This window comes from Microbulbifer donghaiensis, assembly GCF_900129095.1.
Lineage (GTDB): Bacteria > Pseudomonadota > Gammaproteobacteria > Pseudomonadales > Cellvibrionaceae > Microbulbifer > Microbulbifer donghaiensis.
The window spans coordinates 346,030-403,700 of the sequence record NZ_FQVA01000001.1; the positions used below are offsets into that span (position 1 = coordinate 346,030).

At 59.7% G+C, this 57,671-nt stretch carries 45 protein-coding genes (2 of these 45 only partly in view); 21 read left to right on the plus strand and 24 right to left on the minus strand.

Annotation, left to right across the window (positions count from 1 at the left end; genetic code table 11):
* The 3 genes from BUC36_RS01480 to BUC36_RS01490 form a co-directional block, all read right to left on the minus strand.
* On the minus strand, positions 1-86 hold the 5' end (the start) of the coding sequence (locus BUC36_RS01480; protein WP_073270745.1) for a replication-associated recombination protein A. Its footprint begins 1,264 nt before the window's first position; only the first 86 of its 1,350 coding nucleotides appear in the window; it begins with the start codon at positions 84-86; its stop codon lies beyond the left edge, outside the window.
* A gap of 6 nt (positions 87-92) precedes the next feature.
* On the minus strand, positions 93-704 hold the full coding sequence (gene lolA, locus BUC36_RS01485; RefSeq protein WP_073270746.1) for an outer membrane lipoprotein periplasmic chaperone LolA: 612 nt from the start codon (positions 702-704) through the stop codon (positions 93-95).
* Positions 705-800: 96 nt separating this feature from the next.
* Positions 801-3,143 carry a DNA translocase FtsK gene (locus tag BUC36_RS01490; protein WP_073270748.1) on the minus strand — a complete coding sequence of 781 codons (2,343 nt, stop codon included), beginning with the start codon at positions 3,141-3,143 and terminating at the stop codon, positions 801-803.
* 398 nt (positions 3,144-3,541) lie between these two features.
* On the opposite strand from BUC36_RS01490, the gene trxB reads away from it, so the two are divergent.
* The 4 genes from trxB to infA all read left to right on the plus strand — a co-directional run bounded on the left by trxB (position 3,542) and on the right by infA (position 6,436).
* Complete coding sequence (gene trxB, locus BUC36_RS01495; RefSeq protein WP_073270750.1) at positions 3,542-4,486, plus strand: thioredoxin-disulfide reductase; 945 nt, start codon at positions 3,542-3,544, stop codon at positions 4,484-4,486.
* Positions 4,487-4,597: 111 nt separating this feature from the next.
* Positions 4,598-5,317, plus strand: coding sequence for a leucyl/phenylalanyl-tRNA--protein transferase (gene aat, locus BUC36_RS01500; RefSeq protein ID WP_234994859.1), 720 nt, complete (start codon positions 4,598-4,600; stop codon positions 5,315-5,317).
* Positions 5,310-6,029, plus strand: a complete 720-nt coding sequence (locus tag BUC36_RS01505) for an arginyltransferase (RefSeq protein ID WP_073270752.1) — start codon at positions 5,310-5,312, stop codon at positions 6,027-6,029. The genes aat and BUC36_RS01505 overlap by 8 nt, the downstream gene beginning before the upstream one ends.
* 188 nt (positions 6,030-6,217) lie before the next feature.
* On the plus strand, positions 6,218-6,436 hold the full coding sequence (infA, locus tag BUC36_RS01510) for a translation initiation factor IF-1 (RefSeq protein ID WP_067081888.1): 219 nt from the start codon (positions 6,218-6,220) through the stop codon (positions 6,434-6,436).
* Between the two features lie 110 nt (positions 6,437-6,546).
* Here the strand turns inward: infA and clpA are convergent, their stop codons facing one another.
* Positions 6,547-8,826: an ATP-dependent Clp protease ATP-binding subunit ClpA gene (gene clpA, locus BUC36_RS01515; RefSeq protein WP_073270754.1), complete on the minus strand. Its 2,280-nt coding sequence runs from the start codon at positions 8,824-8,826 to the stop codon at positions 6,547-6,549.
* Between the two features lie 136 nt (positions 8,827-8,962).
* Entirely contained in the window at positions 8,963-9,343 is a 381-nt protein-coding gene (gene clpS / locus BUC36_RS01520; RefSeq protein WP_073270755.1) for an ATP-dependent Clp protease adapter ClpS, read from the minus strand.
* A gap of 278 nt (positions 9,344-9,621) precedes the next feature.
* Between clpS and cspD the strand changes: the two genes are divergently transcribed.
* Positions 9,622-9,927 (plus strand): cold shock domain-containing protein CspD, encoded by a 306-nt coding sequence (cspD, locus tag BUC36_RS01525; RefSeq protein WP_073270757.1) that lies wholly within the window; start codon positions 9,622-9,624, stop codon positions 9,925-9,927.
* A 120-nt stretch (positions 9,928-10,047) separates the two neighbouring features.
* Here the strand turns inward: cspD and icd are convergent, their stop codons facing one another.
* On the minus strand, positions 10,048-11,298 hold the full coding sequence (gene icd / locus BUC36_RS01530; RefSeq protein ID WP_073270759.1) for an NADP-dependent isocitrate dehydrogenase: 1,251 nt from the start codon (positions 11,296-11,298) through the stop codon (positions 10,048-10,050).
* 148 nt (positions 11,299-11,446) lie between these two features.
* On the opposite strand from icd, the gene BUC36_RS01535 reads away from it, so the two are divergent.
* From BUC36_RS01535 to BUC36_RS01565, 7 genes are all read left to right on the plus strand, one after another.
* Complete coding sequence (locus BUC36_RS01535) at positions 11,447-12,049, plus strand: pseudouridine synthase (RefSeq protein WP_073270761.1); 603 nt, start codon at positions 11,447-11,449, stop codon at positions 12,047-12,049.
* A 118-nt stretch (positions 12,050-12,167) separates the two neighbouring features.
* The gene (gene mnmA / locus BUC36_RS01540) at positions 12,168-13,325 is read left to right on the plus strand and encodes a tRNA 2-thiouridine(34) synthase MnmA (RefSeq protein WP_143186845.1); all 1,158 of its coding nucleotides are present in this window, start codon (positions 12,168-12,170) and stop codon (positions 13,323-13,325) included.
* Positions 13,326-13,334: 9 nt separating this feature from the next.
* Positions 13,335-13,970, plus strand: coding sequence for a high frequency lysogenization protein HflD (gene hflD, locus BUC36_RS01545; RefSeq protein ID WP_084535457.1), 636 nt, complete (start codon positions 13,335-13,337; stop codon positions 13,968-13,970).
* Between the two features lie 15 nt (positions 13,971-13,985).
* Positions 13,986-15,359, plus strand: a complete 1,374-nt coding sequence (purB, locus tag BUC36_RS01550) for an adenylosuccinate lyase (protein WP_073270766.1) — start codon at positions 13,986-13,988, stop codon at positions 15,357-15,359.
* A 91-nt stretch (positions 15,360-15,450) separates the two neighbouring features.
* Positions 15,451-16,605: a cupin domain-containing protein gene (locus BUC36_RS01555; RefSeq protein WP_143186846.1), complete on the plus strand. Its 1,155-nt coding sequence runs from the start codon at positions 15,451-15,453 to the stop codon at positions 16,603-16,605.
* A 2-nt stretch (positions 16,606-16,607) separates the two neighbouring features.
* Complete coding sequence (locus tag BUC36_RS01560; protein WP_073270768.1) at positions 16,608-17,030, plus strand: GNAT family N-acetyltransferase; 423 nt, start codon at positions 16,608-16,610, stop codon at positions 17,028-17,030.
* Positions 17,023-17,517, plus strand: coding sequence for a DUF7931 domain-containing protein (locus BUC36_RS01565; protein WP_143186847.1), 495 nt, complete (start codon positions 17,023-17,025; stop codon positions 17,515-17,517). Before BUC36_RS01560 ends, BUC36_RS01565 begins: the two co-directional genes overlap by 8 nt.
* A gap of 62 nt (positions 17,518-17,579) precedes the next feature.
* Here the strand turns inward: BUC36_RS01565 and BUC36_RS01570 are convergent, their stop codons facing one another.
* From BUC36_RS01570 to BUC36_RS01595, 6 genes are all read right to left on the minus strand, one after another.
* On the minus strand, positions 17,580-18,179 hold the full coding sequence (locus BUC36_RS01570; protein WP_234994860.1) for a flavodoxin family protein: 600 nt from the start codon (positions 18,177-18,179) through the stop codon (positions 17,580-17,582).
* Positions 18,179-19,015, minus strand: a complete 837-nt coding sequence (locus tag BUC36_RS01575; RefSeq protein WP_073270774.1) for an arylamine N-acetyltransferase family protein — start codon at positions 19,013-19,015, stop codon at positions 18,179-18,181. The genes BUC36_RS01570 and BUC36_RS01575 overlap by 1 nt, the downstream gene beginning before the upstream one ends.
* A 108-nt stretch (positions 19,016-19,123) precedes the next feature.
* Positions 19,124-21,445 (minus strand): FdhF/YdeP family oxidoreductase, encoded by a 2,322-nt coding sequence (locus BUC36_RS01580; protein ID WP_073270775.1) that lies wholly within the window; start codon positions 21,443-21,445, stop codon positions 19,124-19,126.
* Positions 21,442-22,329: a formate dehydrogenase accessory sulfurtransferase FdhD gene (gene fdhD, locus BUC36_RS01585; RefSeq protein WP_084535459.1), complete on the minus strand. Its 888-nt coding sequence runs from the start codon at positions 22,327-22,329 to the stop codon at positions 21,442-21,444. The genes BUC36_RS01580 and fdhD overlap by 4 nt, the downstream gene beginning before the upstream one ends.
* Positions 22,330-22,532: 203 nt before the next feature.
* The gene (locus BUC36_RS01590; protein WP_073270776.1) at positions 22,533-24,713 is read right to left on the minus strand and encodes a malate synthase G; all 2,181 of its coding nucleotides are present in this window, start codon (positions 24,711-24,713) and stop codon (positions 22,533-22,535) included.
* Between the two features lie 127 nt (positions 24,714-24,840).
* On the minus strand, positions 24,841-25,776 hold the full coding sequence (locus BUC36_RS01595; RefSeq protein WP_073270777.1) for a LysR family transcriptional regulator: 936 nt from the start codon (positions 25,774-25,776) through the stop codon (positions 24,841-24,843).
* Between the two features lie 114 nt (positions 25,777-25,890).
* Here BUC36_RS01595 and BUC36_RS01600 point away from each other — a divergent pair, with 114 nt between their 5' ends.
* The 4 genes from BUC36_RS01600 (at position 25,891) to pta (ending at position 33,748) form a co-directional block, all read left to right on the plus strand.
* On the plus strand, positions 25,891-27,489 hold the full coding sequence (locus BUC36_RS01600; protein WP_073270779.1) for an isocitrate lyase: 1,599 nt from the start codon (positions 25,891-25,893) through the stop codon (positions 27,487-27,489).
* 476 nt (positions 27,490-27,965) lie between these two features.
* Positions 27,966-30,224, plus strand: a complete 2,259-nt coding sequence (locus BUC36_RS01605; protein ID WP_084535461.1) for a cbb3-type cytochrome c oxidase subunit I — start codon at positions 27,966-27,968, stop codon at positions 30,222-30,224.
* 183 nt (positions 30,225-30,407) lie between these two features.
* On the plus strand, positions 30,408-31,616 hold the full coding sequence (locus BUC36_RS01610; RefSeq protein WP_073270782.1) for an acetate kinase: 1,209 nt from the start codon (positions 30,408-30,410) through the stop codon (positions 31,614-31,616).
* Positions 31,617-31,621: 5 nt separating this feature from the next.
* On the plus strand, positions 31,622-33,748 hold the full coding sequence (gene pta, locus BUC36_RS01615) for a phosphate acetyltransferase (RefSeq protein WP_073270784.1): 2,127 nt from the start codon (positions 31,622-31,624) through the stop codon (positions 33,746-33,748).
* Between the two features lie 15 nt (positions 33,749-33,763).
* Here the strand turns inward: pta and BUC36_RS01620 are convergent, their stop codons facing one another.
* The 6 genes from BUC36_RS01620 to ppsA all read right to left on the minus strand — a co-directional run bounded on the left by BUC36_RS01620 (position 33,764) and on the right by ppsA (position 43,214).
* Positions 33,764-35,971: an acetyl-CoA hydrolase/transferase C-terminal domain-containing protein gene (locus BUC36_RS01620; RefSeq protein ID WP_073270786.1), complete on the minus strand. Its 2,208-nt coding sequence runs from the start codon at positions 35,969-35,971 to the stop codon at positions 33,764-33,766.
* 23 nt (positions 35,972-35,994) lie between these two features.
* The gene (locus BUC36_RS01625; protein WP_073270788.1) at positions 35,995-38,229 is read right to left on the minus strand and encodes an acyl-CoA dehydrogenase; all 2,235 of its coding nucleotides are present in this window, start codon (positions 38,227-38,229) and stop codon (positions 35,995-35,997) included.
* A gap of 92 nt (positions 38,230-38,321) precedes the next feature.
* Positions 38,322-39,164 carry a DMT family transporter gene (locus tag BUC36_RS01630; protein ID WP_073270790.1) on the minus strand — a complete coding sequence of 281 codons (843 nt, stop codon included), beginning with the start codon at positions 39,162-39,164 and terminating at the stop codon, positions 38,322-38,324.
* Positions 39,165-39,222: 58 nt separating this feature from the next.
* The gene (rraA, locus tag BUC36_RS01635; RefSeq protein ID WP_073270792.1) at positions 39,223-39,702 is read right to left on the minus strand and encodes a ribonuclease E activity regulator RraA; all 480 of its coding nucleotides are present in this window, start codon (positions 39,700-39,702) and stop codon (positions 39,223-39,225) included.
* A gap of 136 nt (positions 39,703-39,838) precedes the next feature.
* Complete coding sequence (locus BUC36_RS01640; RefSeq protein ID WP_327049684.1) at positions 39,839-40,306, minus strand: L,D-transpeptidase family protein; 468 nt, start codon at positions 40,304-40,306, stop codon at positions 39,839-39,841.
* A 544-nt stretch (positions 40,307-40,850) separates the two neighbouring features.
* The gene (gene ppsA, locus BUC36_RS01645) at positions 40,851-43,214 is read right to left on the minus strand and encodes a phosphoenolpyruvate synthase (protein WP_073270796.1); all 2,364 of its coding nucleotides are present in this window, start codon (positions 43,212-43,214) and stop codon (positions 40,851-40,853) included.
* A 172-nt stretch (positions 43,215-43,386) separates the two neighbouring features.
* Here ppsA and ppsR point away from each other — a divergent pair, with 172 nt between their 5' ends.
* The 3 genes from ppsR (at position 43,387) to BUC36_RS01660 (ending at position 46,062) form a co-directional block, all read left to right on the plus strand.
* Positions 43,387-44,214: a posphoenolpyruvate synthetase regulatory kinase/phosphorylase PpsR gene (gene ppsR / locus BUC36_RS01650; RefSeq protein WP_073270798.1), complete on the plus strand. Its 828-nt coding sequence runs from the start codon at positions 43,387-43,389 to the stop codon at positions 44,212-44,214.
* A gap of 77 nt (positions 44,215-44,291) precedes the next feature.
* Positions 44,292-45,623, plus strand: coding sequence for an aminodeoxychorismate synthase component I (pabB, locus tag BUC36_RS01655; protein ID WP_073270800.1), 1,332 nt, complete (start codon positions 44,292-44,294; stop codon positions 45,621-45,623).
* Positions 45,624-45,777: 154 nt separating this feature from the next.
* Positions 45,778-46,062, plus strand: a complete 285-nt coding sequence (locus BUC36_RS01660; protein ID WP_073270803.1) for a hypothetical protein — start codon at positions 45,778-45,780, stop codon at positions 46,060-46,062.
* An 82-nt stretch (positions 46,063-46,144) separates the two neighbouring features.
* Here BUC36_RS01660 and cysB read toward each other — a convergent pair whose 3' ends face one another.
* The 5 genes from cysB to BUC36_RS01685 all read right to left on the minus strand — a co-directional run bounded on the left by cysB (position 46,145) and on the right by BUC36_RS01685 (position 52,869).
* Positions 46,145-47,116, minus strand: a complete 972-nt coding sequence (gene cysB, locus BUC36_RS01665) for an HTH-type transcriptional regulator CysB (protein ID WP_073270805.1) — start codon at positions 47,114-47,116, stop codon at positions 46,145-46,147.
* Positions 47,117-47,327: 211 nt separating this feature from the next.
* Positions 47,328-48,230: a 5'-nucleotidase gene (locus tag BUC36_RS01670; protein WP_073270807.1), complete on the minus strand. Its 903-nt coding sequence runs from the start codon at positions 48,228-48,230 to the stop codon at positions 47,328-47,330.
* Positions 48,230-48,916 (minus strand): TetR/AcrR family transcriptional regulator, encoded by a 687-nt coding sequence (locus BUC36_RS01675; protein ID WP_073270808.1) that lies wholly within the window; start codon positions 48,914-48,916, stop codon positions 48,230-48,232. The genes BUC36_RS01670 and BUC36_RS01675 overlap by 1 nt, the downstream gene beginning before the upstream one ends.
* A gap of 139 nt (positions 48,917-49,055) precedes the next feature.
* Positions 49,056-51,371 carry a TonB-dependent receptor gene (locus BUC36_RS01680; protein ID WP_073270810.1) on the minus strand — a complete coding sequence of 772 codons (2,316 nt, stop codon included), beginning with the start codon at positions 51,369-51,371 and terminating at the stop codon, positions 49,056-49,058.
* A 190-nt stretch (positions 51,372-51,561) separates the two neighbouring features.
* On the minus strand, positions 51,562-52,869 hold the full coding sequence (locus BUC36_RS01685) for an NAD(P)/FAD-dependent oxidoreductase (protein WP_073270812.1): 1,308 nt from the start codon (positions 52,867-52,869) through the stop codon (positions 51,562-51,564).
* A 269-nt stretch (positions 52,870-53,138) separates the two neighbouring features.
* Between BUC36_RS01685 and BUC36_RS01690 the strand changes: the two genes are divergently transcribed.
* The gene (locus BUC36_RS01690; RefSeq protein WP_073270815.1) at positions 53,139-54,473 is read left to right on the plus strand and encodes a glutamine synthetase family protein; all 1,335 of its coding nucleotides are present in this window, start codon (positions 53,139-53,141) and stop codon (positions 54,471-54,473) included.
* A 445-nt stretch (positions 54,474-54,918) separates the two neighbouring features.
* Positions 54,919-57,054 (plus strand): M4 family metallopeptidase, encoded by a 2,136-nt coding sequence (locus BUC36_RS19145; protein ID WP_073270817.1) that lies wholly within the window; start codon positions 54,919-54,921, stop codon positions 57,052-57,054.
* Between the two features lie 81 nt (positions 57,055-57,135).
* Here BUC36_RS19145 and BUC36_RS01700 read toward each other — a convergent pair whose 3' ends face one another.
* Positions 57,136-57,671: the 3' portion of an alanine/glycine:cation symporter family protein gene (locus BUC36_RS01700; protein WP_073270820.1), read on the minus strand. 1,123 nt of this gene lie beyond the right edge of the window; 536 of the gene's 1,659 nt are visible here — the last part of the coding sequence; its start codon lies beyond the right edge, outside the window; the stop codon is at positions 57,136-57,138.

Sequence of the window (57,671 nt, forward strand, 5' to 3'; positions counted from 1 at the left end):
TGGCCCACATACTGGGCCAGGGAGTCGGGCCGCATGCGCGCGGCCAATGGCTGGTGTTTCCGCGCGGACTGAAACAGGTCACTCATCGCGTTTTATTCATCACGAATGACGTCGGTACCGGCCGGTGGCTTGAAATTAAAGATGGAGTCAGCCAGCTTCGGATTGGCGGTCATGCCACTGAATTTGATTTTGGTGGTCTGCCCCATGCTGTCACGCACGGTCATCGCGGAGGGCAAACCGCTCTTGGAAAAGCGGATTTCCATGGTCTTGAAGGGGGCCTGGGCATTTTTCGGGGTCAGGTGGTAGGCGCCCTTCTTGCTGCTGACGTTAAATGATCCGCGAATCTCCTCCACCTTGCCGCCGAGTAGCAGTGCCGGGGTGTCCTTCATGCGCTTATCCACCGGGCGCACAGTGACCTGCTCCAGATCGGGGTCGTAGAGCCACAGCTTCTTGTTGTTGGTGACCAGCAATTGCGGATAGGGAGCGCCGGTTTCCCAGCGCAATTTGCCGGGACGCTGTACCGAGAATTTGCCGCGACTGTCCTGCAGTACTTCGCCGCGCTCATCGATCAGCGTCTGCTGGAACTTGCCGGAAATCGCCCCCAGTGGCTGCAGTAATCGGCTCAGTTCGTCGGTGGCGTCGGCCCAGGCCGCGCTGGCGATCATGCCAAGGGCCAGCAGGGAGTTGCGCAGTAGACTTTTCATATCAGGATTCCAGTCGTGGGATTTCCCTAAAGATTAGTTGCAGGCAGGTGAATGCTGCCTGAACCTCCCGCCATAGCGCCATTTGCAAGCGGCCAATCAGGCCGGCGGCGGCGCCAGCACGGTGCGGTTGCCATTGTGTTCCGCCGGGGAGACAACGCCGGCGGACTCCATGGCATCGATGATGCGCGCGGCGCGATTGTAGCCGATGCGCAACTGGCGCTGCACCGAGGAGATCGAAGCCTTACGCGACTTGGTAACGAAGGCAACCGCTTCGTCGTAGAGGGCATCTGCCTCCGGGTCGTCCTCTTCTCCGCCCTCGGTTTGCAAGCCGGGTACCGGGATGTTGTTGTTGCTGTCGTCGACGATACCGTCGATGTAGTCCGGCTCGCCGCGGCGACTCCAGTCCGCCACCACCTGGTGTACCTCGTGGTCGTCGACGAAGGCACCGTGAACGCGCACCGGCACACCGCTGCCCGGCGGCAGGTACAGCATGTCACCGTGGCCGAGCAGCTGTTCGGCGCCGCCCTGGTCGAGGATGGTGCGGGAGTCGATCTTCGACGACACCTGGAAGGCGATGCGCGTCGGCACGTTGGCCTTGATCAGGCCGGTGATTACATCCACCGACGGGCGCTGAGTGGCCAGCAGCAGGTGAATGCCCGCGGCGCGGGCCTTCTGTGCGATTCGTGCGATCAGCTGCTCCACCTTCTTGCCGACGATCATCATCATGTCGGCAAATTCGTCGATCACGACGACGATGGCCGGCAGCGGCTTCAGGTGCGGGCGTGTCTGTTCCGCTTCTGGCACGCTGGACATGGGATCCGGCTGCCAGATGGGGTCTTCCAGCGGCTCACCGGCCGCGATGGCATCCTTCACTTTGCGGTTGAAACCGGCCAGGTTGCGCACGCCCATCGCCGCCATCAATTTGTAGCGCCGCTCCATCTCCCCGACGCACCAGCGCAGGCCGTTGGCGGCATCGTTCATGTCGGTGATCACCGGGGTCAGCAGGTGCGGAATCCCCTCATACACCGACAATTCCAACATTTTCGGATCCACGAGAATGAGGCGCACTTCGTCCGGCGTGGACTTGTACAGCAGGCTCAGCAGCATCACATTGATGCCGACCGACTTACCGGAACCGGTGGTACCAGCGACCAGCAGGTGCGGCATCTTGGCCAGGTCCGCGACCATCGGCTGTCCCGAGATATCGTGGCCCAATGCCAGGGTCAGCGCGGATTTGGCATTGTCGAAGACGTCCGCCGACAGCACTTCGCTGAGGCGCACCATCTGCCGGTTCTCATTCGGTATTTCGATGCCGACGACGGATTTACCCGGGATCACCTCCACTACCCGCACGCTGATTACCGCCAGCGAGCGCGCCAGGTCTTTGGCCAGGTTGGAGATCTTGCTCACCTTTACGCCGGGTGCCGGTTGGATCTCGAAGCGGGTCACCACCGGACCCGGCAGCACCGAGACCACCTCGGCCACTACGCCAAAGTCCTTGAGTTTCAACTCCAGCAGGCGGGACAGGGCCTCGAGGGACTCACGGGAGAAGCCGGCCTTCTTGTTCTGATCCGGTGGATCCAGCAGGGACAATGGCGGCAAGGTGCCGGTGACCGGGCCACCCTTGAAGAGTTCGCCCTGCTTTTCCTTGGCTGCGCGCGGGCTCTGTTTCGGCTTGGGGGCCGCGGGTTCGATCTTGGGTGGCAGCCGCTTGGCGGTGCGCTGTTTTTCCTCTTCCACCGCGGCCTTGCGCACCACGATCGCCTCGCGGGCGGCCCGCTCCTCCGCGCGCTGCTGGCGCGCGCGCTGGAGGCGGTTGCCCAGCCAGCCGACAAACCCGAGGATGTTGCGACCGATGGCATCGGCCAGCTTCAACCAGGAGAGCCCGGTAAATACAGTGATTCCAATCGCAAACAGGGCCAGCAGCAGGATGGTCGCGCCCACATAGCCGAGGCTCATTTCTGCGGACTCGGCAACGGCGGCGCCGATAATCCCACCATTGGAGAATGGCAGCGGCTCGTCCGCCTGGGCAAAACACAGCGTGGCGATACCGGCGCCGGTGATCAGCAGCAAAGCGAGGCCGGAGACCCGCAATGTAAATAGCGGCCCGTGGAAGCGCGCGTTGCGATCGCGCAATATGCGGAAAGCGCGCCAGCCAATCATCAGCGGGAACAGGTAGGCCATCCAGCCAAGCAGGGAAAGGCAGATATCGGCCAGCCAGGCGCCGGTCGGCCCGATTGCATTCTGAATTTGGCCGCCGTGGCCGGTATGGGACCAGCCTGGATCCTGCGGGCTATAGCTCATCAGGCTGATCGCGAGCAGCAGCGCGCCTGCCAGCAGCCCGATCAGCGCCCCTTCACGTAGCAGGCGGGCGATCAGGGAGTCCGGCAGGGCTCCATGTTCTTCGTTGGGCTGTTCGGTCGCGCTATCGGCCTTCAATGGCTTACCTCGGCTGTTCTTACTACTTATTAGATCTGGCTCGGCGGTATCTATTGGCGGACTGTGTACTACAGACGCCGCGGAAATGCTACCGGCAGCCTTGTTAAGGTAATACGTTAACTGTCTTTTTATCCAACAAAATCATAAAGATAGCTCACTTTCCTGAGGTAAACCGTGAACAAGCTCGAGTTTCGCCTGACAGTTGTCGGTGTGAGGATTTCAGTGAAAGAATAGTGCCCTGCAATGGGTCAAATTAAGCGAAACTATTTCGCCGACCTGTGTCTATCGCCTATCATGGCGACCAATTTAATAGCCTCGACTGATCAAAATATGGTCGAGCGGGTTGATACCCGAATCACTGAGTACACTGTGTTCAATCGACTTTTCAAGAGCGTTCCATGAGTAATAACCACCATCGACTGATTATCCTCGGCTCAGGTCCTGCCGGCTACACCGCGGCCATCTATGCGGCGCGTGCAAACCTAAACCCGGTAGTGATCACCGGTATGCAGCAAGGCGGACAGCTGACCACCACTACCGAAGTGGAGAACTGGCCGGGCGGCGTTGCGGATCTGCAGGGCCCGGATCTGATGGTGCAGATGCAGCAGCACGCTGAGCGCTTCGAGACTCAGATCATTTTCGATCACATTGATTCCGTTGACCTCAAACAGCGCCCCTTTACGCTGAAAGGTAACGACACTTACACCTGCGACGCGCTGATTATCGCCACCGGCGCTTCAGCCCAGTATCTCGGCTTGCCGTCCGAGGAGGCGTTCCAGGGTCGCGGCGTCAGCGCCTGTGCAACTTGCGACGGTTTCTTCTACCGCGACCAGAAAGTGGCTGTCGTCGGTGGTGGCAACACAGCCGTCGAGGAAGCCCTGTACCTGTCCAACATCGCCAGTGAAGTGACCCTGATCCACCGTCGCGATGAGCTGCGCGCGGAGAAGATCCTCCAGGACCGCCTGATGGACAAGGTCGAGAATGGCAATATCAATGTATGCTGGCACCAGAGCCTGGACGAAGTACTGGGTGACGACAACGGTGTGACCGGCGTGCGCCTGCGCAGTACGCAGGACGGCGCCACCAAAGAGCTGGATGTATCCGGGGTGTTTATTGCCATTGGCCACAAACCGAACACCGATATCTTTGCCGAGCAGCTGGAAATGAACGGCGGCTACATCGTGGTGCAGAGCGGTCTCGACGGCAACGCCACGCAGACTTCCATCCCCGGCGTGTTTGCCGCGGGAGACGTGTCTGACCATATCTACCGCCAGGCGGTGACTTCCGCGGGCACCGGTTGTATGGCGGCACTGGACGCCGAGCGCTTCCTGGACGCCCAGTGACACCTGTGCCGGTCGTTATCTGATAGATTGGGGCGATCCACTGGATCGCCCTTTTCGCATCTGGACGGAGATCTGCCCTGCGAGGTGCGCGGCAAGCATGAGGACTGAACCATGATGGGTCCCAATGACGGCTACCTGACCCTGCTGGATGAGAGGCACATAGAGTTCCCGCCCACCAATTGCGCACTGCGGGACCCCAATGGCCTGCTGGCGATCGGCGGCAAGCTCTCACCGCCGTGGCTGCTGACCGCCTACCGACGCGGCATCTTTCCCTGGTTTTCCGACGATCAGCCGATTCTCTGGTGGAGTCCCTCGCCCCGCTGCGTGGTCTTCCCCGAGCGCTGCCGCATCGGCCGCAGCCTGCGCAAGGTACTGCGCCGCGGCACCTTTCAGGTGACCTTTGACCGGGCGTTTGAGCAAGTCGTCGAAGCCTGCCGCGCGCCGCGGCCCGATGCTGAGGGCACCTGGATCACGGATGAAATGCGCGACGCCTACGTCGAAATGCACCGCCTCGGCCATGCCCATTCCGTGGAGGTGTGGCGGGAGAATCGGCTGGCTGGCGGACTCTACGGTATCGCACTGGGGCGGGTGTTCTTTGGCGAATCAATGTTCCACCGTGAGACCGATGCCTCAAAAGTCGCTTTTGTCCACCTGGTGCGGCAATTAGAATTGTGGGGCTGCCCGCTGATCGACTGCCAGGTTAGCAATCCTCACCTGACCAGTCTGGGGGCGGTAGAGGTGCCTCGTGAGGATTTCGAGCGTCTGCTGGAGGCCGCTGTGCGTCAGCCGCCGTTCCCGCAGCCCTGGAAGTTGTCGTGGAGCTATGAGTAAGTATTCCCAACTGGATTCGGTGCGCCTGCTGGCCACTCTCCCCCACCCTTGCGGCTATCTGCCCGACGAGGATGCCACGACCGTGTTCGTGGACCCGCAGACACCAGTCGACCAGCGACTCTACAGCCGCCTGTCGGAGCTGGGTTTCCGCCGCAGCGGTGGCTATCTCTATCGGCCGCAGTGTGCATCCTGCCAGGCCTGTGTTCCGGCGCGGGTGCCAGTCGGGCTGTTTGTACCGAGTCGGCAACAGCGGCGCTGCTGGCGGCGCAATCGGGACCTGGACATCTTTCATGTCGAAACCATCGATACCGATGAGCACTATGAGCTCTACGCCCGCTACATCGAACGGCGCCATGTGGACGGCGAGATGTACCCGCCCAGCCGCGAACAGTTTCGCAGTTTCCTGACACAGGCCTGGGGCGCCACCCGCTATATCGAGTTCCGCGCCCGCGGCAGGCTGGTGGCAGTGGCCGTGACCGACCTGCTGACCGCCGGGTTGTCGGCAATCTATACTTTCTTCGATCCCGAAGAGGACAAACGGAGCCTGGGCAGCTACTGCATTCTCTACCAGATAGAGTGGGCTCGCCGCCTGGGGCTTCCCAGTCTCTACCTGGGGTACTGGATCGAGCAGTGCCAGAAGATGGCCTACAAAAGCCAGTTTCAGCCCATCGAGCTGCTGCGGGAGAACCGCTGGGCACTGAAGGCTCGCTAGCTCCCGACATTCTGCCTTTGCTCTATTCTGCCTTTTCGTGCAAAATGCTCGCCCGTCGCGCCGCGGCTAGGCTTAGTGCCCTGCCTCATACTAAATGCGGCCCGCTGATACCCGCATTTAGTATGAGGCAGAGCACCGGTGCCACCGGGGTAAAGGTCAGATAAAGTTATTTTGAAGGTTACTGCCGCATGGCAAAAGACGATTACATTGAGATGGAAGGCGAGGTGATCGACACCCTGCCCAATACCACTTTCCGCGTAAAGCTGGAGAACGGACACGTGGTGATCGCGCATATTTCTGGGAAAATGCGCAAGAACTATATTCGCATCCTCACTGGTGACAAGGTCAAGGTAGAGTTGACTCCCTACGACCTGACCAAGGGCCGTATCACCTACCGCGCCCGCTAGTCACGAGGCAGGCAGTCCGGCGATCACGAATACGCCGGCTGCAGCAAAGAAAAAGCCACCCTGCGGTGGCTTTTTTTGTTGACTGCAAAAAGAGCTTCGCTTGCGGCGGATCAGGCAGGTACCGCCGTCTTGATGGCCAGCTCGTCGTTCTCGATCGTGACCTCTACGCGGCCGCCCTCCTCCGCCAGCTCGCCAAACAGCACTGCCTCCGCCAGCGGCTTGCGCAGCTTGTCGCGGATCAGGCGCGACATCGGACGGGCCCCCATTTTCTCATCGTAACCGTGAACGGCGAGCCATTCGCGCGCCTCGCTGTCGACCGCGAGCGTCACATGGGACTCGTCCAGCTGTGCCTGGAGTTCGACAATAAATTTGTCGACCACAGTCTTGACGACATCCAGATTCAGCGCGCCGAACTGGATAATGCTGTCCAGGCGGTTGCGGAACTCCGGAGTGAACATCTTCTTGATTTCCTCCATGCCGTCGCTGGAATGGTCTTGGCTGGAAAAACCAATCGAGCGGCGGCTCATCAGCTCTGCGCCCGCATTGGTGGTCATGATCAGGATGACGTTGCGGAAGTCCGCCTTGCGGCCGTTGTTGTCGGTCAGGGTGCCGTGATCCATCACCTGTAGCAGCAGGTTGAACACCTCGGGGTGCGCCTTCTCGATCTCGTCCAGCAGGACAACACTGTGCGGGTGCTTGGTGACTGAATCGGTCAACAGGCCGCCCTGATCGAAACCGACGTAACCGGGTGGCGCCCCGATCAGGCGGGAAACGGTGTGGCGCTCCATATACTCGGACATATCGAAGCGGATCAATTCGATCCCCATCACCTTCGCCAGCTGGCGGCACAGCTCGGTTTTACCGACGCCCGTGGGGCCGGCGAACAGGAAGGAGCCTATCGGCTTCTCCTCTGCGCCCAGCCCTGCGCGGCTCAGTTTGATCGCGGTACTGAGCGCCTCGATGGCGTTATCCTGGCCAAACACCACCATTTTCAGGTTGTCATCCAGTTTGGCGAGCTGCTCCTTGTCGGAAGCGCTGACGCTTTTGGCCGGGATGCGGGCCATTTTGGCGATGACGGTCTCTATCTCGCCGATACCGATAACATCCTTGCGCTGCTCCAGGGGAAGCAGCGACTGATAAGCGCCGGCCTCGTCGATCACATCGATGGCCTTGTCGGGCAGGAAGCGCTCGGTAATGTGGCGGCTGGACAGCTGCGCAGCGGCCTCGAGTGCCTGGTCGGTGAATCGCACCTTGTGGTGGTCTTCGAAGCAACTTTTCAGCCCCTGCAGAATCTGCACGGTTTCTTCGACAGTGGGCTCATTGACGTCAATTTTCTGGAAACGACGCGACAGGGCGCGGTCTTTCTCAAAGATGCCGCGGTATTCGGTAAAGGTGGTAGAGCCGATACAGCGCAACTGGCCACTGGACAGCAGCGGCTTCAGCAGGTTTGAGGCATCCATGACACCACCGGAAGCCGCGCCGGCACCGATAATCGTGTGGATTTCATCGATGAACAGCACCGCGTGCTCGCGTTTCTTCAGCTCGGCCAACAGGGCCTTGAAGCGCTTCTCGAAGTCGCCGCGATACTTGGTGCCCGCCAGCAGCGAGCCCAGGTCGAGCGAGTAAATAGTGCTGTTCAGCAGTGGCTCCGGCACTTCTTCATCGACAATGCGTCGCGCCAGGCCCTCGGCGATAGCCGTCTTGCCCACGCCGGACTCGCCCACCAATAGCGGGTTGTTCTTGCGGCGGCGCGCGAGTACCTGGGTGACCCGCTCCACTTCCGGCCCCCGGCCCACCAGCGGGTCGATGCGTCCGAGTATGGCTTCCTGGTTCAGGTTGGTGGCGTAGCTTTCCAGCGGATCCGAGCCGCCGGGTTCTGCACCGGTACCGATTTCCTCGTCGACCTGCTCCGGCGCAGGGTCGGGATTGTGGTGGTGGTTGTTGCCGCTGGAGCCGACGCGGGAAATGCCGTGTGTGATGTAGTTGACGACGTCGATGCGCGCGACGCTCTGTTGCTTGAGGTAATAGACTGCCTGGCTCTCCTGCTCGCAGAAGATTGCGACCAGCACGTTCGCCCCGGTCACCTCCTTCTTGCCGGAGGACTGCACGTGGAATACTGCCCGCTGCAGTACGCGTTGAAAGCCGAGGGTCGGCTGGGTCTCCCGGTCCGTATCGGCCTCCGGGATCAGGGGTGTGGTGGAATCAACGAACTCGAGCAGCTCGCGTCGCAGAGCGCTGAGATCAGCCCCGCAGGCGTGCAGCACATCCGCAGCGGACTCATTGTCCAGAAGTGCCAGCAACAGGTGCTCCACGGTCATAAACTCGTGCCGTTTCGCGCGCGCACCCTTAAACGCCAGATTGAGCGTTACCTCTAAATCCTTGCTGAGCATCTAAACCTCAAACCCTAAACGCCAATGTCACCCGCCGATTCCACCGGTAAGCGCGCGCCGGAAGCCGGCGACTTGAGTGTGCCTGATTCCTTTCAGGCGACGGGACCCTTGTATCAAAAGCAGCTTCACTACAGCGTCAATCTTCTTCGCTTTCGTCCGCTTCGATCTCACACAGCAGGGGGTGCTGGTGGTCCCTGGCGAATTGATTAACCTGCGCGGCCTTTGTCTCCGCTATATCACGAGTATAGACACCACAGATCGCTTTTCCCTGCGTATGAACCTGCAGCATCAGTTGGGTGGCGCGCTCCCGATTGGCGCCAAAAAACAGCTCCAGAGCCTCGACGACAAAGTCCATTGGCGTGTAATCATCATTCAGCATGACCACCTTGTACATTGGCGGCCTTTTCAGCCGCGGTGGCGCTTCTTCCAGCGCCAGATCGCCTTCCAAGTCCCCCGGATAGTGGAAGTCGTCTTCGGCGTCGTTCGAGTGTAGTTTAATGGCCAGTGAAATACCCATAGCGCTAATCAATGAGATCCTGCAGTGATTTGATGTTGTTACCGGCGTACATGTTAGGCAGGGTGCCATTGTAACCTTATTTGTCCGGGGGCACAGCGGACGGCAGTGGTTCTTGACATTCGCAAATCAGTTAGCTACAAGAGGTATTGCCTGCCCTATCCAAGGGCACCATCGCGACAAGGAATTGGAATCGCGAGCCATGTGCAAGCAAGCGCAGATAAATATAAAGACTCTGTAAGGCGGCCAGCAGTCGCCGAGGCAATTAGAGGGAATTCGCTATGCCTACCGGTACCGTCAAGTGGTTCAATAACGCCAAGGGATATGGGTTTATTCTTGCGGACGAAGGGGGAGAAGATCTGTTCGCGCACTATTCCGCGATCCAGATGGAAGGTTACCGAACACTGAAAGCGGGGCAGCAGGTCACTTTTGACATTATCAAGGGTGATAAAGGCTTCCACGCGGCAAACATCTCGACCGTGTCGGGCGCAGACGCCCCGCACGGAGATCGCGACGCCAGCGAGACTGACTCCGGACAGGAAAAGAGTCAGGCTCAGCGGGAGAAAGAGGCGGAACTCCTCGATTAAAGTTCGCCAGTCAGCCGTCAGCTGGACTTATCGACCGGGCAATAAAAAAGCCCCGCACCTCTCGCTGCGGGGCTTTTTGTTGTGGAAGAGCGGCGGCGCGCCGCCCTTCCCCATGCCATCTTAGGCCATGTGCTTGATGACTTCGTCGCCGAACTCGGAGCAGGACTTCAGTTCCGCACCATCCATCAGGCGCTCGAAATCGTAGGTCACGGTCTTGGCTTCGATCGCACCTTCCATACCCTTGACGATCAGGTCTGCAGCTTCGTTCCAGCCCAGGTGGCGGAGCATCATTTCTGCGGACAGGATCAGGGAGCCCGGGTTTACCTTGTCCTGACCGGCGTACTTCGGTGCAGTACCGTGAGTTGCTTCGAACAGGGCAACCTCGTCGGACAGGTTGGCACCCGGGGCGATACCGATACCGCCAACCTGGGCAGCCAGGGCGTCGGACAGGTAGTCACCGTTCAGGTTCAGGGTGGCAATCACGTCGTACTCGGCCGGACGCAGCAGGATCTGCTGCAGCATGGCGTCGGCAATCACGTCTTTTACAACGATCTCTTTGCCGGTTTTCGGGTTCTTGAAGCTGCACCAGGGGCCGCCATCGATCGGCTGGGCACCGAACTCTTCGCGAGCCAGCTCGTAGCCCCAGTCGGCGAATGCGCCTTCGGTGAACTTCATGATGTTGCCCTTGTGCACCAGGGTCAGGGAGTCGCGATCCTGATCAATGGTGTACTGCAGGGCTTTGCGCACCAGGCGCTTGGTACCCTCTTCGGAAACCGGCTTCACGCCGATACCGCAGTTCTCCGGGAAGCGGATCTTCTTAACACCCATCTCTTCCTGCAGGAACTTGATGACTTTCTTCGCTTCGTCGGTATTGGCTTTCCACTCGATACCGGCGTAGATGTCTTCGGAGTTCTCGCGGAAGATCACCATGTCGACCTTGTTCGGCTCTTTTACCGGGGAAGGTACACCGGAGAACCAGCGCACCGGACGCTGGCACACGTACAGGTCCAGCTCCTGGCGCAGAGCGACGTTCAGGGAGCGGAAACCGCCACCCACCGGGGTAGTCAGCGGACCCTTGATGCTGACCACGTAATCTTTGATCGCCTCGAGGGTTTCAGCTGGGAACCAGTCGCCAGCATAGGTTTCTGCCGCTTTCTCGCCGCAGTAAATCTCCATCCAGGCAATGCCCTTGTCGCCGCCGTAGGCTTTCTCAATAGCGGCATCGATCACCTTGCGCATTACCGGGGTGATATCCACACCGATGCCGTCACCCTCGATGAACGGAATAATCGGGCGATTCGGAACATTCAGCGAACCGTCGGAATTGACTTTAACTTTTTCGCCGTCTGCCGGCACTTGGATATGACCCATATTGCTTAAACTCCCAAAACTCTGTGACTATTTAGGTCGGGTGTTGCTTGCCCTGCCCTTTTGAACCGCGGCGCGGGATTAAAAAACGGCGGGATTATATCAGCATCCGCCCATTTTTGTAGCTGGATTACAATAGTCCGTTTTTCCCATGGCAAAGATCATCCTTTTTAACAAGCCGTACGGCGTGCTCAGCCAGTTCACCGATGACCGCGGTCGCCCCACTCTAGCCGACCACATCAAACGTAAGGGCTTTTACGCAGCTGGCAGGCTCGATTTTGACTCCGAGGGCCTGTTGCTGCTTACGGATGACGGTGCCCTGCAGCACCAGATCAGCCATCCGCGGCAGAAGTTGCCGAAGACCTATTGGGTGCAGGTTGAGGGGAGCGTCGACGACGAGGCACTGAATGCGTTGCGCCGGGGCGTTTCACTCAAGGATGGCCTGACGGCGCCCGCCAAGGCGCGGCGACTGGCCGAGCCCCGTGTCTGGCCGCGGGTGCCGCCCGTTCGGGCGCGCAAATCGGTGCCCACCAGCTGGCTGGAACTGACCATCCGCGAGGGGCGCAACCGCCAGGTGCGCCGCATGACTGCGGCCGTCGGCTTCCCTACCCTGCGCCTGATTCGCATGGCCATCGGCAACTGGCAGCTGGGAGCCCTGGCGCCCGGCGAGCAGCGGCTGGAAGAGGTGTTTGTCGCACCGGGCGTGACTTCGGCCCCCGCCCGCAGGCCGCAGCGGCCGCGCCACCGCCGCTAAGCCCCCTTATCACCACTAATCTATAGGGGAAGATCAAAGTGGTCTTGGTCACAAGGCCCTTTCGCAGGTAAAATTCGCCCCCTTTTTATAGCCCTGATGTAGCTGATTGCCCCTGTCTATGCCCGAACCTACCTCCAAACAGCCCCTGCGCGTCATCGTCGGCATGTCCGGCGGTGTGGATTCTTCCGTCGCCGCCCTGCTCCTGATGCAGCAGGGTTACCAGGTGGAAGGCCTGTTCATGAAGAACTGGGATGAAGACGACGGCACCGAGTACTGCACCGCCAAGGCCGATCTCGCGGATGCCGAGGCGGTGTGCGAAAGGCTGGGTATCAAGCTGCACACCGCAAATTTCGCCGCCGAATACTGGGACCACGTGTTCGAGTACTTCCTGGCCGAATACAAGGCCGGACGTACTCCGAACCCGGATATCCTCTGTAACCGGGAGATCAAGTTCAAGGTATTCCTGGAGTATGCCGAGGTGCTCGGCGCCGACGCCATCGCCACCGGTCACTATGCGCGGCGCAAGGATATCGATGGGCGCACCTATCTGCTGAAGGGCCTGGATGTCAATAAGGACCAGAGCTACTTTCTGCACGCAGTCGGTGAGGCCGAGTTTGCGAGATCACTGTTTCCGCTGGGTGAACTGGAAAAGCCCGAAGTGCGTCGCATCGCCGAGGAAAACGGCTTTATTACCCACGACAAGAAGGACAGTACCGGCATCTGCTTTATCGGTGAGCGCCGCTTCAAGGACTTCCTCGAACAGTATCTGCCCGCCCAGCCGGGCAACATGGAAACGCCCGAGGGCGAAGTCATGGGCGATCATGCAGGCCTGATGTACCACACCATTGGTCAGCGCCAGGGGTTGGGGATCGGTGGCGTCAAAGGTGCCGGTGAAGAGCCCTGGTACGTCGTGGGCAAGGATCTGAACCGCAACGTGCTGATCGTGGCACAGGGCGCCCACCACCCGTTGCTCTATGCCACCGGCCTCGAGGCCGCACAGACGCACTGGATCAACGGCGACGCACCGGCGGCGGCCCGTTCGGCTGAGGGACTGCGCTGCAAGGCCAAGACCCGCTATCGCCAGCCGGATCAGGACTGCGTCGTACATATGCGGGAAAATGGCGATCTCACCGTCAAGTTTGACGAGCCGCAGCGCGCGATCACTCCCGGGCAGTCACTGGTGCTCTACGATGGCGAAATCTGTCTGGGCGGCGCGGTGATTGAAAGGGCCACCGGTATCGGTGCTGCCCTGCCGGAAAAATACCAGAAGAATTAAGGAGCGATTTTGAAGAACTGGCGGGATCAGGCACTGGCACTCGCGGCGATTTTCCAGTCCGCGACACTGGTGGAACGCCTGGCGAAAACCGGCACCGCGCCCCAATCTCAACTGGAGACAGGTGTCTACAGCCTGTTTCAGCTCAATGCCGATTGCACCGACGACATTTTCGCCGGCGCAGCCAATCTGCTTCCGGGCCTGAAGGTGTCGCGGCAGTTATTGCAGTCCCGGCAGCACCCGGAATACACCGACTGCCTGCGCTATGCGCTGTCGATCCTGTACCTGCAGCGCCAGCTGAGCAAGAAGAACGACCTGCTGGCGATCATCGGCAGCAGGCTCGATAAGGCCAAGACACAGGCGGACCACTTTACGCTGACACATGAAAATGTGTTTTCCAACCTGGCCAGCATTTACAGCGACACCCTGAGTACTTTCCGCTTCCGCATCCAGGTGCTCGGGGACTTCAACTACCTGCAGCAGCAGCGCATCGCCAATCAGATACGCGCGATGCTGTTTGCCGGCGTGCGCGCCGCCACCCTGTGGCGCCAACTGGGAGGCCGGCGACTGCACCTGCTGTTCCAGCGCAAAAAACTTTTGGCCGCGACGGATGAACTGATCGCGCAAATTGAATCTACAAGTCACTAAACCCGGAGATTTACCATGACAGTCGAGCTATCCGCCCTTACCGCGGTCTCCCCCATCGATGGACGCTACGAAAGCAAAACCGCCTCGCTGCGCGACATTTTCAGCGAGTACGGCCTGATCCGCGCCCGGGTGGAAGTGGAAGTACGCTGGCTGCAGAAGCTCTCCCGTCACCCGCAGATCGAAGAAGTACAACTGTTCGACGACTCCGCCAACCAGCTGCTCGACGCCATTGTCGCGGAGTTTTCCCTGCAGGACGCGGAGCGCATCAAGGAAATCGAGCGCACCACCAACCACGATGTGAAGGCGGTTGAGTACTTCCTGAAGGAAAAGATCAGCGGCAACGAAGCCCTGGCCAAGGTCAGTGAGTTTGTCCACTTTGCCTGCACCTCCGAAGACATCAACAATCTTTCTCATGCACTGATGCTGCGCGCCGGGCGCGATCAGGTAATGCTGCCGGCGATGAACCAGATCATCAGCGAAATCGCCGACCTGGCAACCAATTTTGCCGATGTGCCGATGCTGTCTCGCACACACGGGCAGACGGCGAGCCCGACCACAGTGGGCAAGGAACTGGCCAACGTTGTCGCGCGCCTGCGCCGCCAGGTACAGCAAATCCGCGCTGTGGAACTGCTCGGCAAGATCAACGGTGCAGTGGGCAACTACAATGCACACCTGTCCGCCTACCCGGATATCGACTGGGAGAAGAACGCCGAAGAGTTCGTGACCTCCCTGGGTCTCAGCTGGAACCCCTACACGACCCAGATCGAACCCCACGACTATATCGCCGAGCTGTTCGACGCGATCGCGCGCTTCAATACCATCCTGATTGATTTTGATCGCGACATCTGGGGATACATCTCTCTCGGCTATTTCAAGCAGAAGGTCGTGGCCGGCGAAGTCGGCTCATCCACCATGCCGCACAAGGTCAACCCGATTGACTTCGAAAACTCCGAGGGGAACCTGGGGCTGGCGAATGCCGTATTCCAGCACCTGGCGGCCAAGCTGCCGGTTTCCCGCTGGCAGCGCGACCTGACCGACTCCACTGTATTGCGCAATATGGGTGTCGGCGCCGGCTACTCCGCAATCGCCTATGCCGCCACCCTCAAGGGACTGAGCAAGCTGGAAATCAACCGTGAGCGCCTGGCAGAGGATCTCGATAACGCGTGGGAAGTACTGGCGGAACCGATTCAGACTGTCATGCGCCGTTACAATATCGAGGAGCCCTACGAGAAACTGAAGGCATTGACTCGCGGCCAGGGTATCAACCAGCAGACGCTGAAGACTTTTATCGAAAACCTGGATATCCCCGCTGAGGCCAAGCAGTCCCTGCACGAGCTGACGCCGGCGAGTTACATTGGCAACGCTGTGGATCAGGCGAAAAAGATCTAAAGCGTAGGATGGGCAAAGCGCAGCGTGCCCATCACCCCCGAAGATGGGCATGTCGCTGCGCTCCTTTGCCCATCCTACGAATAGGGATCTCGTGATTAAGCCACTCACTCATCTCGGCGATATGCCGGTAGCGGAATTTCTCCGCGACTACTGGCAACAGAAACCGCTGTTGATTCGCAATGCCTTCTCGGGTTTTCAGTCGCCCATTTCCGGCGAGGAACTGGCCGGTATGGCCCTCGAGGAGGCGGTCGAGTCCCGCCTGGTTCTGGAGCACGGCGACGAAGGCCCCTGGCAGCTGCGCACCGGACCTTTCACCGAAGAGGAGTTCCTGTCTCTGCCACGCTCCCACTGGACGTTGCTGGTACAGGCGGTGGACCAGTGGATTTCCGAGGTTGCCGAGCTGAAAGACTACTTTCGCTTTCTTCCCGACTGGCGGCTGGACGACGTGATGATCAGCTACGCCGCCGACAAGGGCAGCGTCGGGCCACATTTCGACTATTACGACGTCTTTCTGTTGCAGGCCGAGGGTAAGCGCCTGTGGCAGCAGGGACCGAAAGCAGATGATTCGAGTCCCCGGGTTGAAGGTACACCGCTGAACATCCTGCAGGACTTTGAGCCGGACAACAGCTGGGTCCTCGAGCCCGGCGACATGCTGTACCTGCCGCCGCAATACAGCCACTGGGGTATCGCCGAAGGTGCCTGCACCACGATTTCCTTCGGCTTCCGCGCCCCGTCGGCGGCCACTATTCTCGAAGATCTCGCTGCGGAACTGGCGCACGGCCTGCCGCAGCACCTGCGCTACACCGATGCAGGCATTGCGGCCGCCGCCAACCCGGCGGAGATAGATCCCGCGGCGGTAGCGCGACTGCAGCAACAGCTGAGCAGCTGGCTGCAACAGCCACAGAATATCGCCCAGTGGTTCGGTGCAGTAATGACCGAGGCAAAATACCCGGACACGGTCGCGCTGGATGCCGGTGAGGCCGAAGACTGGCGGGATCAACTACTGGAAGGCACGGAACTGGTGCTGAATCCGGCCTCCCGCTGCGCCTTCTGCCGAGATCCTGCGACGCTTTTTGTCGACGGCGAGTCATTTCCGGTGTCCCTGCCGTTCGCCGAGCGGTTCTGTGAGAGCCATCGCCTGGTGCAGGACGACATTGAAGCCTTCCCCGAGCTGGGTCACACTGGGGGTCTGATAGACCAGCTGGTCTCCCAGGGAAGCCTGATTTTCCCGCCGGAGGATTTCTGAAGATGGCGACGATTATTCGCCCCGCTGACTGGGCAACCGAGCGCGCCTCAATTCGCGCGGTCAGAGAGGAAGTCTTCATTCGCGAGCAAAAGGTTGATCCGGATATTGAGTGGGATGACCAGGAGGAAACTGCACAGCACTTCCTCGTGCTGGAGGATGGTGTGGCGGTGGGGACCGGTCGCATTACTGCCGCAGGCAAGATCGGTCGCATGGCGATTTTGAAATCTGTTCGCGGCAGCGGGCTCGGCTTCCGCTTGCTCGAAGCGATTTGCGAGTACGCCCGCGAGGCCGGCGTAAATCGGGTCTACCTGCACGCCCAGCGCCACGCCGAAGGTTTTTACAGCAAGGCGGGATTTGTCGCCGACGGCCCCGAGTTTGTCGAGGCGAATATCCCGCATATCAAGATGGTGCGCCACTTTGGCTGATGAGCAATCTGCAGATCCTCGCCCTCTCGACGATTTGGCCGGCTTTCGCGCGGCGCTGATCGAACTGCTCCAGGGGACGCGCCGGGAGTTGTGTATCTTTTCCGAGCAATTGGCCCGCGCTCTCTACCACGACAGCGAAGTTGCGGAGACTCTGTCGGTCTTCGCACGCAGCAGCGCGCTCGCCCGCGTTCGGGTTCTGGTCCGGGACACGACGCCGATAGTCGGGCGCTTTCACCGGATACAGGGGCTGGCGCAGCGGCTGAGCTCGCGGATCACGATTCGCAAGGTTCAGGCGACGGTGGACACCCCCGATTGGGAATTTGTCGTTGCCGACGGCCAGCAGGTGCTGCAGTGTGAGGATCGCGAGGTGTGGCGCGGTGTCTACTATACGGATAATCCAGTGCGTGCGCGCAGCCTGCTGGATCAGTTCGAGCAGGATTGGCCGCTGGCGGTAACTGATCCCGACCTGCGGCGTCTATCCCTCTAATGCCCCTCTAATGCCCCTCTAATGCCCCTCTAATGCCCCTCTAATGCCCCTCTAATATCCCTCTAAGCCTGGCCGATGCATTGCGGCGAAGAATCCTGCCGAATAGCGCCCACAGCGCCAATTCTCGCCACCCGCTCCCCCAGATACATCGCTGTGAGTCGGTCGAGGTGGTGAACTTTTCCGTCTTCGGTCTGCTGGGCGACTAAACCGGACAGCGCGCCCAGCCGATTGCGTCCGTGGGCATCCCAACCGCCCGGCAGGTCCAACCCTACCCACAGCATACCGTGCTGGCAGGCAAAGACATTTAGGGTCTGCAGGGTGTTCAGTTGATCGCCGCTCGGGCTGCCGCCAATGGTGAAACCGGCGGCAACTTTTCCTGCCCAGGCACGTGTTCCATAGCGCTCACTGGTTGCATCCATAAATGCCTTGAACGGTGCGGCGACGCTGCCCATAAAGGTCGGCGAGCCAAAGACAATTCCGTTGCAGGCATCCAGCTGCTGCAATAGCTGCTCGTTCTTATAGCGCCCCTCCTCAATATCTGTCCCCATTATTTCTAGCGGAACTGCCGCCGCACCTTGGATAGTCCGAACCCCGGCTGCCACAGCCTGCGCCAGTGTCGCGGTGGTGCCGGTCGCAGAGTAATAGACAACGCCAATTTTCATCACGCGCGCCCCCCTTCTGTGGCGAAGAGTTTATTCAACGCACGATCGAGCGCGGGATCGCTCGGCAGCCGTATTTCAAATACTTCGGTGAGTGCTCGCCGCAAGTCCGCGGGCGCCGCCAGCCTGACCACGGTCTTGGGCCCGCTGTGCGGATAATAGGAAAGTTCGCGATTGAGCAGTGTGTGGCGCCCACCGGCAAAGGCCCGCGCGGCGACAAGTTCGGTGACGAAGCGGGACTGCGGATGTGTTGCACAGTACCAGTTAAACACCTTGTAGTCGCCGGCACTCTGCGGTTGCAGATCGAAGCGATACACCGACAACCAGCCTGGATCCATTTTTACTTCCAATAGATAGTCGCGATCGATACGGCGGACGCGGTAAATTCCGTGCGCAGTCTGCTGCTCTCCCTCTTCGTTCAGCCGCAAAGGTGCCGTGGGCGTCTGCCCGCCAAAGCCGACATCCACCAGGTAGGAAGTGCCGTCGACCTCGGCTTTCAGGATCATGTGGGATTGCGCCGGCTCGTGATCCGCAGGCATCCGCCAGAGCACGCGCGCGGCGAGGCCGGTTACCGGAATGCCGATCGTTTGCAGTGCAGCGCGCAGCAACGCGTTCTGTTCAAAGCAATAACCGCCCCGCCCTTCCCGCACCAGTTTGCGCTCTACCGATGGCAGGTCGATATCTACCGGCCAGCCGATAAACGGGTTCAGGCTTTCGAACGGAATAAATTGGGTTTGCAGTTTGACCAGGGCTTTCAGTGTGCGCAAATCTGCGCTCGGCTTGCCGGTATAGCCAATGCGCTGCAGATAGGCGTCCAGATCGATTGTCACCGTTTTCATGGTTGGCTGCTTCCTCTGTGCCAATGAACGAGGCGTGCAGCTTAAAACCTCAAGCAAGGTTAAGGTCAATAGCAGGCAGAGAAAAATCTACCGGTGTGACAAATCCTGTCAGACAATTCGTTCCGGTGCTGTGCTCTGTTCCAGCCGTATGGCGATGAACTTTGACGTGGGCGTGTAACTGCCGATACCGTAACTTTCTAGCGGCACCAGGGGATTCGCCTCCGGGTAATATGTCGCAGCCTGCCCTTCCGGAATGTCAAACGCAATCAGCGTAAATCCCTGCACTCGACGTTCGATGTCATCATTCCACAAGGACACTATGTCGACCTTCTGGCGATCCTCGAAGCCCAGCCGGTGAATATCCTCGAGATTGGCAAACAGCACGTGCCGCTCACCTTTTACACCGCGATAGCGATCGTTAAGGCTGTAGACCGTGGTATTGAACTGATCGTGAGAGCGGAGCGTCTGTAGCACCAGGTCCGGCTTGCGGGCTTTGTGCCTGACACCTTCGTTGAGCAGGGAGTCGGGCAGTGAATGGGTGATAAATTTTGCCTTGCCCAAATCCGTGTTCCAACGGCGCTGGCCGGCCGGATTTTGCAGATAGAAGCCGCCGGGCTGCTCGAGCCGGCGGTTGAAATCGCGAAAACCGGGAATGACATCGGCGATAAGATCGCGAATCCGGCCGTAGTCTTCCACCAGTGCCAGCCAATTGACCATGTCCTTGCCCAACGTGGCATCGGCAATACCGGCGATGATCGCCGGCTCCGAGCGCATCTGCGACGAAAGCGGCTGCAACTGGCCGAAAGATGCATGCACCATGCTAAAGGAATCCTCCACGGTAACCGCCTGCGGCCCGGACAGCTGGCGGTCGATATCAGTCCTGCCGAGACAGGGAAGAATCAGTGCCTCACGGCCAGTTACCAGGTGGCTGCGATTGAGCTTGGTGCTGATCTGTACCGTCAACTGACAACGCTGCAGCGCCCTGTGCGTGCGCGGTGTGTCCGGTGTCGCCTGGGCGAAATTGCCCCCCAGACCGACAAAGACTCTTATCCGGCCTTCTTCCATGGCCTCAATCGTCTTCACAACATTGACACCGTCTTCCCGCGGGCAGCTAAAGCCGAAGCGCTGCTCGAGTGCATCCAGCAACTCGGGCGCAGGTCTGTCGGCTATCCCCATGGTCCGGTCGCCCTGCACGTTGCTGTGTCCGCGCACCGGGCAGAGCCCGGCACCGGGCTTTCCGATCTGGCCACGCAGCAACAGCAGATTGGTGATTTCCTGAATGGTCGGCACCGAGTGCCGATGCTGGGTAATTCCCATCGCCCAGCAGAAGATCAGCCGCTCACTGCGAGCGAAAATGTGCGCGGCCCGTTCCAGCTCCGCGCGCTGCAGGCCGCTCTGCGCCAGAATTTGGCCCCAACTTGTTTGATCTACAACCTGGCGGTACGCCTCGAAGCCGGCACAGTGTGCGGCGACAAACTCGAGATCCAACGGCCCCTGCGCCCCGTCCTGCTCGGCCTCCCGCTGCCACTGGAAGATGAATTTCGCGATACCGCGGACGGCCGCCATGTCGCCGCCGAGGGCCGGGCGAAAATAGGCGGTATTCATCGCCGAATCCCCGTCCGTCAGCATCTGCAGCGCATTCTGCGGAGACTGGAAGCGTTCGAGGCCGCGCTCCCGCAATGGATTGAACACCACCACCTGCGCACCGCGCGCCACCGCCTCCCTTAGGGGTTCCAGCATGCGCGGGTGGTTGGTGCCCGGATTCTGTCCCATCAGGAAGATGGCGTCGGCGCGCGCAAAGTCTTCATAGGTCACCGTGCCCTTGCCGGTACCTATACTCTCCTGCAGTGCGACACCGCTCGCCTCGTGGCACATATTGGAGCAGTCCGGAAGATTGTTGGTGCCGTAGGCTCGTGCGAACAACTGGTACAGGAAGGCGGCCTCATTACTCGCGCGCCCGGACGTGTAGAAAGCGGCTTCGTCGGGTGAGGCCAATCCCTTGAGGTGCCGCGCAATGACGGCAAAGGCCTCATCCCAGCCGATGGGCCGGTAGTGATTCCCGCTGCCATCCAGATACATGGGCTCGGTCAACCGCCCCTGGTACTCGAGCCAGTAGTCATCGTGTTTCAGCAACTGGTCGATGCTGTTTTCGCGAAAAAATGCGGCGTCGACTCCGCGTCCTGTCGCTTCCCAGTTGACCGCCTTGGCGCCGTTTTCACAAAAGCGGATACGGCCCTCTTTGGGTGCCTCGCCCCAGGCACAGCTGGGACAATCAAAGCCGCCGTGCTGGTTAGTCTGCAACATGGCACGGAGATTCTTGAAGGGTTGCTTGCTGTCGCGCCACGCGTGGGCAACGCTACGCAGCGCCCCCCAGCCGGCCGCGGGACGCTGGTAAGGGTGAAAGCGAAATCGATCGGCGGGCGGTCTCATAGCAACTCCTTGACTGGTGCAGCCAGCGGGGAATACAGGCGCGCGGGTGCCTGCGCGGGCTGGTGCAACAAATTGAGGTGATTCGCCCGTGCCCAGCGGACGCACATATCGGTTGGCGCAGAGAGACTGACGAGTGTCCCAACCCCGGCCCGCACGGCCTTCTGCACCAGTTCCAGGCTGCAGCGGCTGGTGACGGCCACGAAGCCGTGCGCGAGCGGGATTTGCTGTCGCAGGCAGGCACCCAACAGCTTGTCCATGGCGTTGTGGCGACCAATATCTTCCCGGCACAACTGCGTGTCGCCACCGGGACCAATGTAGAGCGCGGCATGCATAGCCCCGCTGCGTTGACGGTGCCGCTGCGCCCGATGGATGCGTTCACGCAGCGCCGAAAGGTGTACCGGCGGTGGCAGAGGTGCATGAACATCACCACCGCGCTTCCCGCGCAACGGTGACAGCACCTGGGCGAGAGCCTGGACACCACAGAGACCGCAGCCGCTGTTGCCCGCCAGCGTTCTGCGCAGTTGTTTGAAGCCGTGGTGGGCGCGGTGGTTGAGTCGGATATCCAGGTGCACAGCGTCGCCGTCGCGGTGCACCCGGATATCCAGAATCTGGGTCGCCGATTCCACTATGCCGTTGCCGATGCTGAAACCGACTGCGTAATCTTCCAGGTCTGCCGGTGTCGCCATCATCACCGCGTGGCTCATTCCGTCGTAACTGATGGCCACGGCGGCCTCTGTGGCCAGCGGTTGAAATCCGAGGGGGCCAGGCTCGGCAGTATCCCGCTCAGTCAGAATGGAAAACCCGGCCTCTGCCGCACAGGGCACTCCCGCGGTTTCTGTATCGATGAGTGGCGCCGCGGGTGTTCGCGTAAGCGTAGCGGGCATAATCGCATCCTTGTTGCCGCAGGGTTGTGTAGTGCTATCCGGGCAAGAATATACCCGCCGGCGTACGGGCGGGATCGATTCGGCGCCACTTCACCGGGGTGTCGCGGTATTCGACAAAAGGAGGGAGCTGCGGGCTGGAAGGCCTGCTGAGTGGATAAGAAAAACCCCGCTCATGGCGGGGTTCTTCTTACCAGCTAGTGATTTCAGCGGGCCGGGCGGCTGGCCTTGAACTGGCGGCGGCGGCGGTGCAGAACCGGCTCGGTATAACCGTTTGGCTGAGCGCAACCTTCGAAGACCAGTTCGCACGCTGCCTGAAAGGCAATGCTGTCGCCAAAATTCGGGGCCATATCGCGATAGTCCGGATCGCCGGCGTTCTGGCGGTCAACCACCGCTGCCATGCGCTGCATGGTTTCCTGCACCTGCGGCTTGGTCACCACGCCCTGCTTCAGCCAGTTGGCGATATGCTGCGAGGAGATGCGCAGGGTCGCGCGATCTTCCATTAGGCCGACGTCATTGATGTCGGGCACCTTGGAACAACCGACCCCCTGCTCTACCCAGCGCACCACGTAGCCCAGAATCCCCTGGGCATTGTTGTCGAGTTCCCGCTGGATCTCCTCGGCGCTCCAATTGGGATTTTCGGCAACCGGTACCGTCAGAATGTCGTCCAGACTTGAGTGCGGGCGGTTGGCAATCTCTTCCTGCTGTTTGGCCACATCCACCTTGTGGTAGTGCAGCGCGTGCAGCGTCGCCGCGGTGGGCGAAGGCACCCAGGCGGTGTTGGCGCCGGCCATCGGATGCGCCAGTTTTGCGTGCATCATCGCCGCCATCTCGTCCGGGATCGGCCACATGCCCTTGCCGATTTGCGCCCGGCCCTTGAGGCCGGTGGCCAGACCTACGTCGACGTTCCAGTCCTCATAGGCGGCGATCCACTTCGACTGTTTCATATCGCCCTTGCGGACCATCGGGCCGGCGAGCATGGAAGTGTGGATCTCGTCGCCGGTGCGATCGAGGAAGCCGGTATTGATAAATACCACGCGCTCTTTCGCTGCGGCGATACAGGCCTTCAGGTTGACGGTGGTGCGGCGCTCTTCGTCCATGATTCCCATTTTCACGGTATTGCGAGCGAGGCCGAGTGCGTCTTCGATACGATCGAACAGCGTGTTGGCGAAGGCCACCTCTTCCGGCCCGTGCATTTTCGGCTTCACGATATAGATGCTGCCGGTGCGGGAATTCTTGATCGGTCCCTCGCCGCGAATATCGTGCAGCGCTATCAGGCTGGTGATCATGCCGTCGAGAATGCCTTCGGGAACCTCGTTGCCGTCCTTGTCCAGCACGGCGTCGTTGGTCATCAGGTGACCGACGTTGCGCACGAACATCAGGCTGCGGCCCGGCAGCGTCAGCGCATTGCCATTCGGTGTGGTGTATTGCCGGTCGGCATTCAGCTTGCGCTCGAGTGTCTTGCCGCCTTTTTCAATCGATTCTTTCAGGTCGCCCTTCATCAGCCCGAGCCAATTGCGGTAGACGACCACCTTGTCTTCAGCGTCTACTGCGGCAACGGAATCCTCGCAGTCCATGATGGTTGTCAGCGCGGCTTCCACCAGCACATCCATGATACCGGCGGCATCGGTCTTGCCGATCGCGCTTTCGCGGTCGATCTGTATTTCAAATCGCAGGCCGTGCTGTTTCAGCAGGATAGCGCTGGGGCTTTCGCTGTCGCCGCGGTAACCGGCGAATTGCTTGGATTTCTGCAGTGTGGCGATATCGCCGTTCGCCAGCACCACTTCCAGCAATGAGCCATTAATTCGGTACTCGACCGCATCCTTGTGGCTGCCGCAGGTCAGCGGCGCGGACTGATCGAGAAAATTCCGCGCGTACTGGATGACTTTCGCCCCGCGCACAGGATTGTACTGACCGCCTTTCTCCGCGCCGCCCTCTTCACTGATCACGTCGGTACCGTAAAGGGCGTCGTACAGGCTTCCCCAGCGGGCATTGGCGGCATTGAGTGCGTAGCGGGCATTCATCACCGGCACCACCAGCTGCGGACCGGCCATGGTAGCGACTTCCGCATCGACATTTTCGGTCGTTGCCGCAAAATCCGCCGGCTCATCGACGAGATAGCCGATCTCGCGCAGGAAAGTTTTGTAACGTTCCAGATCGCGGAACGCGCCGGGATTGTCGCTGTACCAGCGGTCGATCTGCGCCTGCATCTGGTCGCGCTTTTCGAGCAGCGCGCGATTCACCGGCGCCAGGTCACGGACGATGCTCTCGAACTCGGCCCAGAACACATCGGCACTGACTCCGGTACCGGGTATTACTTCTTCGGTGACCAGTTTGTACAGCTCGGATGCGATTTGCAGTTCGCCGATTTGGACTCGTTCCGTCATATCCTGGGCCTCTCGCTAAATTGTGGGAATGCTTTTGTCAGAGTTGCGGGCATTCTAAACAGCCGCTCAACCATATCGCTAATTTATAGGCGCAATTCCCACTATTCACAGATTGAATTTACCGAACCTAAAGTGACCTGCCGATATCGAGAATCAATCGCCGTAACCAGCGGTGCGGCGCGCTCTGTTGCAGCAACGGGCTCCAGGCCATCTTCAACTCCAGCGGCGGTATCTCCAGAGGCGGATCGCGGCGCACGACACGGGGGTTATCCTTGGCCAGCTGTGCCATGCGCGTCGGCACAGTGACGATCAGGTCACTCTGCTCGGCCAGCAGCATGGCCACCTGATAGTGACGAGTGAATACGGAGATATCCCGTTTTGCCCCCTGGCGGCCGATCGCCTCATCCACCCAGCCGAGGCGCTGCACGTCTTCCGGATTCACCCCGACACCGACACCCATGCCGGTTTTACTGACCCAGATATGCTGCGCACTCAGGTAGCTCTGCAGATTGTAGTCATCGAGGATAGGGTTATCGGCACGCATCACGCAGGAGAACGAGTCGCGCCACACGGTGGCCTGGTGAAAACTCTGGGGCATGCTGTCGAACCGGTTGATCACCATATCCACCTTGCCCTGCTCCACGTCCACAAAGCTCACGTCGCTGGGTGTCATGATGTCCAGGCTGATGGCCGGCGCCGACTCGCGCAGCTGGATCAACAGCGGCGGAATCAGCGTGGACTCGGCGTAGTCACTGGCCATGATGCGGAAGGTGCGACGGGCTTCGGCCGGCTCGAAGTCCCGGTTGGGCTGGATCACCCGGTCGATCGTGGCCAGCGCTTCGCGCACCATCGGTTGCAGTTCCAGCGCGCGTTCGGTGGGCATCATGCCATCGCGGGTGCGCACCAGCAGCGGATCGTCGAACAGTTCCCGCAGGCGCTTGAGGCCATTGCTCATCGCCGGCTGGGACAGGCCCAGATAGTTCGCGGCACGGGTCACGTTGCGCTCACGCAGCAGTACGTCCAGGTAAACAAGGAGGTTCAGGTCGGCTCTTTCAAGATTCATGCGATATTCGTCAGACTGATAGCGAAAATAAAATCAATAAATTGGGCAAATTATGCCAAGGCCACTAGCATATGCAACAACAAATCGCAGTCATCTTTTCGAGGAAATACCGCCATGCCTACCTATTCTCAAGAAATCGAAGCGGCAGCCAAGCTTTGCGACGCCAGCGGCAGCGCCTGGGACGCCATCAACCCGGAATCCGTGGCCCGTATGCGCCTCCAGAACAAGTTCAAGAACGGCCTGGATATCGCCAAATACACCGCCGATATCATGCGCAAGGATATGGCGGCCTACGACAAGGACTGCACCAAGTACACCCAGTCACTGGGATGCTGGCACGGTTTTATCGGCCAGCAGAAGATGATTTCCATCAAGAAGCACTTTGAAGGCAATACCGACCGCCGCTACCTGTACCTGTCCGGCTGGATGGTCGCCGCCCTGCGCAGCGATTTCGGCCCACTGCCGGACCAGTCCATGCACGAGAAGACGGCGGTTTCCGGCCTGATCGAAGAGCTGTACACCTTCCTGCGCCAGGCGGACGCACGCGAGCTGGGCGGCCTGTTCCGCGAGCTGGACGCGGCCCGCGAAGCCGGCGACAAGGCCGCTGAAAAGGCAATCATCGACAAGATCGACAACCATGTGACCCATGTCGTGCCGATTATTGCCGATATCGACGCCGGTTTCGGTAACGCGGAAGCCACCTACCTGCTGGCCAAGAGAATGATCGAGGCCGGTGCCTGCTGTATCCAGATCGAAAACCAGGTATCTGACGAGAAGCAGTGTGGCCACCAGGACGGTAAAGTGACCGTTCCCCACGAGGACTTCCTGGCCAAGATCCGCGCGGTTCGCTACGCCTTCCTCGAACTGGGCGTCGACAACGGTGTAATCGTTGCCCGTACCGACTCCCTCGGTGCCGGCCTGACCAAGCAGATCGCGGTTACCAATGAGCCGGGCGACCTGGGTGACCAGTACAACGCCTTCCTGGACTGCGAGGAAGTGGCCCCCGGCGATCTGGCCAACGGCGACGTGATCATCAATCGCGAAGGCAAGCTGCTGCGTCCGAAGCGCCTGGCTTCCAACCTGTTCCAGTTCCGCAAGGGTACCGGCGAAGCCCGCTGCATCCTCGACAGCGTGACCTCCCTGCAGAACGGTGCCGACCTGATCTGGATCGAAACCGAGAAGCCCCACGTGCGCCAGATCGGTGCCATGATGGACGAGATCCGCAAGCAGGTCCCGAACGCGAAGCTGGTGTACAACAACAGCCCGTCCTTCAACTGGACCCTGAACTTCCGCCAGCAGGTATTCGATGCCTGGAAGGAAGAAGGCAAAGACGTGTCCGCGTACGACCGCGACAGCCTGATGAGCGCCGAGTACGACGACTCCGAGCTGTCCAAGGCGGCGGACGAGAAGATCCGCACCTTCCAGGCGGATGCGGCTCGCGAAGCGGGTATCTTCCACCACCTGATCACCCTGCCGACCTACCACACTGCGGCCCTGTCCACCGACAATCTGGCCAAAGAGTACTTCGGTGAAAAAGGCATGCTCGGTTACGTGGAAGGCGTACAGCGCAAGGAAATCCGCCAGGGTATCGCCTGCGTGAAGCACCAGAACATGGCCGGTTCCGACATGGGCGACGACCACAAGGAGTACTTCGCCGGCGAAGCGGCGCTGAAGGCTGCCGGTAAAGACAACACCATGAACCAGTTCGGCTAAGCGCCGTCGGCAAACAGGAGTCAAGCAGATCGGATTCTGCCGGCTCCTGAACTTGATTCACTCACGTTTGGGGCCACTTTGTGGCCCTTTTTTTTTGCCGCAAGCCCCTCTGTTACTCCCCCTATTCAATTTGCGCCGCAACCTGGCATCGCCGGAGCTGGCTTCACCGGGCTTAATGCCTTTCGCGGGTGTTTAGGGCACGCTGCCTGATCCCCATCCCGTCATCGGAGCCAGGCCGATGGACAGCCGCCGTATTTACGCCGTTGTCTTCCATGGCAAGATAAATTTTGCGTCGAATTGTGCGCCGCCTTATGCCTCTTTAGGGGTAGTCCCCTGAGCCCCCTTGTGTGGTACGTTCGTTCAACATAAAAATAATAGGGAATAGATTCTTGGAACTCACACCGCAAATCAAAGCTGAGCAAAGCTCACCACAAATCGCGGGCCAGAGAAAAGGTGGCTGGTGGCAGTACTGGGTCATGAAGCCCGCCAACTGGTGGCTGCCGCTACTTATAGTCGTGTTGATCGGATTGGGGAGCCTGTTGTTTGTCGGCAGCCGCACCTACTCCGACGCCCCGCCTATGGTTGATTTCATTAATCGTTCCGGAGAAAAAATATTCTCCCGCGAACAGATAGAACACGGTCAGGTGGCCTTTCTGAAATACGGTCTGATGGATTTCGGCAGTATGTTTGGCGATGGCGCCGGACGGGGACCAGACTTTACCGCCGATGCGCTGCATGAGATGGCGCTGGCCATGCAGGACTTTTATAGCGCGGCGTCCCCACCGCATACGGAATTTACCAGAGATGCCATTGCTGCTCGGGTGCGACGGGAAATCAAAGAAAACGGTTACGACTCGGAACGCGGCCTGGTACGTATCAATGCAGCCCAGGCACACGCCTATTCGCAGCTGCTCGTGCATTACCGCGACTACTTCCGCGGGAAGTTACCATTACTACCGGCCCTGGCGAATGCCGACGGCAATGAGATCGACGATCTGGCCACCTTCTTCTTTTGGGGCGCCTGGGTCAGCGGCACGCAGCGACCGGGCAAGGCGTACAGCTATACCAACAACTGGCCCTATGATCCTGAGGCGGGCAACACGCCGCCGCGGTCAACACTGATATGGAGCCTGGCCGCCATTCTGGGACTATTTCTGGTGCTCGGGGTAGTGCTATTTCTACACGGGCGTTTTTCCCAGTTGGTAGGGTGGCGGGCGCGTAACCGTGAGCAGCCGTCTCTGACACCGCTATGGGTGAACCATTTTGTCCCGACACAGATGCAAAGGGCCACCTACAAGTTCTTCCTGGCTGCTGCATTGCTCTTTGTATTGCAGGTATTTTCCGGTGTGTTGACGGTGCACAATTTCCTCGGTCTGAACCGTGTGCTGGGTATTGACGTGGCGCAGTTTATTTCGCTGGTGAGTGCGCGGGGTTGGCACCTGCAACTGGCTCTGTTGTGGATAACCGCCTGTTGGGTGGGCGCCTCGTTTTTTCTACTGTCTGCATCTTATTCCAATCAACCACCGGGACAGGTAGGTCTGGTCAACCTGCTTTTCTGGATGTTTGTGGCGATGGTGGTGGGCAACCTCGCGGGCGTAATGCTCGGGCCCTTGGGTGTCTTCGGCGAATACTGGAATCTGCTCGGCAACCAGGGCTGGGAATTTGTCGAGATGGGTAAATTGTGGCAGTCGGTCCTGATGGGAATTCTCGTCCTGTGGGCCTTCATTCTGTTCCGCGGAATCCGGGCCAACTGGGGCCGGCAACAGCGATGGCTGCTGCCCAACTGGCTTTTTTACTGTGTGGTGGCCGTCTCGCTGCTGTTTCTGTCGAGTTTTGTCGCCGAGCCCGAAACCAATTTCGTGATCGCAGATTTCTGGCGCTGGGCGGTGGTGCATATGTGGGTGGAGGCATTCTTCGAAGTGTTTGCCACCATTCTGGTGGCCTATGTAATGTATCTGATGGGCTTTGTTAGCCAGCAGGGCGCCTCGCGGGTGGTGTACATTGCAGCCCTGCTGTTTTTGGGCAGCGGTTTGCTGGGGCTGAGCCACAACTTTTACTGGAATGCAAAGCCGGTGGCAACTCTGGCGGTCGGCAGTATTTTTTCCACCCTGCAGGTGGTGCCCCTGATCCTGCTGTCCCTGGAAGCCTGGGAGTTCAGAAAGCTGCCGTCGCAACAGGGTTCGGCGGGCTTTGGGCAGGCTGAGGCCTTCCTGTTTTTGCTCGGTGTGAATTTCTGGAATTTTCTCGGTGCGGGGGTGTTCGGCTTCCTGATCAACCTGCCGATCATCAACTACTACGAGCATGGCACCTATCTCACCGTCAATCACGGCCACGCAGCTTTTATGGGTGTTTACGGCAATCTGTCGCTGGCGGCGCTGGTCTTCTGCAGCCGTTACCTGATCAGCGGCGATGCCTGGCCGGCGGCATTGGTGCGGCGGGCTTTCTGGTCGATCAATATCGGCTTGATGCTGATGGTATTGATGGACCTGTTGCCGGTCGGCTTCGATCAACTGGTGACAGTTATCGATCGCGGCTTCTGGTTTGCGCGCTCCGAGGAGTACATCCAGAGTGACACCTTCCAGTGGCTCACCTGGGCGCGAATAGTGGGCGGAGTGGTCTTTACTTTTGGCGGCGTGCTACCGCTGGCATGGCTGATGCTCAGCCGCTATCGGGCCCGCAAGGCAGTAGAGCCAACGGACGGCGTCGGCCGCGATATCACCCCGGAATTCGGTTAACTCGCGGTGCCGGCAGATCTCGCGCTCTGTCGGCGTCACTCCCGGCGCAACGGCCGTACTTTTTAGCCCTTCACCATTGGTTCGGTCCGCATCACCCGTCATCTTATGTAGCCAGCGGAAACCGGGAAACCGCGCCAAAGTCGTCTAGCCTTATGGGGTGACTTTGTCTACTTGGCGATTCCTATGCCCGATTCGAGTCGCGTTCTGGTGCTGAATTCCGGCAGTTCTTCCCTCAAGTTTGCACTGCTCGATCCCCACAGCGGTGAACAATACCTGAGCGGCATCGGCGAGGCCCTGGGAAGTTCTGAGCCCCTGCTGAGCTGGAGGTCGCCGGGGCAAAAGCACAGCCGGCAGCTCGACGGCGGCGCGGCGCACGCGGTGGTGATCGAATTACTGGTGCGCGAGCTGCTCGAGGAGACCTCGCTTGCGCAGGGAGCATTGATCGCCGTCGGTCACCGGGTTGTGCACGGTGGGGAACGGTTTGCCCGTTCGGCCCTGATCGACCAGCAAGTCATAGACACTATCGCCGAGTGCGCCGACCTGGCACCGCTGCACAACCCACCTGGCCTGCTCGGCATACACGCCGCAATCAATGCCTTCCCGGAGCTGCCGCAGGTGGCGGTGTTCGATACCGCCTTTCACCAAACCTTGCCCCGGCACGCCTACCTCTACGCCCTGCCCTATTCCCTGTACCGGGACCAGCGCATTCGTCGCTACGGCATGCACGGCAGCAGCCACCGTTTTGTCAGCGAGCGCGCCGCCGACCTGCTCGGCAAGCCGCTGCAGGAGACAAACCTCATTTCTGCACACCTGGGCAACGGCGCATCGCTAACGGCGGTGAAGAATGGCGAGAGTGTCGATACCAGTATGGGCCTGACCCCGTTGGAGGGGCTCGTTATGGGCACCCGCTGTGGCGATGTGGACGCCGGCCTGCTCATGCACCTGGGGGATGCGCTCGGTTTTTCCCTGGAGAAAATCGGCTGTCTGCTCAACCGCGAGAGCGGTTTGCTGGGTATTTCGGAACTCAGTAACGACTGCCGCGAGCTGGAGCGCGCGGCTGCGGAGGGACACGACGGGGCAAGGCTGGCGCTGGAGATCTTCTGCTACCGCCTGGCGAAATACATAGCGGCCTACACCGTGCCCCTGCAGCGGATCGACGCGCTGGTATTCACCGGTGGTATCGGTGAAAACTCGGCATTCGTACGGCAAGCCGTGCTCTGTCAGTTGCAGCACCTCGGCTATCAGCTGGACAACCACCGCAATCAAAGCACGCGGTTTGGCGCAGAGGGCCGGATTTCCAAAGACGGCACTGCCGCGGCGCTGGTGATTCCCACCAATGAAGAGTGGATTATCGCCCGCGACGCAGCGTCACTGGTCGAGCGCGGAGATTGAATGCCATGTCACGAACCCTGATGTTGGTCCCTCTCAGCGCCCGCGTCGGCATTACCTCTGTCAGTCTCGGCATCATCCGGGGACTGGAGCGAAATGGCGTCAGCGTCAGCTTCTTTAAACCGGTGGCCGAGGCGAGCGGGAGCGCCAGCGAGCGCTCCACTGAAATCCTGCGCCAGGTTTCCTCGATGGAAATCCCGGAGTCGTTTAGCAACCAGCATACCGAGTCGATGATCTCAAGCGGGCAGATCGCCGAGCTGCTCGAGGAGATTCTCGCCCGCTTTCGCGAGGGCGCGGCCCGTGCGGATGTGGCGATAGTCGAGGGGCTGTTGCCGAGCGCCGAAAACCAATACGCAAACCAGCTCAACTATCAGGTCGCCAAGACACTGGATGCGGAGATAGTGCTGGTGGCCACGCCCTATCGGGACTCGACACAGCAGCTCAAGGAGCGGCTCGAGTATGCCGTCGCCGAATTCGGCGGTAAGGAATCCAAGCGCGTGGTGGGCTGCATCATCAACAAGGTCGGTGCACCCGCCGAGCTACCGGATGCGCCGGGCGCGGATATTACCGGCGTCTTTGAGCATCCGCACCGACGCCGCAGCGAACTGGACATCCTGTCCCTTTACGGCAAGAGCCCGTTGCGCATCGTCGGCTGTATTCCCTGGGATGCGGAACTGCTTGCGCCCCGGGCGCGTGACCTGGCAGATCACTTCAATGCGGAAATCGTTAATTACGGTGAGCTGGAAACCCGTCGGCTGCACAGCATCACCTTCTGCTCGCGTTCCCTCGGCAGCATGATCTACCGGTTTACGCCCGGAGCCATGCTGGTGACGTCCGGCGATAGACCCGACGTCATCGTGGCCGCCTCGCTGGCGGCGATGAACGGCGTGAAGATCGGTTGTCTGCTGTTGACAGGCGGTTACCACCTGGAACCGCAATTGCGCAAACTGTGCGGACCGGCACTGGAAACCGGCTTGCCGGTTATCTTGGTCAACAACAACACCTGGCAGACCGCGATGCTGCTGCAAACCTTCAACAATAAAACCCCCAGTGACGACCCGGAGCGGATCGAGCGCGTACAGGATTTTATCGCGGGCCACCTGGACAACCAGTGGCTGGAATCCCTGAGCGTAGAGTCGGCACGCCCCAAGCGGTTGTCACCACCGGCGTTTCGCTATTACCTGACGGAACTGGCACGCAAGGCGAACAAACGCATCGTTCTTCCGGAGGGCGACGAGCCCCGCACTATCCGCGCCGCGCTGATCTGCGCGGAGCGCGGTATCGCGCGCCCGGTACTACTGGGCAAAATGCGCGATATCCACCGCGTCGTCGAGCAGCAGGGGCTGCACCTGAGTGACAAGGTGGAGATCGTCGAACCGTCCAGTGTGCGCGAGAAGTATGTTGAGCCCATGGTCGCTCTGCGCAAGAGTAAGGGACTGACTGAAGTCGTCGCCCGGGAGCAACTAGAGGACAACGTCGTACTCGGCACCATGATGCTGGCGCAAAATGAAGTCGACGGCCTGGTGTCCGGCGCGGTCCACACCACCGCGAATACCATTCGCCCGGCGTTACAATTGGTCAAGACGGCGCCGGGAGCACAACTGGTATCGTCAATTTTTTTTATGCTGTTGCCCGAACAGGTACTCGTTTACGGCGACTGCGCGATCAATCCCGACCCGAATGCGGAAGAGCTCGCCGCGATAGCGATTCAGTCGGCGGACTCCGCACAGTCATTTGGCATTGAGCCGCGCGTGGCGATGATCAGTTATTCCACCGGCTCTTCCGGCTCCGGCTCCGATGTGGAAAAAGTGCGCGAGGCGACCCGCCTGGCGCGGGAGCAGCGTCCCGACCTGGTCATTGACGGGCCGCTGCAATATGACGCGGCGGTAATGGAAAATGTGGCCAGACAGAAGGCTCCGGACAGCCCGGTGGCGGGCCGAGCGACAGTATTTATTTTTCCGGACCTTAATACCGGCAACACAACCTACAAGGCGGTACAGCGCAGCGCCGATCTGGTCAGCATTGGACCCATGCTACAGGGGCTGCGCAAACCGGTGAATGATCTCTCGCGCGGCGCACTGGTGGACGATATCGTCTACACGATCGCACTGACCGCCATCCAGGCCAACCAATAGCCCATCACGCGAGTCTCAGTCTCCACGCAGCGGGCGGCGCAGATCGATAAATTTGCGCAGCGCGCCCGCGACCGCATAGGCCTCCAATCGGTGCTCAAAGGTATCGGTGCGCTCAAACTCCATACGGGTCAGGCAGCGGTGAATGAATTGCATGGGTTCCGAGTGATCCTTCCACGCCTGACGGCCCCGCAGAACCAGCGGCAACATCTTCCACCATTTTTTACTGCAGACACTCAGTTTCTTCAGGGCCACCGCGAGCTGCGCCTCCTCATCGGTGAAGTCGCTACCGAGCGGAAAATACGGCAACAGTGCCAAGCGCCGCGGGTCGTCGAAGGCGGCGGCGATTCTGTCGGGTGTATTAGCACTGAACTGGAGCGGGATAACGAAGTCCTTTTCGATTTTTTCGGCGCTCTTGGCCTTTGCCAGCAAGTCGCCCTGGAAGCGGGAATCACAGATACATAACAAGGCGACCATAACATCGCGATCCGACTTGCCGCGCAGGTCGGCGACGCCGTACTCGGTAACAACGACATCACGCAGGTGACGGGGAATGGTGGTGTGAGGGTATTCCCACACGATATTGCTCTGCCAGAGGCCACCGCTGATGCGGGTACTGGGCAGCGCGATCACCGATCGCGCCTCTGGCAGTTCCTGGGCCTGGGCGACAAAGTTATATTGCCCCCCCACTCCGCTGACGACCTGGTTGTCCTTCAGTCCGTCAGAGACTACCGCACCACTCAGGGTGACCATCATCGCCGAGTTGATAAACCTCGCGTGCCGTCGTTGTGCGACTTTCAGCGCGCGGTCCTGCTGCAGGTCGTTGATATAATCGATGGCCGTCATATTGATGCCGGCACGCTCTTCTGCTGACAGCTCGCGCAGTTCCCGATACATGGCCGCGGGGCCGAGATAGAAACCGCCGTGCAGCCAGATACCCCCGAGCAGTGTTTTATTCAGGCAGTTGCCCAGCAGGCGACGGCGCCCGTGCTCACTGTGCAGGTCGCACTCCTCCTCCTCACCCTCGGGGTTCAGCAGCTTGTGGCCACGCCAGCTGTAGCTCGCATCGACAATGCCGAGCTTCTGTAACAACGCGGTATCCGCGGGTGTGAGGGGGCAACTGATACGCCCGCAGTCTTTCAGTGCCAGCAGCATCTCCTCGTTGACGGTGGTGGATACCTGATCGCTGTCCAGTAGGGATTGCAGTGTCGCATCCGGATACACTTCGCGGCGGAGTACACCGGCGCGGCGCAATGCCAGAAATCCCGGCGGTACCATTTCACTGGCGCCGTAGAGTCCCTGCCTGAAGACATCCAGTGCTGGCGGCAGCCTTTCACGCAACTGCAAAGAATCATCGGAGCTGAGATCCTGCGCTATCTGGCGAAACGCCGCATTTTCGCTCTGGCGCATACGCAAGACGTGACAGATGGCGTCCCCCAATGCGCCAATTCCCACCTGCAGCGTGCCACCGTCGACGACCAGGGTGGCAATATGGAACGCGAGGCTGTATTCGGTAAATCCGATCGGCAGTGACGGAGCGGCGAACAGCGGCGTATCGAATGTATCGCCTTCCAGCAGGAAATCGAATTCCGTGGCGGCCAGTTCGCAGTCGCCGACCATATACGGCAGTTGCGGGTTGACTTCACCGAGAAGCAGCAGCTGGTAATCTTCCCTTTCCCGCGCCAGCTTCATCACCGGCAGGGTCAGGTCGGGATTACTGCTCAGGCTGAATCGCTCGTGTGTCGGACTCGGCGCGACCATTTGCGCAATGACATTGACGCCCCGATCGAGCAGGTCCCGCGGCACATGGGTGTAGTTGGAACTGACGTAGTCCTGCTGTGCGCTCGCATTGCCCAGAAAGGCGCCGGGCTGCATAAAGAATTCACACACCTCAATATTGTCCGGCAACAGCCCTTTGCGGCGCGCCGGCGTATAGCCGAGGTCCTGATACCGGTTGTAGAAACGATCGAGCAGCGGCTGCACAAAGCGCCTGCCGATCTCCCCTTTACCGATAGGCCGCTCCAGCGTCAGTGCGGTAAAAATTGTCAGTGAAATGGACGGGTCAGCGGCCGCCCGGGCGTACAGCGCATTGGCGAAATGGTTGGCCTTGCCGATTCCCAGGGGCAGGCCGAGGACGATGCGTTTGCCGACCTTCTCCAGCACCGCATCGACGCATTTTTCTGCGCAGTCGAAGCGCTGTGGAGTGTCGGCGCCGGTCTCTTCCATGTGCGTGTTGCTCCGGCTGACTCCTAGCGGGCAGCGGAAGTTTGTTGGCCGAGATGATCGAAATGATCCACCTGAATGGCCATGTCCACGGCGTCCGCTGTATCGCGCAGGCTCTCGGCCTCGCTCTCGCTGATCAAGCCGCGCTCCAGGCCCTCGTCGACCGTCTTGCGGCTCAGGGTGCGTATGCCGCCCTTTTTAAGCTTGTCCCGGGCTTCCTCAGTCGCGCAGACCTTGTTGAACGCCTGCTCAACGAGGTCCACACCATCGCCCGGATTACCGAGGAATACGCCTCTGGTCAGACGGTCGCGGGTTTCTGAAGGTGTCATAAGCAGATCGGCACAGGCCCGCGACTGGCGATCCGACGCCGTGTGGACACTGTGCCCCCAGGGCATCGTGAGGAAGTGCATCAATTGGCCGAGGAAGCGGCGGGGGAAATTCTGGAACACCTCGAGCAGGCTGACCTCGATTTCGTGCAGGCCGGCACGCATCGCAAACTCCAGCAACGGCCGGTCCTCTTTCGGGCTGCCATCATCCTTGAACCGTTTCAGGGCGCAGCTCAACAGGTACAGCTGACTCAGTACGTCGCCGAGACGGGAGGAGATCAGCTCCTTTCGCTTCAGTTCGCCGCCTAGTGACATCAGTGATATTTCAGTCACCAGGGTCAGGATCGCGGAATAGCGGTTCAGCTGCCGATAGTACTTGGCCGCCGCGCCCACCCCGCGGGGGCTGCTGGCAAAGAGTCCACCCGTCCAGCCGTGGAAGATACCGCGCATAAACGTCTTGAACTGGAACCACATATGCTTCGGCAGCAGCTCGTCCAGCGCTTCAATCCCCGCTTCGGTGTCAGGGTTCTCGGCTGCCATCATTTCCTCGAGCAGGTACGGATGGCAGCGGATGGCACCCTGGCCAAAAATCATCAGGCTGCGAGTGAGAATATTGGCGCCTTCCACGGTTATCGCCACCGGCACGGCGCGGTAGACATTGCCGATATAGTTCAGCGGCCCGTCCATGATCGCCTTGCCGGCGTGAATATCCATGGCGTCATTGATGGCCTGACGCAGGCCGGTCGTGGCGTGGGCTTTCATGATCGCCGAAACCACCGCCGGTTTACGCCCCTCGTCGAGCGCGCGGGTCGTGGTCTTGTGGGCACTGTCGAGGACGTAGGCAATCGAGGCGATTTCCGCCAGGCGCCGCTGCACGCCCTCAAACTTGCCGATCGGTATACTGAACTGCTCGCGAATACGCGCGTAGGCGCCGGTGGTGCGGGCCGCCATTTTGGCACCGCCGGTGGAAAGCGACGGCAGTGAAATCCCCCGCCCCGCCGCCAGCGCACTCATCAGCATATGCCAGCCGCGACCGACGTTTTCCTGACCGCCGATGATCCACTCCATCGGCACAAAAACGTCCTTGCCCCAGTTGGGCCCGTTCTGGAAGGCCTGCATGGCCGGCAGGTGACGCTGGCCGATGGTGACCCCCTCGGTATCGGTGGGCACCAGGGCCACGGTAATACCCAGCTCCTCCGTGTCGCCGAGAATATGGTCGGGGTCGTAGAGTTTGAACGCGAGCCCCAGAATCGTCGCCACCGGCCCCAGGGTGATATAGCGCTTATGCCAGTTCACCCGCATGCCGAGCGTCTTTTCGCCGTTGTATTCGCCGTAGCAGACTACGCCGCTATCGACCATGGCGGCGGCGTCAGAGCCGGCCTCGGGGCTGGTCAGCCCGAAACAGGGTATTTCGCGACCATCGGCCAGGCGCGGCAGAAAATATTGCTTCTGCTCCTCGGTACCGTGGGCCATCAGCAGCTCGCCCGGCCCGAGCGAGTTGGGCACCATGACGGTGACGCCGACACAAGTGCTGCGGGTAGAAATCTTGGTGACAATCTCCGCGTGGGCCGTTGGCGAGAAGCCGAGGCCGCCGTACTCCTTCGGAATGATGATGCCGAAGAAACGCTCTTTCTTGAGGAAGTCCCACACTGCCTTCGGGATGCAGCGATCTTCAAAGCTGATCTGCCAGTCGTCGACTATTCTGCACAGCTCTTCGACCGGACCATCGACAAACGCCTGCTCTTCCTCACTCAGTGACGGTGGCCCCATATTGAGCAGCTGCTCCCAGTCGGGCTTGCCAGACAGCAGCTGCGCATCCCACCAGACCTCGCCCGCCTCCATCGCCTCGCGCTCGGTATCCGATATCGGTGGCAGGACTTTCTTGATCAGGTTGAGTAGTGGCGCGGTAATCCACTTTTTGCGCAAGTCGCTCATTTTGACTGTCCATGTGGCAAATGTGCGGAAACACAGAACTGACTGTGCCGAAAGCTGGCGAGGGATTTCAGCACAAATGATAGGCGACGACTTTAAGCGAATGCCAGTGCGCCGACGCCGGTGAAGATAATCAGCGCCGCAATCAACCGGCGCGCGGAAAAGCGCTCGTTCAGCACATACACGGAAATTACCGAGGCGAACAGGATGCTGGTCTCGCGTGTGGCGGCCACCGCCGCTACCGGCATCACCGAAGTCGCCCACAGGGCGACGGCAAAGCCGCCGCTGGCCAGCACGCCCGACGCTGAACCGCGCAACAGGTTTGTGCGCGCAAAGGCGATGCCGCGCATAGGTTGCGTGACCAGCACGGCGAGCAGGATTCCCGCTCCCGACAGTATCTCGAGCCACGCCACAAAGCTGAGCGGGTTCGCGACGGTACGCACACCGGCGGCCCCCAGCGTTGTGTAGCCGGTGATGGCGATACCCGTTCCCAGAGACAGCAGAATTCCCGGGCTGGATACCTGCAACTCCTTCAGCAGCAGCGCGAGAATACCGCAGCTGACCAGCAGCACACCGGTCAACTGCAGCGGTTGAAGAGACTCATCGAGAAACAGCAGTGCAGCCAGCGCTACCAGCAAGGGGGTTACGCCTCTCGCTAGCGGATAGGCCGTGCCGTAATCGAGCACGCGGTAGGAACGGGTTAACAGGAAAAAATAAATGTACTGAAAAATCGCACCACCGAGCAGGAATCCGATGGCTTCCGGCTCAGGGGGAGGCAATTGTGTCGCCAGCAGAATGCCGATCAGCAGTCCGACGCTGCGAATCATCGCCAGCTGCAAAAACCCTTCGGCGCTGTGCTTGACGACGGCGTTCCAGGCGGCGTGGGCCAGTGCCGACAGCAAAACCAGCCCGTAAACAATGGATTCCGGTACTACCAAGTTGTAAAACTCAAGCTTCCTACTCTCGGCGCCGGATTCCCACGTGCGTTGCAGAGGGTCAGATCAGAGGCTGCGGGGAAACGATCACGCCGTTATTGTCTGCGTACAGGTATTCGCCAGGCCGGAAAGTCACACCGCCGAAGGTCACGGCCAGATTTCTCTCCCCGATTCCCTTCTTTTCTGTTTTCATCGGGTGAGTTCCCAATGCCTGCACCCCTAACTCTAGTCCAGAAATCTCATCCACATCGCGTATACAACCGTACATGACGATGCCCTCCCAACCATTGGCGCAGGCTTTTTCCGCCAGCATATCGCCAAGGCAGGCGCGCCGCATGGAACCACCGGCATCGACGACGAGCACTTTGCCACTCCCCGGTTCGGCAACGAGCTCGCGCACCAGGGAATTATCCTCAAAGCATTTGATGGTAACTATCTCGCCGCCAAACTGTTCGCGGCCACCGTAGTTGACAAACATCGGTTCAACGACCTGGACCAGCTCAGGGTGAGCGTCACACAGGTCTGGAGTGGAAATCGCCATGGGCTACCTCGGATTTTTTCTCAGTCAGGGCAATGATGATAGCGATTCGCCGGCGGCGTTGTAGTCGCATCAAAAAATAGCGGGTATAAACTCAATGGATAATACCCGCTATCTGTTCCGCTACCGGGGCGACCAATCAATAGGTTACTCGCACAGGGGTGCCCACGCGGGCATAGCGGTAGAACTTCTGAGCCATGTGCGGCGGCATGCGAACGCAGCCATGGGAGGCGGGATAGTTGGGTACATGGCCGGACGCGTGCATACCGATACCGCCGTTGAAACGCAGATAGTTGTTCATCTTGGCTCCGCGATAATAGGTCCCAGGCGGACGGCGGTCTTTGCGGGTATTCACATCTGCCTTCACGACACGGCCGGTTCTTCTGTCGACGTAACTACCGTAGATGGTGGAGCGGTGTTGCGGATGCTTGGACAGAATGCGGAAATGCCCGGGCCGCGTACTGAAGCCCCGCTTGCCGGACGAGACTTTGGATACGCCGACGAGCTGCCCCCCTTTGTAGAAGTAGGCCCGCTGTTCACTCAAATTGATGGTAATCGATACTGATCCGGAGGAATTTACTGCGGCGACATCGTCAAACCAGTTGATCCCGCGGGGGTGTGCAATTGCGGATGGAATTCCCAACAATGCGCTCAAAATGACCGCCAGAAAGGCGTGAAGCAATGGGAGACGACTTGTTCTGTTCGAGTACATAGCTCACCTCAACTACTTTTTTCTGCTTGACACTAAGTCCGGCCGAAGAAAGAGCCCGTCTGGCAACGCTGCGACCCCGATCACTGGGAGTGGGAATTTCACAGCCCACGGAAAATGCCTTGTGGCAATAAATGCAACGCCGTTTCCGGTTTATGCTTCGCCTTAGGACTAATTCGATTCTATTGAGGGAGTTTTGGGCACTTAGATTGAATTATTCTCTACCCAAATGGTGTTATCGGGATGGAGCTTGAACATAGTCTCTGGTGATTGGGTCGCCCACAAAAAACACAGGAAAAAATCTGGCGATTCACGGCTATAACCGCAACAGGAGTCTAATAATCACCGCCGTGGCAACGGAGATTTGGAGGGAAATTTTCGTAGCGAGATTCATCGAGGCAGAACGAGAAAGCGGCCCAACAGGGCCGCTTTCTGTGCAACATCAACCTTCTTCATTGGCCAGGAATAGCCAGGTATCTACCGCGGTATCCGGGTTGAGTGAAACACTGTCTATGCCCTCGTCCATCAACCAGCGGGCAAAATCCTTGTGATCCGACGGGCCCTGCCCGCAGATGCCGACATATTTACCGGCCTTCTTGCACGCCTGGATGGCCCTGGACAGCAGTGCCTTGACCGCCGGGTTGCGCTCGTCGAACAGGTCCGCCACCAGTCCGGAATCCCGATCCAGACCCAGGGTCAGCTGTGTCAGGTCGTTCGAGCCGATGGAGAAACCGTCGAAATGCTGCAGGAAATCCTCTGCCAACAGCGCGTTGGACGGCAGTTCGCACATCATGATGACTTTCAGTCCCGCCTCACCGCGCTTCAGGCCGTTTTGCTCCAGCAGGCCGACTACTTCAGCGGCCTCTTCCGGCGTGCGCACGAAAGGCACCATGATTTCCACATTGGTGAGGCCCATTTCATCGCGAACTTTCTTCAGCGCACGGCATTCCAAAGCAAAACACTGACGGAAATCCGCCGAGCGGTAGCGGGCCGCGCCGCGGAAGCCCAGCATCGGGTTTTCCTCGCTCGGCTCGTACAGCTGACCGCCTACAAGGTGTGCATATTCGTTCGACTTGAAGTCAGACAGGCGCACGATCACCCGATTCGGCGCGAAAGCCGCGGCCAGCGTGGCGATACCCTCTACCAGCTTCTCGACGATAAACTCCTCCGGTGAGGCGTAGCCGCCGATGCGCTCGCGGATATTCTTCTGCAGATCTTCGGGCAGCTTATCCAGCTCGAGCAGCGCCTTGGGGTGAATGCCGATCATGCGGTTCAGGATAAATTCGAGTCGCGCCAGGCCGACGCCCTGATTGGGCAGGTGGCTGAAGGCAAAGGCGCGGTCCGGGTTGCCCACGTTCAGCATGATCTTGAACGGCAGCTCGGGCATATCGCTGACTTCGGTCTCTTCGCGCTCAAAGTTCAATTCACCGGACATCACGAAACCGGTATCGCCCTCGGCACAGGACACCGTCACCGGCGTGCCGCTGGTGAGCAGTTCGGTGGCGTTACCACAGCCGACGACCGCCGGAATGCCCAGTTCGCGCGCGATGATGGCAGCGTGACAGGTGCGGCCACCGCGGTTGGTGACGATCGCACTCGCCTTTTTCAGTACCGGCTCCCAGTCGGGGTCGGTCATATCGGTAACCAGGACCTCGCCGTCCTGCATGGCCGCCATGTCCTCAACGGACTCCAGCACGCGCACGCGGCCGGCACCGATGCGCTGGCCGATGGCGCGACCTTCGCACAGAATGTCGCCGCGCTCGCGCAGGTGATAGCGCTCGATGTGGGTGCCCTGATCGCGGGAGCGCACGGTTTCCGGACGCGCCTGCACGATAAACAGTTCGCCGGTATCGCCGTCTTTGGCCCACTCGATGTCCATCGGCCGGCCGTAGTGGTCTTCGATCTTGCGTGCCTGCTGTGCCAGGCTGGTCAATTCCGCGTCAGTCAGCGCGAAGCGCTGGCGGTCTTCATCCGCCACCGGCACGGTCTTGACTGAGCGTCCACACTCACCGCTCTGGTCGTAGACCATCTTGATCGCCTTGCTGCCGCGGTTGCGGCGCAGAATCGCCGGGCGGCCCGCATCCAGAGCCGGCTTGTAGAGATAGAATTCGTCCGGGTTCACCGCGCCCTGCACGACGGTTTCGCCGAGACCAAAGGCCGCGGTGATAAAGATCACATCGCGGAAGCCACTCTCGGTGTCCAGGGTGAACATAACGCCGGCGGCGCCGGTCTCGCTGCGGACCATATGCTGGATACCGGCGGACAGGGCCACGCCCGCGTGGGCATAGCCGGTGTGCACGCGATAGGCGATGGCGCGGTCGTTGTACAGGGAGGCGAACACCTCGTGCACCGCGCGCAGAACCGCGTCAATGCCGCGGATGTTGAGGAAGGTTTCCTGCTGGCCGGCAAAAGAGGCATCCGGCAGGTCTTCTGCGGTTGCCGATGAGCGCACGGCCACCGCGGTTTCACCACCACCCAGTGCCTGGTAGCCCGCGCGAATTTCCTCCTCCAGTTGGGCGGGGAAAGGCGTGTTCAGGATCCAGCCACGGATCTCCTCGCCCGCCGCGGCCAGCGCGGTGACGTCGGATACGTCCAGTTCCTGCAGGCGCTCGGCAATACGCTGCTCCAGTTGCTCATGCGCCAGGAAGGCGCGGAAGGCCTCTGCGGTAGTGGCAAAGCCGCCCGGGACACTGACGCCGGCACCGGCCAGGGAGGAGATCATCTCGCCGAGTGATGCGTTCTTACCGCCGACCTTGTCGACATCCCCCATACCCAGTTTTGCGAATTCGATGGTGAAGTTCGTCAAGTGAAGGCCCTCTGAAGCAGGAATTGTGGCGGCCGATTATAAGGATGAGGCTTGTAAAAAATAGCCCGTAAAAATCGCCCAAAATGTTGTAAATTTTCTACAAGGCTTTTCGCGACCTGAGCGCCAAAACGCTTTACACTGCACGCCTCGCCTAGCTCTATTTGGAAAAAATATGGCAAAAAACAAGCGCACCGCATTTTTTATTTCCGATGGCACCGGCCTGACCGTGGAGGCCATCGGCCACAGCCTGCTCGCGCAATTCCGCGACCAGCACGTGGAACAGGTGACCCTGCCCTACATCGATTCTGACGAAAAAGTACAGCAGGCCCTAAAGAGAATCGAGCAGTCGGCGAGCGAATCCGGTCTGCAGCCGATCATGATTACCAGCATCGTATCCGACAAGATCCGCCTGCAGCTCCATAAGAGTTCGGCCCTGATGCTGGATGTCTTCGAGAGCTATCTGACGCCGCTTGCCAATCTGTTTGGCCGCGATCCCGCACAGTCGGTCAATGTCTCCCACGGCATCGCCGACGACCGCCGCTACAGCGATCGCATCGAGGCGGTGCATTTCGCCATGGACAATGACGACGGTCGCCGGGTGAGGGAGTTTGAACGCGCCGATGTCATTCTTGTCGGCGTATCGCGATCCGGGAAGACGCCGACATGCCTGTATCTCGCCCTGCAATTCGGCCTGCGCGCGGCGAATTATCCGATTACCGAGGAGGATATGGACTCCACGGCACTGCCGAAGATACTGCGCCCTTACCGCGACAAGCTGTTCGGCCTGACAATTGACCCGCGCCGCCTGATGCAGATTCGCCAGGAGCGCCGCGCCAACAGCCGCTACGCTTCTATGGAACAGTGCGAATTCGAAGTGCGCCAGGTGGAACAGATGCTGCGGCGGGCACAGGTTCCCTATCTGAACGCGACACAGCTATCCGTCGAAGAGCTGGCCACGCGCCTGATGTCACAGGCGGGGATTGAGCGACGGGTCGACTGAGCGCCGCCATTGGTCGGCCTTTTCTTGTGTCGGCAAAGTGTGTAGTGTGCGCCGTCTTCTGACAGCTGTATTCTGAAATGCAAATCGTCTCTCTGCCCTATTCCACCAATACCGCCGTGGCTTTCCAGGCGGTTGCCGACCTGCCGGCCCCGGTGTGGCTGGATAGCGGTCGGCCGCGGGCAAACGGCGGTCGTTTTGACATTATTAGTGCCGATCCGATTAATGCATTGGAGCTGTGTGCAGACAGTGAGCAGCCTTTCGGGCAGGTGGACGACCTGCTGTGTGAGCTGGAGCCGCAGGACCGCGACCCACAACTGCCCTTTTGTGGTGGTGTCATCGGCTATGCGGGTTACGAATTGGGTATGCAGGACAACTTCCTGCCCTTCGACACGCGCACGACAGACCTGCCCGCCGGCTTTTTCGGGCTTTACAGCTGGGCGCTGATCACCGATCACCAGCTGGGAGCGAGCCACCTGGTTTTTCACCCCGCCTGCACACAGCCTCAGAAACGCGATCTGATTGCCCGCTTTACCGCCGTGCGCTGGCAGACCGAGCCGCGCTGCGGCGACTTCCGTCTGCTGGCGCCATTCGCCCACGAATTCTCAACGGCAGAGTACTGCGCGCGTATCGAAGCGGTGCTGGAGTACATCAACGCGGGGGATATCTACCAGGCCAACTTCACCCAGCGTTTCCGGTCGCGCTACGAGGGCGACCTCTTTGCCGCCTACCTGGCCCTGCGCGCAAACGTGGCCGGTCCTTTTTCCGCCTATATGGCCCTTCCACAGGGCAGCCTTCTGAGCCTCTCCCCCGAGCGCTTTATCCGCGCGGACGGCAGCAGCCTGCAGACGGAACCGATTAAAGGCACGGCGCCGAGAAGCGACGACGCTGACAAGGATGCCCGCGCCGCAAGGGACTTGCAGCAGAGTGCCAAGGATCGCGCCGAAAACCTGATGATCGTCGACCTGCTGCGCAACGATTTTGGCAAGCTGTGCCGTCGCGGCAGCGTGCGGGTCCCGGAGCTGTTCCAGCTCGCCAGCTTTGCCAACGTCCACCACCTGGTCAGTGTTGTCACCGGCGAATTGCCCGACGAGTACGGATACGCGGACCTGCTGGCCGCCTGTTTTCCCGGCGGTTCGATCACCGGCGCACCGAAGCGCCGCGCCATGCAGATCATCCGCGAGCTGGAACTGAGCCCGCGCGGCATCTACTGCGGCAGCGTCGGTTACATCAGCAGTTGCGGCCACGCCGATACCAGCATCGCCATTCGCACTTTTAGTGCCAGCGACGGCAATATTACCGGGGCCGCCGGTGGCGGCATCGTTGCCGACTCGCAGCCGCGGTCCGAGCACGAGGAGTGCCTGAATAAAGTCCGCATGTTGCTGCAAACCCTGGAAAACTTCCTCCCCTGACCTCCGCCCCACAGGTCGCAGATCCCCAACCACCTCCATCACTTTGGTTATATAGCTATCAGTGATTGATATTTCAAAGTTATATGCCACTTTGCTAGATTCTGCGCCAATTAGCAAAAGTCCCGCGGGGCTTTCGTGTCTGGAGGGAGATATCGTGAAGATTACGCTGGTTAAGAAAATACTCGCCGACGGCTCACCCTGTGCAAAATGCCGCGACGTGCAGCAGAAACTGGAAGAGCAGGATTTCCTGCGCTTCGTCGACCAGACATTGATTGCCGACGTGCGCGACGAGCAGAGCGCAGGCATGCAGATTGCGCGTCAATATGCCGTGGAGCGGGCCCCCTTTTTCCTGGTGGAGGAAGAGGGACAGCAGCCACAGATCTATACCGTCTACTTCAAGCTGGTCAAGGAAGTCCTGCAAAAGAAGATGGAAGCCTGACACAGGAGCCAGCCTGGCAGGGTTAGGCCCTACAAAAAAACGCGGCTCGCAGCCGCGTTTTTTTGTTGAGTGTCGGCAGGAATCAGTAAACCGGCAACTCGAGGCCCGCGAACAGCTCATCGAGTTCCGCGCGGCTACTCGCGTGAGCAGCCTGATCAACCAGCTCGCGGGTCAGGTGGGGGGCGAATTGCTGAATGAATTCGTACATAAATCCGCGCAGAAAAATCCCCTTGCGGAAGCCGATCTTGGTCACGCTCGACTCGAAGAGATTGCTCGCATCCAGCGCCACCAGATCTTCATCCTCTTCATCCACCGCCATATCGGCGACGATGCCAATCCCCAGACCGAGGCGGACATAGGTCTTGATCACATCGGCATCCGCCGCCGTAAACACGACCTTGGGCGACAACCCCTTTTCCAGAAAGGCCTCGTCCAGCTTGGAGCGACCGGTAAATCCAAAGACGTAAGTGACAATCGGGTGCTTTGCCACGTCTTCCAGTTCGAGCTTGCTGGCCTGGCACAAAGGATGCCCCTTCGGCACGAGAACACAGCGGTTCCAGCGGTATACCGGCATCATGACCAGGTCACTGAAAAGCTCCAGCGCCTCTGTCGCGATTGCGAAATCGGCGGTCCCGTCGGCAGCCATTTCTGAAATCTGCATGGGCGTACCCTGATGCATATGCAGGGACACCTCGGGGTAGCGGGCAATGAAGGATTTTATGACTGCCGGCAGCGCATAGCGGGCCTGGGTGTGGGTGGTGGCGATGGCGAGGCTGCCCTTCTTGTCATTGCTGAACTCCTGGGCCACCTGCTTGATGTTCTCCACCTTGCGCATGATTTCGCCGGCGGTTTTGAGTATCGCTTCACCGGCCGGGGTGACGCGCGTCAGGTGCTTGCCGCTGCGGGCAAAGATTTCCACGCCGAGCTCATCTTCCAGAAGGCGGATCTGCTTGCTGATGCCGGGCTGGGAAGTGTAGAGGCTCTGTGCTGTCGCAGAAACATTGAGGTCGTGATGGGCCACTTCCCAGATATATCGCAACTGCTGCAGCTTCATAGAATCTCCCTTCTTGCCTGAGTGCCCTTCCCCGCGACAACGGCCCTTCCAGCGGATAGGCTGATAGTTATAAAAACTGTCTAAGTTTATGCGAGAAAAGAATAGCAGTGAAAGCGGGCCTGAGCCAACCCGAGGCATGATTTCTATGGCGTGACGCCGGATGCAAATTCAGCCCCGCAGGAGCCAACCGGTATTTAGCAGGCAAATTCGCTCAGGCGTCCTGATTGGCGATGCCGTGGGGTACGTGCCCGGTAGCCACGTGTTCAGCCGCCGAGGCGCAGTGGCTCGGCTGGTCGTCGAAGAACACATCGGCACCGAAGGCGCGCAGAAACTCGCCCTTGGGCAGACCGCCGAGAAATACCGATTCGTCGATACGGATATTCCACGCGCGCAGGGTGCGGATGACCCGTTCGTGCGCCGGTGCTGACCGCGCCGTCACCAGCGCGGTGCGGATAGGACAGTCGTCTGCGCCGAACTCGGCCTGCAGGCGCTGCAGGGCCTCGAGAAAGCCCTTGAACGGACCACCGCCCAGCGGTTTTTGCGCCGAAGCGCGCTCCGCGGCAGTGAAGGCAGCCAGCCCATCGCGCTTGAAAATCTGCTCCGCCTCGTCGGAGAAAATCACCGCGTCACCGTCGAAGGCGAAACGCAGGGTATCGTCCCGGCGCTGCCGCGCGCCGCCGGCGATCAGTGTCGCCGCCGCGACGCCCTGCTCCAGGGCGTGACGGACGTCGCGACCATCCGTCGACAGGAACAGATGACAGCCGAAGGGCGCGATATAGCGATAGGGACTCTCGCCGTTGCAGAATGCCGCCCGGGTGATGTTCAGCCCGTAGTGTTCGACCGAATTAAAGACCCGCAGGCCGGTATCGGCGCTGTTGCGGGACAACAGAATCACTTCGACCCGCGGATCGCCCTCAAGGCGCCCGTTGATCTGCAGGAATTTTTCCACCAGCGGAAAGGCGTCGCCCTTTTCCAGGACATCATTCTCCCGCTCTATCTGGTAGGCGGAGAAGGCCTCCAGGCCCTGCTCCTCGAAGACACGGTGACTGTCCTGCAGATTGAACAGCGCCCGCGAGGAGATGGCGATAACCAGCTTCTCCGGTCGTTGCGACATTACGGGGCCTCCACGTCGTCAAGCCCGGCGGGGCGGCGCTCGTCGCGATGGCTGTCGAGCATGCTAACCAGCATCTGCTGCAGGTCTTCCTGAGTGCGCCGGGAGCGCACGCCGCGCTGGTTGACGATGACCAGAACCAGCGCGTGACAGGTCTCCAGTGTCGCCCGGGCGAGGCGGTTCATTTCGTTGGGCGGGCAGACAAAGCCGAGGCGCTGGTACATACCGGTGAGATGGCTGATCACCAGTTCGTCGTGGCGCTCGTCGAGTTCGTGCAGCTCGGGAATGCCCCACATCGCCTGCACCAGCGGCAGCAGGCCGCGCTGCTCTCGATATACCGCCACCAGCCGCTGCAACAGCTCGGCGATAAACCCCTGCAGGGACGTATTCTCCAGGTCCTGCTGCGCCAGCTCTTCCAGCGCCATCGTCATGCTCGCCAGCCACTGTTCACCCATCGCGTAGAGAATGGCGTGCTTATTGGGGAAATAGTGGTACAGGGAGCCGACGGAAACGCCCAGTTCCTTGGCGATCAGGATGGTCGTCAGGTCGTTGAGACCCACCTCTTCCAACAGGCGTCCCGTCGTATCGAGAATCTGCCGCGTCCGCTCGCGCGCGCGCGCCTGAACCGGCTCCCGGCGGGGCGTCAGCTGGCTTTTGCGCTTTTTCTGCTCAGTATTGGACAAAGTCACTTTCCCTTCTCCGATTGGCCGCCAGTTTAACACCAAAGTCCCCCGGCATTCGCCGCTGTGCGGCGGCAATTTCCGGCCACAAAAAAGCCGGCGTAAAACGCCGGCTCTGTTGTCGCAACCTGTGAGGTCCCGCTCCGGGTTAGAAGCGGTAATCCAGGTTCACGCCGACCAGACGACCGCGCGAGGGGTCTGTCTTGGTGGTCGGCAGGTTGTACAGCGCTTCAGCGTAGCCCCAGTGGTAGTACTCCTCGTCGAACAGGTTTTCGGCGTAGATGCCGGCTGTCCAGCTCTCGTCGGGCGCCGTCAGGGATACACGCAGGTTGACGATATCGCGGCTGTTCAGCTTGACCTCTTCGGTATTCTCGAGATCGGACCACTGCTCGCCGGTGAAGGTGTACTCAGCGGAGTAATTGATCTCACCCAGCCCAGTAGCCTGGTGGTAGGTCAGCACAGTGGCAGAGGAGAATTCCGGCGAGAAGGCCATTTCGTTGCCGTCACAGGATTCACACAGCTCTTCCGGCGCACCGGTGAATTTGGTGTCCAGCCACGCCATGCCCAGGTACAGATCCAGGTTGTCGGTGATCAGCCAGCGGGCGTCGACTTCCAGGCCGCGGCCCTCGGACTCACCCACGTTGCGGGTAATGGCCGCAGCGCCGACGAAGAAGGCCTGCTGCAGGTCGTCGTAGGTGTACTGGAAAGCCGCCGCGTTCAATGCCAGGCGGTTGTCCAGCAGGCGCGCCTTCAGGCCCAACTCGTAGGACAGGACATTTTCCTCGTCGAAGCGACTCGGCTCGGCATTGCCGGCATTCACCTCATAGCCCTGCTCGTCCAGCCATTCGTACTGGCTGTCCTCATCGTCGCCGTAGGCCGGATCGGTGATGTGGTAGGACAGGTAGTCGAAACCGCCGGACTTGTAACCGGTCGCCACACTGGCATAGGCGGTGACGTTGTCGTTCAGGTCGTGGTTCAGGGTCGCGCGACCGGAGATATTGGTCCAGGTATTGTCACCGGTAATGCCGGCCTCATCGGTATACATGGACTGGTAGTTCCAGCCGCCGGTCCAGGTGTCGGGCCAGGGGGATACCACCTTGTAGTTCTTGGTGTCGCTGGTATAGCGAATGCCCAGGCCCAGGCTGGTGGCATCGGTAAAGTCAAAAGTGGTGTTGGCGAAAACACCCCAGCCGGAGTACTCGCCGAAGGTGTCTGCAGCCTCAATGGACAGACCGCCCGGAGCGTATTCCCAGGGCTCCCCCTCGAAACCGAACGCCTCGTCGATCACGTCCTGCGGCAGGCTCGCACAGGTATCGAAGCTATCCAGGCCCTCTTCCCACTCGTCGGCATAGATGCCGTCACAGATGAAGTCCTCGCTGTCGATACCGGCGAAGAACGCATCCACGTCCTCCTGGTAGTAGGAGGCACCGATCACATAGTTGAACATGCCGCTGTTGTTGGAGGTCAGGCGGAACTCCTGGCTGAAGAAGTCACCGGTCTGGTCGCGCACGTAGGTGTCGATGGGATTGGCGGTACCGTCGAAGTCCTCGACATAGGTGTAGTTGTGGGTCTTGTAACCGGTGATCGACGACAGCGTATTGCCGCCGGCCAGCTCGTGCTCCACGGTCAGGATCACGTCGCCGATTTCAGACTCGTCCAAACCCTGGGCGTCGTTGTACACCTGGTCGTAGTCGCCATCGGTGTCCAGTGCGCGGTAGATGGTGCCATCTCCCTTGCGGTCTTCGTACTGTGCCATCAATGTCACAGTGGTGTTCTCGAGGCCATCGTAAACCGCGGTAAGACGCATGGCGTCCGTTTCGCTGGCACCCAGGTCGCGACCACCGGCCAGGTTTTTGATATGGCCGTCTTCCTGCTGGTGCATGCCGGCGATGCGCACGGCGAGATTGTCACCCAGTGGCATATCGAGGCTGCCCTCGAACTCCTGGCGGCCGTACTGGCCAGCGCCGACGGAGACCTCGCCGGCGAGGGTGTCGCCCGGCTTGCGGGACACCATCGAAATGGCACCGGAGGCGGTATTGCGGCCGAACAGGGTACCCTGCGGGCCCTTGACCACTTCTACGCGCTCCAGGTCATACATGCTCGGGGTGGCACCGGTACGGCTCTGGTATACACCGTCCAGAAATACGCCCAGCGCCGGGTCACTGCCGCTGCCGAAACTGTTGTTGTTAACGCCGCGAACGGAGACCGAATCGAAGAAAGAATCGTTGGTCTCACCGGAAACGCCCGGGGTCAGCGCGAACAGGTCCTTGAACTCTTTCAAGTTACCGTTCTTGACCGTATCGCCGGTAAAGGCGCTGACGGCCATGGGTACATCTTTCAGCGACTCGGCACGCATCTGCGCGGTAACGGTCACTTCTTCGATCTGTGCCGCCGAGGCGCCGGTGCTCACGGCGATAACCGCCGCACCGATGGCCGACGCAAGAGCGTGTTTGTTGTTGTGCAAAAGTTTTATTGATCCAGGCATGGTCGCCCCCGTCATTTTTTTTATTCAGGGTTGCTCATCCGAAACCGCCGATGGCGCTAACCCAGCGAGTGAACTTGAAGGTCTGTTATCCCACAAACCGAATAATTATTCAAATTTGAAATTCAGCTCCTAGTTACCCTGGTGCTGACCCCTCCAATTGGAATGGCCATCAGCCGCCCAGCTTGTCCTTCAGGCTGTAATAGAGCATTCCCGCTACCAGGCCGGGCCAGCGCAGCAATGTGCCGCCCGGAAAGCTCGGTGTTGGAATTTGCGCCAGTATATCAAAGCGCTCCTCGGTTCCCGCAACGACTTCTGCAATCAGCTTGCCGGCAAAAGTCGCCGTAGGCACACCGTGGCCCGAGTAGCCCTGGCTGTAGTAGACGTTGGGCTCCAGCCGGCCCAGGTGCGGCATGCGATTCAGGGTAATCGCCAGCGTCCCGCCCCAGCCGAACTCTATCCGGGTATCGGCGAGCTGCGGATAGACCCGCAACATGTACTTGCGGACAAAGTTGCGGATATCCTGGGGGAAGCGCGATGTGTAGTTTTCACCACCACCAAAAATCAGGCGGTTGTCGCCGGACAGTTTCCAGTAGTCGATCACGAACAGGGTGTCCTGCAGCGCGTAATCGTTGGCGATCAGCTCTTTCGCCAGCGACTCCGACAGCGGCTCGGTGGCCAGCACAAAATTGTTGATCGGCATAATCTTGCCGGCCATACGCGGTTCCAGGTTGCCCAGATAACCGTTGCAGGCCAGCACGATGTTTTTGGCTTTCACCTGCCCGTTTGCGGTCTCCACCAGGCAGGGGGAACCACCGCGGTATTTCGTCACGCGGCTGTGCTCATAGAAGTCGACACCCGCTGCGGCCGCCGCGCCGGCCAAACCGAGGGCGAAATTGAGCGGGTGCAGATGCAGGGAACCGCTGTCGACCTGCGCACCAAAATAGCGCTCGGACCCCACCAGCGTGCGCGCCTCATCCTCATCGGCATAGCGCATCTGCTCATAGCCGTAGCGATCGCGCAGCAGTTCGACCTCCTCCTGCAGGTGCGCGTTATGACTGCGCTTCGCCGCCAGGTGCATAATGCCGCGCTTCAGGTCGCACTGGATGCTGTGCTTGTTGATCAGGTCTTCCACCAGGTGCACCGCTTCGACGCTCATGTCCCAGAGCTGCTTGGCGGTATCCAGGCCGAGCATCTTCTCCAGGTCTTCCTGGCCGCGGCGCTGCCCTACCCCGACATGCCCGCCGTTGCGCCCCGACGCACCCCAGCCGACACGCTCCGCTTCCAATACCACGACTTTGTAACCTCGCTCTGCGAGATGCAGCGCCGAGGAAAGCCCGGTATAGCCCGCGCCTATCACACACACGTCCGCCTCGACCGTGCCCTCGAGCTGCGGGTAGACGGGTGCGGGGTTTGCACTTGCCGCGTAATAGGAGTCGGGGTGGCCGACCAGTTTGTTTACTGTGCCAGTGGCGTTCATATAGCTGTCTCCAAGCAGGACCCTCGGGCCTCAAGTCCGGCAAAAACCGAACAATCATTCAATTTATATTGAATAATAATTCGGTTTCTTGTCATAATCAAAGCCCGCGAACGGTAATCCCTATCGATCGCTGTTTTTTTAAGCCCGGCGTGGCGCGCCCGGCGGCCCCGCAAAATCAAACTGCGGAGGATGATGCCGCGCGCACAGTAGGACCGGGCGTATACTAATGCAACCCAAAACGGGGAAGATCATCTCGATCAAGGTGCAAAATGGACAAGATTACAAAGTGGCTCGCAGATCACAATATTTCAGAGGTTGAGTGTCTGGTGCCCGACATGTCCGGTAATGCGCGGGGCAAATTTACCCCCACGGACAAGTTCCTGACCGAAGACAGCCGGCTGCCGGAAAGTATTCTGGTGCAGACCGTAACCGGCGATTATGTCGATGAACACAATGAACTGGTGGACCCGGCAGACACCGACATGCTGCTGGAACCGGACCCGGATTCCGTGCGACTCAATCCCTGGGCCAACGAACCCACGGCACAGATTATCCACGACTGCTATACCCGCGATGGCAAGCCGCATCCGATTAGTACGCGTAATATTCTGAAGTTCGTGCTGGATAAATACGCAGCCAAGGGCTGGAAACCGGTTGTCGCTCCGGAAGTGGAGTTCTATCTGGTTAAGCGCAACCTGGATCCGGACGAGAAATTGTCCGCACCGGTAGGTCGCTCAGGTCGCACGGAAAAAACCCGACAGTCTTACAGTATCGACGCGGCGAATGAATACGAGCCGATCATCGAGGACATGTACGACTTTTCCGAGGCCCAGGGCCTGGACGTGGACACACTGATTCACGAATCCGGCACCGCGCAGATGGAAATCAATTTCCTGCACGGCGATCCACTCAAGCTCGCAGACCAGGTTTTCACCTTCAAGCGCACCGTGCGTGAAACCGCGCTGCGCCATGGTATTTACGCCACCTTCATGGCCAAGCCGATGGAGGATGAACCTGGCAGCGCACTGCATATTCACCAGAGCATCGTCGATGCCGAAACCGGCAAAAATATTTTTGTCGACGACGAAGGCAGGGAAAATGAAACCTTCCTGCACTTTGTCGGCGGCATGCAGAAATATACTCCGGGTTTTATCAGCTTCTTTGCGCCGAACGTGAATTCCTATCGCCGGTTTACACCGGAGATGGCGGCACCGACCAGCCTGCACTGGGGCTACGATAACCGCACCACCGGTCTGCGCGTGCCGGACAGTTCGCCGCAGGGGAAACGTCTGGAGAACCGCTTTCCCGGTGCCGACTGCAACCCGTACCTGGCCATCGCCGCCTCCCTGGCCTGTGGCTACCTGGGCATGATCAACCGGATCGAACCCAGTGCGCCCTACCACGGGGACTGTTCCAGCGAGCCCATCACCCTGCCCCGCACGCAGGAGCACGCCCTGAGCCTGCTGCTGGAGTGTGAGGAAGCGGCGGAAATGTTCGGCGAGAAGTTCGTGCGCGCATGGAGCGCGATCAAGCGCGACGAATACGAGGAATTCAACCGGGTAATCAGCTCCTGGGAGCGCGAGTACCTGCTGTTGAATGTCTGACGCCTGTAAGATCCAGGTTCGACACTAAACGTCGACTGTAAAGCCCCGCTCGCGGGGCTTTTTTATGCCAAGCCAGCACCAGGTTGGAAATTGACCACTGGGTGCCCGACAGGATATTAATCCCACCTTTGTGAAACCTTGCGCAAAGATATTGAAAAGAATTTCAATATATAGAATTTCCATCATTCCTTTCTTGTCGCTTTGAGTATGCGGTGTAACCTCAATCCGGTTCGGAAACACCGGACCCCGGTTTGAGAAAGCGGCGCGCCGTACCGAGCAATTCGACCCCACCCCGGTGCCCGGCCTTCTTCTGCAGTCTGACCATTCAACTGAATCGATCTGTGACGGTGCCGACAGGCCTGCCAGTACCGTGGCGCAAGCGGGGCGATCCCCCGTGTCCGCAGCAGTCGATCGCAAGATAAGAGCAATAAAAGGAAAGCTAGCAATGAAGCATCTAACTGGAATTGTCTGTACTTTGGCATTGGCGGTCAGCGCCCATGCTGCCGACAGGATACCGGCGACCCCGGATATGCTGTCGGCCCAGGCACTCACCGCAGTCGCGGGCGCGGATATCGCCCTGGAAAAAGTCCGCGAACGCACGCTCGCCAACGGCAAAACCATCGCCCGCTACCGGCAGACCCACAAGGGAATTCCGGTTTGGGGCCAAACCATCACCAGCACCACACAAGGGATATCTGCGGCGGTAACAGGCGATGTTTTAGCCGGCCTGGAATTGGAGGTTCCTTCGGTGCGCGCGTCCATACAGGCGGATAATGCGCTGGAACGCGCGATGGACCACTTGATCAATCAGCGTGCACAGCAGGGCCTGCTGCGTGGCGCCCTGTCGCTGCCCGCCCTGAAACTCGCTGCGGAAAAACAGACGCATACGCTCTATGTCCATGTCGATGCGCAGGATAAGGCACGCCTCGCCTATCTGGTGAGCTGGGTCGAGTACGGCGATCAACCGTCACGCCCCTTTTACTTCATTGATGCCCTGACCGGCGAGGTACTGGAGCACTGGGAGGGTATCAATCACCAGGACGCCACCGGCCCCGGCGGCAACCAGAAAACCGGCCGCTATGAATACGGGACCGATTTTCCCCCGATGCAGGTGGACAGCAGCTGCCGAATGGACACCACAAATGTCGAAACGGTGGACCTGAACCACAAGACCAGTGGTGGCAACATCTTTTCCTTCACCTGCCCGTATAACGACTACAAGGAAATCAACGGTGCCTACTCACCGCTCAATGATGCACATTACTTCGGCAATGTGGTCTTCAATCTCTACAGCGACTGGTATAACACCGCACCACTGACCCAGAAGCTTCGTATGCGTGTGCACTACAGCAATAACTACGAGAACGCCTTCTGGGATGGCAGCCAGATGACCTTCGGCGACGGCGGCAGTACCTTCCACCCTCTCGTCAGCCTCGATGTCTCGGCGCACGAGGTAAGTCACGGTTTTACTGAACAGAATTCCGGCCTGCAATATTCCGCACAGTCCGGCGGAATCAATGAGGCCTTCTCCGATATGGCCGGTGAGGCAGCGGAATTCTATATGCGCGGCACTAACGACTGGATGGTTGGGGCCGATATCTACAAAGCCAGTGGCGCTCTGCGCTATATGGATGACCCCACCCGCGATGGAAAATCGATCGGTCACGCCTCGGATTATTACTCCGGTATGGATGTGCACTACAGCTCGGGAGTGTTCAACCGGGCCTTCTACCTGATCGCTACCAGCAGCGGCTGGGATACCCGCACGGCCTTTGATCTGTTCGTGCTCGCCAACCAGATGTACTGGAACACCACTTCCGACTATATCGACGGCGCCTGCGGCGTGCTAGCAGCCACCGGGGACCTCGGATACGACTTGTCCGCGGTTACTGCAGCGTTCGATACGGTTGGCGTATCGACGGCCGGTTGTGGCGGTGGCGGCAATCCCGGCGGCGGCGAACTGGAAAACGGTGTGGCCATAGGAAGTCTCTCGGGAAGTACCGGCCAGGAGCTGCATTACACGCTGGAAGTACCCGCTGGCGCTTCCAATCTGAGTTTCCAGATCTCCGGCGGTAGCGGTGATGCCGACCTTTATGTGCGTTTCGCCTCCGCTCCAACCACTTCCAGCTACGACTGCCGCCCCTACCTCAACGGCAATAACGAGACCTGCAACATAGCCAACGCACAGGCCGGGACTTATTACGTCATGGTGCGCGCCTACAGCAGTTTCTCCCGCGTCAGCCTCGTGGGCAGCTTCAACGAGGGCGGCAACGGAAATGGTGACGGCTGGGTGGAAACCGACCTCTCTGGCAGCCAGGGCTCCTGGCAGCACTTCACACTGAATGTTGATGCCGGCATGTCCACACTCGATGTACAGATGTCCGGCGGGAGTGGCGATGGCGATCTCTACGTCCGCTATGGCGCCCAGCCCACGACGGGAAGCTGGGATTGCCGTCCCTACCGCTGGGGAAATAATGAAAATTGCAGCTTCAGCAATCCCCAGGCCGGCACCTGGTATATCAGTATTCGCGGCTACTCCTCCTACTCTGGTGTGACGCTGGAGGCGCAGGCGAGCCCCTGAGCACTGACGCAGCGATGTAAACAAAAAAGGGGGGAGCCTGATGGCTCCCCCCTTTTTTAAAGCTTAAACAGCGACTGCTATCTATTTATGACTGGGATCCTTCCAGTACTCCTTCACCGTATCTTTCATTTCCTTTGCCAGGACACTGATACCGAACAGGTTGGGCAATGTCATGATAACGATTGCCACTGCGGAGAGGTTCCAAATAACCGTGGTGTCCTCGACCGCAGCCCAGTAAAAGGCAATGACGTAGACCAGGCGATACGGCATTACCGCCTTGGGGCCGAACAGGTAAATCATGGAACGGTCACCATAATAGGACCAGGCGATCGCCGTAGAGAAGGCAAACAGCAGGATACCGAGAGTGACGATCAGGCTGCCGTACTCACCAAAGAAGCCCCGCTGAAATGCCTTGTTGGTCAGTGCGACGGAGTGTACGAGAGAGTTGCCCCAGATTTCGATATTCGGGTTGGCAAAGTTGCCATCCACTACGGTCAATACGCCGCTGAAGTTGTCGTCGCCCACGCGGAATACCAGATCTTCCGCAACCGAGCGCGCGTGAATCAGGCTGAACTCCTTGCCGTTTAACGCGTGGCCGTCCGCGACGACGATGGAAC

Coding starts and splice junctions, on each gene's coding strand:
- lolA (WP_073270746.1), bottom strand. CDS start 704: ATGAAAAGTCTACTGCGCAACTCCCTGCTGGCCCTTGGCATGATCGCC.
- trxB (WP_073270750.1), top strand. CDS start 3,542: ATGAGTAATAACCACCATCGACTGATTATCCTCGGCTCAGGTCCTGCC.
- aat (WP_234994859.1), top strand. CDS start 4,598: ATGATGGGTCCCAATGACGGCTACCTGACCCTGCTGGATGAGAGGCAC.
- BUC36_RS01505 (WP_073270752.1), top strand. CDS start 5,310: ATGAGTAAGTATTCCCAACTGGATTCGGTGCGCCTGCTGGCCACTCTC.
- infA (WP_067081888.1), top strand. CDS start 6,218: ATGGCAAAAGACGATTACATTGAGATGGAAGGCGAGGTGATCGACACC.
- clpA (WP_073270754.1), bottom strand. CDS start 8,826: ATGCTCAGCAAGGATTTAGAGGTAACGCTCAATCTGGCGTTTAAGGGT.
- clpS (WP_073270755.1), bottom strand. CDS start 9,343: ATGGGTATTTCACTGGCCATTAAACTACACTCGAACGACGCCGAAGAC.
- cspD (WP_073270757.1), top strand. CDS start 9,622: ATGCCTACCGGTACCGTCAAGTGGTTCAATAACGCCAAGGGATATGGG.
- icd (WP_073270759.1), bottom strand. CDS start 11,298: ATGGGTCATATCCAAGTGCCGGCAGACGGCGAAAAAGTTAAAGTCAAT.
- BUC36_RS01535 (WP_073270761.1), top strand. CDS start 11,447: ATGGCAAAGATCATCCTTTTTAACAAGCCGTACGGCGTGCTCAGCCAG.
- mnmA (WP_143186845.1), top strand. CDS start 12,168: ATGCCCGAACCTACCTCCAAACAGCCCCTGCGCGTCATCGTCGGCATG.
- purB (WP_073270766.1), top strand. CDS start 13,986: ATGACAGTCGAGCTATCCGCCCTTACCGCGGTCTCCCCCATCGATGGA.
- BUC36_RS01560 (WP_073270768.1), top strand. CDS start 16,608: ATGGCGACGATTATTCGCCCCGCTGACTGGGCAACCGAGCGCGCCTCA.
- BUC36_RS01570 (WP_234994860.1), bottom strand. CDS start 18,179: ATGAAAATTGGCGTTGTCTATTACTCTGCGACCGGCACCACCGCGACA.
- BUC36_RS01575 (WP_073270774.1), bottom strand. CDS start 19,015: ATGAAAACGGTGACAATCGATCTGGACGCCTATCTGCAGCGCATTGGC.
- BUC36_RS01580 (WP_073270775.1), bottom strand. CDS start 21,445: ATGAGACCGCCCGCCGATCGATTTCGCTTTCACCCTTACCAGCGTCCC.
- fdhD (WP_084535459.1), bottom strand. CDS start 22,329: ATGCCCGCTACGCTTACGCGAACACCCGCGGCGCCACTCATCGATACA.
- BUC36_RS01590 (WP_073270776.1), bottom strand. CDS start 24,713: ATGACGGAACGAGTCCAAATCGGCGAACTGCAAATCGCATCCGAGCTG.
- BUC36_RS01595 (WP_073270777.1), bottom strand. CDS start 25,776: ATGAATCTTGAAAGAGCCGACCTGAACCTCCTTGTTTACCTGGACGTA.
- BUC36_RS01600 (WP_073270779.1), top strand. CDS start 25,891: ATGCCTACCTATTCTCAAGAAATCGAAGCGGCAGCCAAGCTTTGCGAC.
- BUC36_RS01605 (WP_084535461.1), top strand. CDS start 27,966: ATGAAGCCCGCCAACTGGTGGCTGCCGCTACTTATAGTCGTGTTGATC.
- BUC36_RS01610 (WP_073270782.1), top strand. CDS start 30,408: ATGCCCGATTCGAGTCGCGTTCTGGTGCTGAATTCCGGCAGTTCTTCC.
- pta (WP_073270784.1), top strand. CDS start 31,622: ATGTCACGAACCCTGATGTTGGTCCCTCTCAGCGCCCGCGTCGGCATT.
- BUC36_RS01620 (WP_073270786.1), bottom strand. CDS start 35,971: ATGGAAGAGACCGGCGCCGACACTCCACAGCGCTTCGACTGCGCAGAA.
- BUC36_RS01625 (WP_073270788.1), bottom strand. CDS start 38,229: ATGAGCGACTTGCGCAAAAAGTGGATTACCGCGCCACTACTCAACCTG.
- rraA (WP_073270792.1), bottom strand. CDS start 39,702: ATGGCGATTTCCACTCCAGACCTGTGTGACGCTCACCCTGAGCTGGTC.
- ppsR (WP_073270798.1), top strand. CDS start 43,387: ATGGCAAAAAACAAGCGCACCGCATTTTTTATTTCCGATGGCACCGGC.
- pabB (WP_073270800.1), top strand. CDS start 44,292: ATGCAAATCGTCTCTCTGCCCTATTCCACCAATACCGCCGTGGCTTTC.
- cysB (WP_073270805.1), bottom strand. CDS start 47,116: ATGAAGCTGCAGCAGTTGCGATATATCTGGGAAGTGGCCCATCACGAC.
- BUC36_RS01670 (WP_073270807.1), bottom strand. CDS start 48,230: ATGTCGCAACGACCGGAGAAGCTGGTTATCGCCATCTCCTCGCGGGCG.
- BUC36_RS01685 (WP_073270812.1), bottom strand. CDS start 52,869: ATGAACGCCACTGGCACAGTAAACAAACTGGTCGGCCACCCCGACTCC.
- BUC36_RS01690 (WP_073270815.1), top strand. CDS start 53,139: ATGGACAAGATTACAAAGTGGCTCGCAGATCACAATATTTCAGAGGTT.
- BUC36_RS19145 (WP_073270817.1), top strand. CDS start 54,919: ATGAAGCATCTAACTGGAATTGTCTGTACTTTGGCATTGGCGGTCAGC.